At 37.0% G+C, this 57,671-nt stretch carries 47 protein-coding genes and 2 tRNA genes (2 of these 49 running past the window's edge); 28 read left to right on the top strand and 21 right to left on the bottom strand.

Annotation, left to right across the window (positions count from 1 at the left end):
• Nucleotides 1-390 carry the 5' portion of an adenylate kinase gene (locus FW778_RS07920; RefSeq protein WP_150414058.1) on the bottom strand. The gene continues 195 nt to the left of window position 1, outside the view, so the window shows 390 of its 585 coding nt (coding positions 1-390); the start codon lies at nucleotides 388-390; its stop codon lies off the left edge, out of view.
• A 191-nt stretch (nucleotides 391-581) separates the two neighbouring features.
• On the opposite strand from FW778_RS07920, the gene msrB reads away from it, so the two are divergent.
• Nucleotides 582-1,022, top strand: a complete 441-nt coding sequence (msrB, locus tag FW778_RS07915; protein ID WP_202552110.1) for a peptide-methionine (R)-S-oxide reductase MsrB — start codon at nucleotides 582-584, stop codon at nucleotides 1,020-1,022.
• Between the two features lie 14 nt (nucleotides 1,023-1,036).
• Here msrB and FW778_RS07910 read toward each other — a convergent pair whose 3' ends face one another.
• From FW778_RS07910 to gndA, 4 genes are all read right to left on the bottom strand, one after another.
• On the bottom strand, nucleotides 1,037-1,321 hold the full coding sequence (locus FW778_RS07910) for a GlsB/YeaQ/YmgE family stress response membrane protein (RefSeq protein ID WP_150414057.1): 285 nt from the start codon (nucleotides 1,319-1,321) through the stop codon (nucleotides 1,037-1,039).
• Nucleotides 1,322-1,427: 106 nt separating this feature from the next.
• A complete protein-coding gene (pgl, locus tag FW778_RS07905; protein ID WP_150414056.1) occupies nucleotides 1,428-2,159 on the bottom strand; it encodes a 6-phosphogluconolactonase in 732 nt (243 codons plus the stop codon).
• Between the two features lie 4 nt (nucleotides 2,160-2,163).
• Nucleotides 2,164-3,648, bottom strand: coding sequence for a glucose-6-phosphate dehydrogenase (zwf, locus tag FW778_RS07900; protein WP_235906139.1), 1,485 nt, complete (start codon nucleotides 3,646-3,648; stop codon nucleotides 2,164-2,166).
• A 43-nt stretch (nucleotides 3,649-3,691) separates the two neighbouring features.
• Complete coding sequence (gene gndA, locus FW778_RS07895; protein WP_150414054.1) at nucleotides 3,692-5,140, bottom strand: NADP-dependent phosphogluconate dehydrogenase; 1,449 nt, start codon at nucleotides 5,138-5,140, stop codon at nucleotides 3,692-3,694.
• Nucleotides 5,141-5,236: 96 nt separating this feature from the next.
• On the opposite strand from gndA, the gene FW778_RS07890 reads away from it, so the two are divergent.
• On the top strand, nucleotides 5,237-5,584 hold the full coding sequence (locus FW778_RS07890; RefSeq protein ID WP_150414053.1) for a carboxymuconolactone decarboxylase family protein: 348 nt from the start codon (nucleotides 5,237-5,239) through the stop codon (nucleotides 5,582-5,584).
• Nucleotides 5,585-5,659: 75 nt separating this feature from the next.
• A complete protein-coding gene (locus FW778_RS07885) occupies nucleotides 5,660-6,697 on the top strand; it encodes a 2-oxoacid:ferredoxin oxidoreductase subunit beta (RefSeq protein WP_150414052.1) in 1,038 nt (345 codons plus the stop codon).
• 15 nt (nucleotides 6,698-6,712) lie between these two features.
• On the opposite strand, the gene FW778_RS07880 is transcribed toward FW778_RS07885, so the two are convergent.
• Nucleotides 6,713-6,961 carry a hypothetical protein gene (locus FW778_RS07880; protein WP_150414051.1) on the bottom strand — a complete coding sequence of 83 codons (249 nt, stop codon included), beginning with the start codon at nucleotides 6,959-6,961 and terminating at the stop codon, nucleotides 6,713-6,715.
• Nucleotides 6,962-7,159: 198 nt separating this feature from the next.
• Here FW778_RS07880 and FW778_RS07875 point away from each other — a divergent pair, with 198 nt between their 5' ends.
• Both FW778_RS07875 and FW778_RS07870 read left to right on the top strand, forming a co-directional pair.
• Nucleotides 7,160-8,287 carry a glycosyltransferase gene (locus tag FW778_RS07875; RefSeq protein ID WP_150414050.1) on the top strand — a complete coding sequence of 376 codons (1,128 nt, stop codon included), beginning with the start codon at nucleotides 7,160-7,162 and terminating at the stop codon, nucleotides 8,285-8,287.
• A gap of 6 nt (nucleotides 8,288-8,293) precedes the next feature.
• On the top strand, nucleotides 8,294-9,217 hold the full coding sequence (locus FW778_RS07870; protein WP_202552109.1) for a DMT family transporter: 924 nt from the start codon (nucleotides 8,294-8,296) through the stop codon (nucleotides 9,215-9,217).
• A gap of 7 nt (nucleotides 9,218-9,224) precedes the next feature.
• Here FW778_RS07870 and FW778_RS07865 read toward each other — a convergent pair whose 3' ends face one another.
• From FW778_RS07865 to FW778_RS07835, 7 genes are all read right to left on the bottom strand, one after another.
• Nucleotides 9,225-9,716, bottom strand: a complete 492-nt coding sequence (locus tag FW778_RS07865; RefSeq protein WP_150414048.1) for a SixA phosphatase family protein — start codon at nucleotides 9,714-9,716, stop codon at nucleotides 9,225-9,227.
• A 56-nt stretch (nucleotides 9,717-9,772) separates the two neighbouring features.
• Complete coding sequence (locus FW778_RS07860; protein ID WP_235906137.1) at nucleotides 9,773-11,500, bottom strand: amidophosphoribosyltransferase; 1,728 nt, start codon at nucleotides 11,498-11,500, stop codon at nucleotides 9,773-9,775.
• A gap of 262 nt (nucleotides 11,501-11,762) precedes the next feature.
• On the bottom strand, nucleotides 11,763-13,127 hold the full coding sequence (locus tag FW778_RS07855) for a peptidylprolyl isomerase (protein WP_150414046.1): 1,365 nt from the start codon (nucleotides 13,125-13,127) through the stop codon (nucleotides 11,763-11,765).
• Nucleotides 13,128-13,272: 145 nt separating this feature from the next.
• Nucleotides 13,273-16,074, bottom strand: coding sequence for a translation initiation factor IF-2 (gene infB / locus FW778_RS07850; protein ID WP_150414045.1), 2,802 nt, complete (start codon nucleotides 16,072-16,074; stop codon nucleotides 13,273-13,275).
• A gap of 100 nt (nucleotides 16,075-16,174) precedes the next feature.
• The gene (nusA, locus tag FW778_RS07845) at nucleotides 16,175-17,425 is read right to left on the bottom strand and encodes a transcription termination factor NusA (RefSeq protein ID WP_150414044.1); all 1,251 of its coding nucleotides are present in this window, start codon (nucleotides 17,423-17,425) and stop codon (nucleotides 16,175-16,177) included.
• A 10-nt stretch (nucleotides 17,426-17,435) separates the two neighbouring features.
• The gene (locus tag FW778_RS07840) at nucleotides 17,436-17,906 is read right to left on the bottom strand and encodes a ribosome maturation factor RimP (protein ID WP_150414043.1); all 471 of its coding nucleotides are present in this window, start codon (nucleotides 17,904-17,906) and stop codon (nucleotides 17,436-17,438) included.
• A 402-nt stretch (nucleotides 17,907-18,308) separates the two neighbouring features.
• Nucleotides 18,309-18,923: an HAD family hydrolase gene (locus FW778_RS07835; protein WP_150414042.1), complete on the bottom strand. Its 615-nt coding sequence runs from the start codon at nucleotides 18,921-18,923 to the stop codon at nucleotides 18,309-18,311.
• A 79-nt stretch (nucleotides 18,924-19,002) separates the two neighbouring features.
• Between FW778_RS07835 and FW778_RS07830 the strand changes: the two genes are divergently transcribed.
• A tRNA-Ile gene (locus FW778_RS07830) sits at nucleotides 19,003-19,076 on the top strand.
• Nucleotides 19,077-19,627: 551 nt separating this feature from the next.
• Here the strand turns inward: FW778_RS07830 and FW778_RS07825 are convergent.
• From FW778_RS07825 to galB, 4 genes are all read right to left on the bottom strand, one after another.
• On the bottom strand, nucleotides 19,628-20,848 hold the full coding sequence (locus FW778_RS07825) for a glycosyl hydrolase (RefSeq protein ID WP_150414041.1): 1,221 nt from the start codon (nucleotides 20,846-20,848) through the stop codon (nucleotides 19,628-19,630).
• A 179-nt stretch (nucleotides 20,849-21,027) separates the two neighbouring features.
• Nucleotides 21,028-22,626, bottom strand: coding sequence for a sulfatase (locus FW778_RS07820; RefSeq protein ID WP_150414040.1), 1,599 nt, complete (start codon nucleotides 22,624-22,626; stop codon nucleotides 21,028-21,030).
• A 24-nt stretch (nucleotides 22,627-22,650) separates the two neighbouring features.
• Complete coding sequence (locus FW778_RS07815; protein ID WP_150414039.1) at nucleotides 22,651-24,174, bottom strand: sulfatase family protein; 1,524 nt, start codon at nucleotides 24,172-24,174, stop codon at nucleotides 22,651-22,653.
• Between the two features lie 33 nt (nucleotides 24,175-24,207).
• A complete protein-coding gene (galB, locus tag FW778_RS07810; RefSeq protein ID WP_202552107.1) occupies nucleotides 24,208-26,673 on the bottom strand; it encodes a beta-galactosidase GalB in 2,466 nt (821 codons plus the stop codon).
• 291 nt (nucleotides 26,674-26,964) lie between these two features.
• Here galB and FW778_RS07805 point away from each other — a divergent pair, with 291 nt between their 5' ends.
• From FW778_RS07805 to FW778_RS07730, 16 genes are all read left to right on the top strand, one after another.
• A complete protein-coding gene (locus tag FW778_RS07805; RefSeq protein ID WP_150414038.1) occupies nucleotides 26,965-31,038 on the top strand; it encodes a hybrid sensor histidine kinase/response regulator transcription factor in 4,074 nt (1,357 codons plus the stop codon).
• Nucleotides 31,039-31,208: 170 nt separating this feature from the next.
• Nucleotides 31,209-34,352 (top strand): SusC/RagA family TonB-linked outer membrane protein, encoded by a 3,144-nt coding sequence (locus FW778_RS07800; RefSeq protein ID WP_150414037.1) that lies wholly within the window; start codon nucleotides 31,209-31,211, stop codon nucleotides 34,350-34,352.
• A gap of 5 nt (nucleotides 34,353-34,357) precedes the next feature.
• Nucleotides 34,358-35,896 carry a RagB/SusD family nutrient uptake outer membrane protein gene (locus FW778_RS07795; RefSeq protein WP_150414036.1) on the top strand — a complete coding sequence of 513 codons (1,539 nt, stop codon included), beginning with the start codon at nucleotides 34,358-34,360 and terminating at the stop codon, nucleotides 35,894-35,896.
• 284 nt (nucleotides 35,897-36,180) lie between these two features.
• On the top strand, nucleotides 36,181-36,837 hold the full coding sequence (locus FW778_RS07790) for an SGNH/GDSL hydrolase family protein (RefSeq protein ID WP_150414035.1): 657 nt from the start codon (nucleotides 36,181-36,183) through the stop codon (nucleotides 36,835-36,837).
• 5 nt (nucleotides 36,838-36,842) lie between these two features.
• Nucleotides 36,843-38,525 carry a right-handed parallel beta-helix repeat-containing protein gene (locus FW778_RS07785; protein WP_150414034.1) on the top strand — a complete coding sequence of 561 codons (1,683 nt, stop codon included), beginning with the start codon at nucleotides 36,843-36,845 and terminating at the stop codon, nucleotides 38,523-38,525.
• 9 nt (nucleotides 38,526-38,534) lie between these two features.
• Nucleotides 38,535-40,055 carry a sulfatase-like hydrolase/transferase gene (locus FW778_RS07780; RefSeq protein ID WP_150414033.1) on the top strand — a complete coding sequence of 507 codons (1,521 nt, stop codon included), beginning with the start codon at nucleotides 38,535-38,537 and terminating at the stop codon, nucleotides 40,053-40,055.
• Nucleotides 40,056-40,154: 99 nt separating this feature from the next.
• On the top strand, nucleotides 40,155-41,303 hold the full coding sequence (gene galK, locus FW778_RS07775; RefSeq protein ID WP_150414032.1) for a galactokinase: 1,149 nt from the start codon (nucleotides 40,155-40,157) through the stop codon (nucleotides 41,301-41,303).
• A gap of 5 nt (nucleotides 41,304-41,308) precedes the next feature.
• Nucleotides 41,309-42,355 carry a UDP-glucose--hexose-1-phosphate uridylyltransferase gene (locus FW778_RS07770; protein ID WP_150414031.1) on the top strand — a complete coding sequence of 349 codons (1,047 nt, stop codon included), beginning with the start codon at nucleotides 41,309-41,311 and terminating at the stop codon, nucleotides 42,353-42,355.
• Complete coding sequence (gene galE, locus FW778_RS07765) at nucleotides 42,356-43,378, top strand: UDP-glucose 4-epimerase GalE (RefSeq protein ID WP_150414030.1); 1,023 nt, start codon at nucleotides 42,356-42,358, stop codon at nucleotides 43,376-43,378. It abuts the gene before it with no gap.
• A gap of 17 nt (nucleotides 43,379-43,395) precedes the next feature.
• Nucleotides 43,396-45,048 (top strand): sodium:solute symporter family protein, encoded by a 1,653-nt coding sequence (locus FW778_RS07760; RefSeq protein WP_150414029.1) that lies wholly within the window; start codon nucleotides 43,396-43,398, stop codon nucleotides 45,046-45,048.
• A gap of 19 nt (nucleotides 45,049-45,067) precedes the next feature.
• Complete coding sequence (locus FW778_RS07755) at nucleotides 45,068-45,265, top strand: hypothetical protein (protein WP_150414028.1); 198 nt, start codon at nucleotides 45,068-45,070, stop codon at nucleotides 45,263-45,265.
• A 275-nt stretch (nucleotides 45,266-45,540) separates the two neighbouring features.
• Nucleotides 45,541-46,233: a hypothetical protein gene (locus tag FW778_RS07750; RefSeq protein ID WP_150414027.1), complete on the top strand. Its 693-nt coding sequence runs from the start codon at nucleotides 45,541-45,543 to the stop codon at nucleotides 46,231-46,233.
• Nucleotides 46,234-46,388: 155 nt separating this feature from the next.
• Nucleotides 46,389-47,126, top strand: coding sequence for an outer membrane beta-barrel protein (locus FW778_RS07745; protein WP_150414026.1), 738 nt, complete (start codon nucleotides 46,389-46,391; stop codon nucleotides 47,124-47,126).
• Nucleotides 47,127-47,211: 85 nt separating this feature from the next.
• Nucleotides 47,212-48,402, top strand: coding sequence for a GTPase HflX (hflX, locus tag FW778_RS07740; protein WP_150414025.1), 1,191 nt, complete (start codon nucleotides 47,212-47,214; stop codon nucleotides 48,400-48,402).
• 64 nt (nucleotides 48,403-48,466) lie between these two features.
• Nucleotides 48,467-48,826 (top strand): Rieske (2Fe-2S) protein, encoded by a 360-nt coding sequence (locus FW778_RS07735; RefSeq protein ID WP_150414024.1) that lies wholly within the window; start codon nucleotides 48,467-48,469, stop codon nucleotides 48,824-48,826.
• A 77-nt stretch (nucleotides 48,827-48,903) separates the two neighbouring features.
• Nucleotides 48,904-48,977, top strand: a tRNA-Asn gene (locus FW778_RS07730).
• 117 nt (nucleotides 48,978-49,094) lie between these two features.
• Here the strand turns inward: FW778_RS07730 and FW778_RS07725 are convergent.
• On the bottom strand, nucleotides 49,095-49,529 hold the full coding sequence (locus FW778_RS07725) for a hypothetical protein (RefSeq protein WP_150414023.1): 435 nt from the start codon (nucleotides 49,527-49,529) through the stop codon (nucleotides 49,095-49,097).
• A gap of 940 nt (nucleotides 49,530-50,469) precedes the next feature.
• Nucleotides 50,470-50,664: a hypothetical protein gene (locus FW778_RS07720; protein ID WP_150414022.1), complete on the bottom strand. Its 195-nt coding sequence runs from the start codon at nucleotides 50,662-50,664 to the stop codon at nucleotides 50,470-50,472.
• Nucleotides 50,665-50,830: 166 nt separating this feature from the next.
• Here FW778_RS07720 and FW778_RS07715 point away from each other — a divergent pair, with 166 nt between their 5' ends.
• Nucleotides 50,831-51,016 carry a hypothetical protein gene (locus tag FW778_RS07715; RefSeq protein WP_150414021.1) on the top strand — a complete coding sequence of 62 codons (186 nt, stop codon included), beginning with the start codon at nucleotides 50,831-50,833 and terminating at the stop codon, nucleotides 51,014-51,016.
• Between the two features lie 257 nt (nucleotides 51,017-51,273).
• On the opposite strand, the gene FW778_RS07710 is transcribed toward FW778_RS07715, so the two are convergent.
• Both FW778_RS07710 and serS read right to left on the bottom strand, forming a co-directional pair.
• Nucleotides 51,274-53,715, bottom strand: coding sequence for a TonB-dependent receptor (locus FW778_RS07710; RefSeq protein WP_150414020.1), 2,442 nt, complete (start codon nucleotides 53,713-53,715; stop codon nucleotides 51,274-51,276).
• A 220-nt stretch (nucleotides 53,716-53,935) separates the two neighbouring features.
• On the bottom strand, nucleotides 53,936-55,228 hold the full coding sequence (serS, locus tag FW778_RS07705) for a serine--tRNA ligase (RefSeq protein WP_150414019.1): 1,293 nt from the start codon (nucleotides 55,226-55,228) through the stop codon (nucleotides 53,936-53,938).
• 120 nt (nucleotides 55,229-55,348) lie between these two features.
• Here serS and FW778_RS07700 point away from each other — a divergent pair, with 120 nt between their 5' ends.
• From FW778_RS07700 to FW778_RS07680, 5 genes are all read left to right on the top strand, one after another.
• Nucleotides 55,349-55,711 carry a hypothetical protein gene (locus tag FW778_RS07700; protein ID WP_150414018.1) on the top strand — a complete coding sequence of 121 codons (363 nt, stop codon included), beginning with the start codon at nucleotides 55,349-55,351 and terminating at the stop codon, nucleotides 55,709-55,711.
• A 6-nt stretch (nucleotides 55,712-55,717) separates the two neighbouring features.
• Complete coding sequence (locus FW778_RS07695) at nucleotides 55,718-56,389, top strand: peptidylprolyl isomerase (protein WP_150414017.1); 672 nt, start codon at nucleotides 55,718-55,720, stop codon at nucleotides 56,387-56,389.
• A gap of 62 nt (nucleotides 56,390-56,451) precedes the next feature.
• Entirely contained in the window at nucleotides 56,452-56,829 is a 378-nt protein-coding gene (gene gcvH, locus FW778_RS07690) for a glycine cleavage system protein GcvH (protein WP_150414016.1), read from the top strand.
• Nucleotides 56,798-57,238, top strand: coding sequence for a VanZ family protein (locus FW778_RS07685; RefSeq protein ID WP_150414015.1), 441 nt, complete (start codon nucleotides 56,798-56,800; stop codon nucleotides 57,236-57,238). Before gcvH ends, FW778_RS07685 begins: the two co-directional genes overlap by 32 nt.
• A gap of 61 nt (nucleotides 57,239-57,299) precedes the next feature.
• A protein-coding gene (locus FW778_RS07680) for a DUF4290 domain-containing protein (RefSeq protein ID WP_235906136.1) crosses the window boundary here: on the top strand, nucleotides 57,300-57,671 show its 5' portion. 336 nt of this gene lie beyond the right edge of the window; 372 of the gene's 708 nt are visible here — the first part of the coding sequence; its start codon is at nucleotides 57,300-57,302; its stop codon lies beyond the right edge, outside the window.

Genomic DNA, 57,671 nt, shown 5'->3' with positions numbered 1-57,671 from the left:
TTCGCCTCTCTTAACGAGGCGTTTAACAAGTTCCTGTTCGGTTACATCTAATGCAAGCATAACATTAATTGTAAGATTTTTTAGGGCCAGCAAATTATCTAATGCCTCCGCCTGCTTCGACGTACGGGGAAAACCATCAAATAAAAAACCAACTACACCAGGATTGGCTTCTAATGCGGAACTTATCATCCCAATCACTACTTCATCAGGAACCAATTGCCCATGGTCCATAAATTTTTTCGCTTCAAGACCTAAAGGTGTTTTTTTTGTAATCTCACTTCTTAGTAAGTCGCCCGTAGAAAGATGTTTAAGATTATATTTAGCTATCAATTTTTCTGATTGCGTACCCTTCCCACTACCCGGTGGACCAAATAAAATGAGATTGAACATTTGCGTATATCCTTGTGAAGTCCAAATATAATGGATGATGCTTAAAATTCCTTATAAGTACTGATTATTAATCGCAATTAAAATTGTCAAGAATAAAATATTCTTAAACATTATCAAATCAAACTTGTTTATTTTCAACAGGCTAAAATGAATGTAACTTTATATAACGATTTTTAAGAAAAATCAATTTTATGAATACTGATAAAAAAAATCCGGTTTATTCTAAAAGTGATAATAAACCTGTTGAAATGAGTAATGATGAATGGAAAAATATTTTACCCGGAGATGTTTATCATATTGCCCGCGAAAAGGGAACAGAACGGCCTTTTACGGGGAAATATAATATGCACAATGAAATTGGGACGTACTATTGTGCCGCCTGCGGAAATCCGCTTTTTAAAAGTGACGGAAAATTTAGTAGTAGTTGCGGGTGGCCAAGTTTTTTTGAGCCAATAAATAAAGAGAGCATTATTTACCTACCTGATAATACCCATGGAATGAAAAGAACAGAGGTTGAATGCGGACGATGTAAAGCGCACCTGGGGCACGTTTTTGAAGACGGCCCACCACCAACAGGTTTACGCTATTGCATTAACTCGGTAATTCTCGACTTTGAAAAAAAGAAAAATTAACGAAGAAAGAGATATTAATTACGTCCCGTAAATAATCTTCGCAATAATGCAACAATTAAAGTAAAAATTGCAGAGCCAATTACTGCCCATATAATTGGAAATGGTTTACCATCAACGGTTATTGTAAAAAAATGTGGAAGTCCCATTTTACCGGCAACCCATAATCCAATATAGGCTCCAATAAATCCAACAATTATTGAGACAAGACAACCTCCCAGATCGTAACCGGCAAGCGATTGACCTATCCCACCGCATATTGCGGCAATAAGCAATAGAACTAAGAAGCCTATAAGTGTCATAATAATAGAATTAACGAGTTTAAAATAGATGGCTTAAAACATCAAAATTATTTTTGTGATATTACAACTTCCAGACCAAATTAAAGCAATGATTAGATTGCAGTCTTTAATTATTTTTATTTAAATCTTTTGCAGCATCTTCATCGAGAAACCAATGAAGTTGGCCACTTTTAGGCTGTATAATCTGTGCAGGTAAGAACAAAGGATTGTAGGGGCCTTCAATAACTTTTTTAAGAACACCCGATTTCTTTTTACCATCAATCATAAATGCAATGTGAGATGCGCGGTTAACAATTAAAGGCATTAAGGTAATCCTGTACATGTTTTGAGCTTCATGGTAGACAGCTTCAACCCAACTTTTTTTTTCTTCATTTAAAAGTAATGAATTTGGAAACAAAGAAAGTGTGTGTCCATCATCACCCATGCCAAGTAATACGAGATCGAAGCTGTTAACGGTGTTGTCAAAAAAATGATGCAGTGTTTTTTCATATTCATCGGCCGCAAAAACCGGTTCAATATCAGTACGCATTACGTGTATTTGCGAAGCAGGTATTTCAAGATGATCAATCAAAATATCATAAGCCATTTTTGCGTTATTCCTTTCATCGGTAGCGGATACAACTCTTTCATCTCCCCAAAAAAAGTGAACTTTAGTCCAATTAATTTTTTCTTGATATTCAGTAGCTAATTTTTTAAAAAGATTTTTTGGTGTTTCGCCACCAGAAAGCACCAATGTAAAAAACTCCTGGTTTTGCAAAGTGGCATTTATTAAATCACATATCCACAGAGCGAGTTTGTCGCTTAATTCCTCTTTGGTTTTATATATATGGAAATTCATTTTATTAATCTTTTCTTTTTGGAGCCATATTTATCCAGTTGTGTCCATCTCTTGCAATTAATGCTTCGGCGTCTTCGGGTCCCCACGAATCAGGTGAATAATTAGGAAAATCAATGGGTTTACGTGCATGCCAAACATCTATGATCGGCATTACTACTTCCCAGGCAGCTTCCACCTGGTCTGCCCGCATAAATAGTGTAGCATCGCCTTCCATTACATCATACAAGAGTGTTTCATAAGCCTCAGGCTCTTCACCATCGTATTCGTCCTGGTAGTTAAAAACCATATCAACAGGGCTAAGAATCATTGTTTGACCTGGGCGCTTGGCCTGAAAACGAAGACAGATATCCATTTCGGGAGCAATACTTATTGTAAGCCTGTTAGGCCTCCATGTTTCGGCAGCTTCTTTCGGAAAAGCATATGCCGGAGCAGGCTTAAATTGAATAGTTAGTACAGTAGTTTTTTCATGCAGATGTTTCCCGGTACGGACATAAAAGGGAACTCCCTGCCAGCGCCAGTTGTCAATAAAAAATTTTACCGCAGCAAAAGTTTCTGTATTCGATTCGGGTGCTACGCCTTTTTCTTCACGATAACCAGCCACTTTTTCTCCCTGCATCCATCCTCCGCTATATTGTCCGCGTGCCGCATAATTTTGAACTTCATCTTTACTAATCCTGCGCAGCGCGTTGAGCACATCCACTTTTTTATTTCTTATTTCATTGGCATCAAAAGATACAGGCGCTTCCATTCCAATCATACATAGTAATTGCAGAATATGATTTTGGATCATGTCTCTTAATGCTCCTGAATTTTCGTAGTAACCTCCACGGCCTTCTACACCAACGGTTTCGGAAGCTGTTATTTGAACATGGTCGATATAATTGCGATTCCATATAGGTTCAAACAACGCATTGGCAAACCGTAATGCCAAAATATTTTGTACCGTTTCCTTTCCCAAATAATGATCAATGCGAAAGATCTGTTCTTCTGTAAAAAATTTGGCAAGCATTTTATTCATTTCTTTTGCGCTCTCCAAATCATGTCCAAATGGCTTTTCTATTACAATGCGCGTGCATTTTGTATCGTGGCAAATTTCAAGCGTACCGAGGTTCTTAACGATTGTTGGAACAAGCTGCGGAGCCACAGCCATATAAAAAATGATATTAGGGTGTACTCCAAATTTTGTTTCTGTGTCTTTCGCAATCTTTGAAATTTTAGCGTATTCCTTTTCATTGTTCACATCCATAGGAAGGTAAGTGATGTGTTTCGAAAAATTCTTCCACTCTTCATGAGAATCTTTTCGTCTTGAGAAATTATCGATCCCTTCTTTCAAATGTTTTTCATACTCATTGCCCGGGTATTCTGAACGGGCAATACCAACTATGCTAAAATTATCAGGCATAGCCTTGTCCATAAACAAATTAAATAAAGCAGGATTTAATTTTCTATAATTTAAGTCTCCGCTGCCTCCGAAAATAAAAATGAGCATCGGAGATATTTTTTTATAATCTAACATTGAACGTTTTTTCTTGTTAATCTAAATTTTTTGTTGATACAGTTTCGGGTTTTGTTTCCCACTCTGTATGGAAAATTCCATCTTCATCAATTCGCTGGTAAGTGTGAGCGCCAAAGAAATCTCTCTGTGCCTGTATTAAATTTGTCGGTAATAAATTTCTGCGGTAAGCATTGTAATAATTCAGCGAAGACATAAAACCTGCAACAGGATAATTATGCAGGGCTGCCAGCGATACAATTTTTTGAGCAGCCTCTTCTTTTTGTTTCAGGATTGCCGCGATATTATTATCAAGCAATAAATTTTTTAATTCTGCATTCTCGTAGGCAATTTTGAAATTTTCTAATAATGCTGATCGGATAATGCATCCACCTCTCCATACACTAACAACTTCGGGTAAAGGAATTTCCATATTTAGTTGATGGGATGCCTTTGTAAGCATAGCCAGCCCTTGCGAATAACTAATGATAGTTGCAAAATAAAATGCATCTTTTAAAAGCGTTATGAACTCATCTTTTGGCATTTCTATTTTTTGCAAAGAAGTTTTGTAAAGCGTTGCAGCTTCCTTTCTTTCATCAATAAGAGAAGAAAGATTTCTCATCATAACCGCAGAATCTATGCTAGGTATGGGCATCGGTAAATCAAGGCCTTCCTGTGAAGTCCACTGCCCGGTGCCCTTTGCCCCGGCTTTGTCCAGGATCATATCAACCAAATATTTATTTCCTGTTTTTTCATCTTTCTTTTCAAAGATTGCACCCGTAATTTCAAGCAAGAAAGATTTTAGCTCGCCTCTGTCCCAGCTATCAAAAACTTCATGCAATTCATTATTAGAGAGAGACACGCCATTATGCATTAAATCGTAGCATTCGCTTATGAGCTCCATTATCGAATACTCTATTCCGTTATGAACCATCTTTACATAATGGCCCGCTGCATCCTTACCTAAGTAGCCAACGCACGGAACACCATTTACTTTTGCGGCAACAGCTTTCAATAATGGTTCAACTTCTTTATACGGTTCCAGATCTCCACCAGGCATAATGCTTGGCCCCTTTCTTGCCCCTTCTTCTCCTCCGGAAATACCGATACCCATAAAATGAAAGCCTTTATCTTTAAGCGCTGTTATTCTTTTTAAGGTATCAACATAATGAGAATTACCTCCATCAATAATGATATCTCCCTGTTGTAATAATGGCGAAAGATCTGCAATCACGCTGTCAACGGGCTTTCCGGCTGGGACCAGCATCATAATTTTTCGCGGTACCTTTAAATCATCAATCATCTCCTGCAAAGTATTTACACCTTTTACTACAGTGTTTTTTGAGGCTGAAGATTCGAAGAGATTTGTTTTATCAGGATTTTTATCGTAACCAATTACTGCAAATCCATGATCCGCCATGTTGAGTAAAAGGTTGCTTCCCATAACACCTAAACCAATCATTCCGAAATCATATTTTATTTCACTCATAGAATTTAATAATAGGGTGCAAAATTAGCGAAATTGAATTGCATGGATAGAATGCTCATAACTTTGACATTAATCTTTCACTTTAAAAAAATAAAAATGTCGACACTGGTAAATGAATTTAATGAATACCGTGAAAAAATGAATGAAGTTATTCTGAGTAAAAATAATCTTGTAATGAAGCGGCTATGGAACCTTGATACCAATACTTATGAAGAAGGCGCTCTTGATAAAAAGACTAAAGAGATGCTGGGATTGGTTGCAAGTATGGTTTTACGATGCGATGACTGTATTAAATATCACCTCGGTAAATCTTTTGAGCTTGGAGTTTCTACAGATGAGATGTATGAAATTTTTGCGGTGGCAAATATTGTGGGTGGAACAATCGTAATTCCTCATACTCGCCGTGCAGCAGAATATTGGGAAGAGTTACAGAATATTTCATAATACTTTTTCGTTTTAAACATTCATTATCACTTATGATATGTGTGTATGTGTTAACTTTGAATAAATAATTTACAAATGAGTGAAACCGCAATAACATCTCAACCGGCTCTGACTCCCAAAGATTTTGCAACCGACCAGGAAGTAAGATGGTGCCCCGGCTGCGGAGATTATTCAATACTTGCACAGGTACAAAAAGTAATGCCCACGTTGGGAGTTCCCAGAGAAAACATAGTTATCATATCCGGAATTGGCTGCAGTAGCCGTTTCCCGTATTACATGAATACTTATGGAATGCACAGCATCCACGGCAGGGCAACGGCAATTGCCAGCGGCCTCAAAGCAAGCCGGCCGGAGCTAAGTGTTTGGATAGTTACTGGCGATGGGGATTGTTTAAGTATAGGCGGAAACCATACTATTCATTTATTGAGAAGAAATTTTGACGTTAATCTCTTGTTGTTTAATAATGAAATTTACGGGCTTACCAAAGGGCAATATTCTCCAACAAGCGAACAAAGTAAAATAACGAAAAGTACACCATTTGGAAGTATAGATCATCCCTTTAACCCGTTAGCACTTGCATTAGGAGCAGATGCTACTTTTGTTGCACGGAGTATGGATAGAGATCCTAAACATTTGCAGGCAATGATTTTAAGATCATATGCTCATAAAGGTTCATCCTTCCTGGAAATTTACCAGAACTGTAATATTTTCAATGATGGCGCTTTTGAAATATTTACTGAGAAGAAATCAAAACCAGAAGAAGCATTATTTCTTGAACATGGTAAACCGTTACTTTTTGGCGCATCAAACAGCAAAGGTATTAAGCTGGATGGGCTTAAGCCAGTTGTTGTTGAAATAAGCAGTGTAATAAGTGAAAATGATTTATGGATACATGACGAGAAAGATTTTTTTAAAGCACAAATTCTTACAAGACTATTTGATAATCCGCATTTGGAAGGTCATTTGCCGAGGCCGTTTGGAGTTTTTTACCAGCATGAAAGACCTTGTTACGAAGATATAATGTCAAAGCAAATTGAAGATATTATTGCTTCTAAAGGCAATGGAGATTTGGATAAAATATTAAAAGGCAGAGAAACCTGGGCAATAAATTAGTGGAGCGTAAGCCACTTAATTTTTATTACTCAGAAAAATAAAAGGTTTTAATTCTTTAAGGCTGATGGTTTGACGAATTATTTTTTCATCAGAACTTATCTTGTATTTACTTAAATTGATAACCTCGTGGGCTATGATAAGATTATCAATTTTTTCAACAGAATAAAGTAATTCATGAAGTAATTCTACTTCATGTTCTATTGCCTGGGGGTTCATTAATTCTTCTTTGAACAATACCAATAGATCCCGGTTAAATTTGTTCATCTTGGTTTTTGGTTTTTATAGTCTAATATCCCACCATTCCTTGTTTATTAGGACAACCACATTTGTTTTTTCTGGAAGAATTACAGCTCACAACAAATACAGCAACCATAATAAGTAAAACAAGTAGGATTTTATTTACGATTTTCATAAAATATTATTCTAAATTAAACTATTTTCACAAATAATTATTGCAATGTTTTGATAAATGGCAACAATTTTAACAGCCTCCATTATAAACCGAAAATTTTAGTAACTCCGCTGGATTGGGGCTTAGGACATGCAACCCGCTGTATCCCAATAATAAACGAACTTATTTACCATCAATGTGAAGTGATAATTGCAGCTTCCGGAAATGGTTTTTTTCTACTTAAGAAAGAATTCCCTTCCCTGGTAATTTTACGTATAAATAGCTATAAAATCAGGTATAGCCGAAGAAAAAGTTTGCTTCTATTCAAGTTAGCTGTCCAGGTTCCTGGAATAGCAATTTCTATATGGAGAGAAAAACTATGGTTAAAAAAAACAATAACGAAGTATAAAATTGATGCGGTTATTTCTGACAATCGCCCCGGAATGAATAATAAAAAAATTTCTTCAGTATATATAACCCACCAGCTTTTAATAAAAACAGGAAATAGTTTCTTTGAAAAAATTGCGCAGAAAATACATTACCATTTTATAAAAAAATTCAATTATTGCTGGGTTCCTGATTATAAGGTAAATGGCCTAGCAGGCGAACTATCACACCAGGACAATAGTCCCTTAAATATTTTATACATAGGTCCATTATCAAGGTTTGAATTATCAAATGGGATGCAAGAAAAATATGACATCTTGATTTCAATTTCGGGTCCGGAACCTCAAAGAACTATGTTTGAAAAAAAAATTTTATCTCAGCTATGTAATTTTAATAAGAAGGTCTTACTTGTGAGAGGGTTACCAAACCAACACCAAGATTTGAAAACAGATAATGAATTAATTAAAATTATAAATCATCTTCCGGCACATGAATTGAACAAGGCTTTTCAACAATCGAAAATAATTATAAGCAGGAGTGGTTACACTACAATTATGGACCTGGTGAAACTTGGTAAGAATGCTGTGTTAGTCCCTACACCAGGACAAACAGAGCAAGAATATCTTTCAAACTATCTAATGAAAAAAAATATTTTTTATAGCGTTGAACAGGATAAATTTTCTTTGGATAAAATATATAACTATGCACCCATTTCTCAGCCTGTTATTATGGAGCGTGGCATGGATGTTTATAAAAAAGTTATTGAGGAATTTTTATTATCCCTTAAACCTTGCAGTCTTCAAACTCACTGAATAATTTTGGCTCAAAAACTAAAAGCACATCTTGGACTTATTGGAACCAACCTCTTTTTTGCGACGAATTATAGCATTGTAAAATATTTTACTGGCCATCATTTTGCTGGTCCGTTTGGCTTAAACCTTATCAGGATCGGCGTAAGCCTTATTTTTTTCTGGATTTTATTTTTTTTCGAGCATGATAAAACCAGAATTCAAAAACATGAAATTATTCCATTAATACTATGTGCCTTAACAGCCATTGCCATAAATCAAATGCTCTTTATTAAAGGACTGTCACTCACTTTTTCCATTCATGCGTCGTTGCTTACATTAATCACTCCGATAATGATTACCATTATTGCCGCAAGAATTTTGAAGGAGAAACTGACATTGGAAAAGATAGCAGGGCTTATCATCGCAGCAATAGGTGCAGTGTTATTAATTGGATCAAGAGAACCAACGTCTCCCGGGGAAAATGTTATCATAGGAGATTTACTTGTACTGGCAAGTGCAATCGCGTATACATTTTATTTTATATTGGTGAAGCCATTTATGAATAGGTATTCGGCAATTTTTGTAATGAGATGGGTTTTTACTTTTGGATTTTTTTTGATATTACCGTTATGCACAAACGAATTTTCAAAAATTACGTGGAGCACTTTTACTTTGAAAGACTGGGTCTTTTTATTTTTATTAACTATACCCGGAACTTTTCTTGCCTATATCTTTAATGCTTATGGAATTAAAAAACTGAATGCATCCGTGGCGGGTGCATACATCTACTCCCAGCCTGTTTTTGCAGTTGCCATTGCAATGATATTTCTTAAGGAGCAACTATCTTTTCTTAAAATAGTTGCTGCGGCAATGATATTCGCAGGCGTATTTTTATCGAACAAAAAAATAGAGAGCAACAATGCGCCACCGGTTAAAAGAAATACCCCTTAATTCTGATTTATATACTTTTGGGATACTCGAAAAATAAAAATTTCTTTTTAGCTTCTCTAAATTTTTTCCAGTTTTTTGTTTTTATCTGAATGGCATAAACAGCACATGTTGGCATGTCGTCAATCGGGCCACAATCAAGGGAATTTATAAAATCGGTAATGCCAGGATTGTGGGCAAATAAAGCAACCGTGTCATCTTTGTCTTTTAAAGTTTCAATTGCTTCATAATAATTTTCTAATGTTGCTTCATATAAAGAAGGGATAAGAGTTAGTTTCTTTGCTTTTACGGCAAATTCATCCATAAAAAACTCAGCAGTTTTTTTTGCACGCTTTGCCGGGCTTGACACAAAAGCATCTATTTCTATTTGTTTATCTTTTATTTTTTTCGCCATCAGAGGAGCGTCATGCTTTCCTCGTTCATTTAATGGCCGTTCAAAATCGGAAAGGGCAATATCATTCCAACTGCTTTTGGCATGACGTATAAGAAGTAGTGTTTTCATTGCTTAAGGTGTTGAATTGTTTCTACCTAAATCCATACCAGAATTGTAGTAAAATATTAATAACCTCTTACATTTTTGCCTTCCATATAATTTAAGAAAGCATTGTTTACAACACGGTTTCCGCCAGGCGTGGGATAATTACCCGTGAAATACCAATCTCCAAGGTTGGTAGGACAGCTATCATGCAAATCTTCTATAGTTTGATAAATCACATCTACGGGAACCGTAATTTCTTCGGGCGTGATTAACTGCGCAATCTTTTTTGAAATTTCTTCAACTGAAAAAGGCTTATAAATATGCCTTACTACGTTTTCGCAATGGAGCTGATTGTTTCTTTTAAGCTCATAACATTTTTCAACAAGTTCCTGCAACAGGGATTCCATTTTTCTTTCTTTCAATAAAGCCATAGCAGCTTTAAAGGCAACAAATTCTCCTAATTTACTCATATCAATTCCATAACAATCAGGGTATCTTATTTGGGGTGCTGAAGAAACTACAATAATTCTTTTTGGCTCAAGCCTGGAAAGCATGCGGATAATACTTTCACGTAATGTAGTTCCTCTTACAATTGAATCGTCAATAACAACCAATGTGTCTTCATTCTTTCTAACCGTTCCATAAGTAATATCATATACGTGCTGCACCATTTCGTTTCGGCTGGCATCGGCTGTAATAAATGTACGAAGCTTCACGTCCTTGATCGCTATTTTTTCGATTCTCACTTTTCGGCTAACCATTTCAGTTAGCTTCTCTTCATTAAAGTCTTTGCCCCAGCTTAATATTCTTTCAACTTTTGTTTTACTCAGGTAATCTTCCGCCCCCTTTAGCAATCCGTAAAAAGCAATTTCGGCGGTATTGGGTATAAAAGAAAAAATAGTGTTCTTAAGATCGTGATTAATTGCTTTTAGAACACCTTCGCTTAAATGATATCCTAAAGCAATTCTTTCCCTGTAAATTTTTTCATCACTCCCACGGGAAAAATATATTCTTTCAAAACTGCAGGCTTTCCTTTCTTTGGGCTCAAGTATTTGCGCAATTGAATAAGTTCCATTGTGGTTCGCAATTAAAGCACATCCCGGCATTAACTCCTTTACTTCATTTTCACCTACGTTGAAAGCGGTGCGGATTGCAGCCCGTTCGCTTGCGGCAACAATTACTTCATCATCCACATAATAGTAACAAGGCCGTATACCATTGGCATCCCGTACTACAAATCCTATCCCGCTCCCGGTAAGACCACCGAAAGTAAAGCCACCGTCGAAAAGAGCAACTGATTTTTTTAAAACTGATACGATGTCAGTGGACCCAGGCGAGGCCTCATCTGCCTTCACCAGGAAATGATGAATTACATCCATCATAGCACCAAGATCACTTTGCCTGTCGAGTTCATCTGGATGACTATTTATTAATGAGAATAATTCGTCTTTATTTACCAGGTTAAAGTTTCCGGCAAGCGCAAGGTTGCGAGCAGGTATTGTATTGCGTTTAATAAAGGGGTGGCAAAACTGGACATTATTTTTCCCTTGAGTTCCATAGCGAAGATGGCCTAATAAAAGTTCTCCCAAAAAATCGATATGGCCCTTCATAAGGCCCGGATGTTGATCTATTTCAGGATGATATTTCTGAATTTCATTTATTTGCTCGCCAATTTGTGAAAAAATATCTGCGATTGCCTGGTTGGCAGAGCTTCTTTTACGATGGAGAAACGGGTACCCCGGTTCAGTATCCAGCTTTACGGCAGCAACTCCGGCACCATCCTGGCCGCGATTATGCTGCTTTTCCATTAGCAGATACAGCTTATTAAGGCCGTAAAGAACAGTACCATATTTTTGACGGTAAAATGAAAAGGGTTTTCGTAATCTCATGAAGGCTAGCCCGCATTCATGTTTTATTTCATCGCTCATTTATTGGAATGAAGCGCAAAATTAAGGTTTTATAAAACAGCGCCAAAGATTGAAATAAATTGTTTTGTTATTTTTAATTAAAAGGAAACTTGTATAGCGTCGTTCGTAAATGCTTCTCAAGCTTTTTAATTTAGATATGATATTATTTACTGGTAGCGGTAGAGTTGGTCTCCCATTTTTGCATTTCAGGGCAAGATTTATAATCATCTGAAATTTTCACATAAAAGGAAGGGATTTTTTTTGCAAACCATTTTTCCAAAACATCATTTTTCTTTTCCTCCAAGGCTCGGCGGGCCACTTTATCATAATCATCTTTCAAATTTTCGCGATGAGGTTCTGTTTTGGTTAAAATGTTTACAATACGCACCGCTTTTTTACCCCTGTCATCGGTAAATTCAGTGGGTTGCGAATATTGCCCAACTTTAAGATCCTTTAACATCAGCACAAGGTCCTTATCAAGCTCATCAATAGTTAAATAAGTGCTTTGATCTCTGGCCGGAATTCTGCCACCTGTGAATTTACTGTTTTCATCTTCACTATATTTTGAAACAGCCTGGCCAAAATCAATTGTCCCGGCTACGAGTTTTGAACGCACCGAATCCAGTTGTTGTTTAGCTTGGTTTACTTCAATAGAACTTATTTGTGGAATTTTTAAAATGTGGCGTATAACGGCATCATCTCCATTTCTGCTTACCATTTGAATAATATGGTAACCAAATTTTGTTTTAAATACATTTGAAATCTGGCCATCTTTTAAGCTGAATGCTTTTGCCAGGAATATTGGATCCCAGGTTTTTTCATTTCTGTTGATTTCATATCGTCCTCCATTGTCTTTACTGCCAGGGTCGTCAGTATATAAAGAAGCAAGGGTTTCAAATTTTTTACTTCCATCTTCAACCTCTTTTTTATATTCCTTCAATTGATCGATTGCATAATTTTCAAGATCGCGGCTTGGCTTGGGATATATTACAATTTCTCCCACCTCCAATTGTGATTCATAAAAATGAAGACTGTCTTTTGGAATAGAATCATAATATGCTTCAACTTCCTGCGGCGTTATTCTTACATCAGCAACAATTTTATCACGCTCACCCTGGGCCAGTTTTTGTTCTTTAAAAGTTTGCCTGAAATCTTCTTTCAGTTGAAAAAGTGATTTTCCTGCAATTTGTTCTACTATTTCTTTGGATCCATATTGATTAATAAAGTACCTGATTTTATTATCGATATCTGCGTCTACATCTTCATCAGAAACAGGGATGGAATCTATTTCAGCCTGCAGTACCAATGCTTTTAAGCCAAGCGCCTGTTCCAGTAAAAGACATTTGCCATTCGCGGGTACATCGATATTTTGCCGTTGCATATCAGAAATGCTGTTATCGATTTCACTTTTAAGAATGATCTTATCTCCTACTGTAGCAATTATTTTATCTGCAACAACCTTTTTTGTTTGGGCAAACAGAATATTTGCTGAAGCAATTAAACAAATGATAAATAGACTTTTCTTCATTATCGAAGTTCTTAAAATTAAATGAACAGTATTTGATACCAGCAAAAAAACAGCTTATCAAAAATACGCTGGCAAAACGAGTGATTTTTTTTTGAAAAGTTAAATGTTGAGGTTGTTTTGTTAAAGAAAATAATTCTTAAGAGTTTTAAAGAGTTCTTTTTACTTCAACTTCTTCAAAAGCTTCTATCATATCGCCGGGCCTGGTATCGCTATAATTCTTAATACTTACACCGCACTCCATGTTGGTCGTTACCTCTTTCACATCATCTTTAAAACGTTTCAGGCTTCCCAATTCACCAGTAAAAACGATAATACCATCCCGAACCAGGCGGACACGGTTGTTGCGGGCAACTTTGCCTTCAATAACCATACATCCCGCAACACTTATCTTATCAAATTTGTAAGTTTCTTTCACTTCTAAAATACCAAGAATTTTTTCCTGGATTTTTGGCTCAAGCATACCTTCCATTGCACTTTTCACTTCATCTATCGCATCATAAATTATAGAGTAAGTTTTTATTTCCACACCCTCATGGTCTGCGAGTTTGGAAGCTTGTAAAGAGGGACGTACATTAAATCCTATGATAACGGCATCTGAAGCAGTGGCCAGCAATACGTCACTTTCGGTAATCTGTCCAACACCTTTATGAACAACACTTACAACAATTTCTTCTGTACTTAATTTTTGTAATGAATCACTTAATGCTTCCACAGAACCATCCACATCAGCACGTATAATTAAATTGAGTTCTTTGAAATTCCCCAAAGCTAATCTGCGCCCGATTTCATCAAGTGTAATATGTTTCTTGGCACGAATTCCCTGCTCACGTAAAATTTGAGCCCTACGGTTAGCTGTATCCTTTGCCTCTGATTCGTCACTATAAAATTTAAATGTTTCACCTGCCTGGGGAGCGCCGTTCAATCCCAAAATTAAAACCGGCGTTGAAGGAGGCGCTATTTCAGTACGCTGGTTGCGTTCATTAAACATTGCTTTTACCCTTCCATAATTTTGTCCGGAAACAATTAAATCACCTTGCCTTAATGTTCCGTTTTGTACTAAAATAGTGGCAACATAACCGCGGCCCTTATCAAGGGAAGCTTCAATTACAGTTCCGCTGGCGCCTTTATCCGGGTTGGCCTTCAAATCAAGCAGGTCAGATTCAAGTAAAATTTTATCCAGGAGGGCATCAACATTCAATCCTTGTTTCGCGCTTATTTCCTGGCTTTGATACTTACCACCCCAGTCTTCCACCAATATATTCATTGCAGCAAGCTGCTCTTTTATCTTTTCAGGATTAGCTCCGTCTTTATCAATTTTATTAAATGCGAAAATCATGGGAACATTTGCAGCCTGCGCATGAGAAATGGCTTCTTTTGTTTGAGGCATCACCGCATCATCTGCAGCAATAACTATCACGGCAATATCAGTAACCTTTGCACCACGGGCACGCATAGCCGTAAATGCTTCGTGACCCGGAGTATCTAAAAACGTAATAGCTCTTCCGTTCTTAAGAGTTACTTCGTAAGCGCCGATATGCTGCGTAATACCTCCGGCTTCACCAGCAATTACATTAGCCTGGCGTATATAATCAAGCAAAGATGTTTTACCATGATCAACGTGGCCCATGATTGTAACGATCGGTGAACGTGTTACCAAATCTTCATCCTTATCTTCCTCTTCTTCTTCTTCAAACTCTGCTTCATCATCAATTCCTATAAATTCAACTTCATAATTAAATTCACCAGCAACCAATTCAATCACGTCTGCCTCCAGCCTTTGATTAATAGAAACCATAATACCAAGGCTCATACATTTACTTATAACATCTGCAAAGCTTACATCCATAAGATTTGCAAATTCACTTACTGAAATAAATTCTGTAACCTGCAATTTATTATCAGTCACTTCTTCACCTACATTTTCAGCTGCCTCTTCTCTTTTCGCTTTACGATATTTTGCTTTTAGGCTTTTGCCTCTTCCACCCGCCCCGGCAAGCTTTGCCTGGGTTTCTTTTATTTTATCCTGGATTTCTTTTTGATCAATTTCTTTTTCCTCGCGACGCATTGGCGGCGGAGCATTTCTGTTAAACCTGCCCGGAGGTCCCGGAGGCCTTGGAGATTGCGGACGTTGAAAATTACCGGGCGGATTAACATTGGGTTGTGGTTTTTTCTCAACTACAATACGCTTGCGTTTTCTTCTTTCATCAACAGGTTTTGGCCGCGTTTCATTATTGGTTGGAAGCACAATTTTTCCAAGTATTTTAGGGCCCTCTATTTTTGATGCCTTAATATTTGATATTACAACCGGCTCGATTTTTACCGGGCCAGGTGTTATAATTTCTTCAGGGGCTATTGGCGTTTCTTTTACTTCCTCTGGTGTTATTTGTTTTTCTTTTACTTCCTTATCTGTAACCGGCGTTTCTTTTTTTGTTCCTTTTGCTGCGGTTTTTTTAGGCCTTGTTGACGAATCAATGGTGCTTAAGTCAATTTTATCAACAACCTTTGGCTTCTCCACTTCGGGAGCTTCGATCTTTACAATTTCCGGTTGTGGTAATTCAATAACTTCTTCAGCTTTTGGTAGCTCCGCATGTTCAACTGGAACTTCCGGTGATTTAGGTTCTTCTGGTTTAACTTCCTCAACCGGTGTTACTTCTTTTGGTTTTGCAGGTTCTTTTTTATTGAAAGAAAGATCCTGTTCATCCCTTCTTTTTTTGAAATCGGTAACAGCATTTTTTGGTAAATCTATTTGTTCGGCCTTTTGCTTTGCCGCTTTATCGGGTTGAAATTCCACCTGCAATACACGGTACATTTCTTCCGAAATTTTGGAATTAGGCTTCAGGTCTTCTTCTCCAAAACCTTTGGACACAAGGAAGTCAACCAAGGTATCTTTACCTATGTTAAACTCCTTGGCCGCTGCCATTACCCGTGGTGTATTTACTTCTGCCATTAAGCCTCTCCTTATCTTCTTTTTTAATAAAGAAGATTTTTTTATGATTAAAATTATGTTTTAAATAATCAATTTCCTTTTTTTGAATTAAAAGAAAAAATTATTCAGCTTCAAATTCTTCTTTCAGAATCTTTTTCACTTCTGTGATAGTTTCTTTTTCAAGATCAGTTCTACGCTCCAGTTCTTCATCAGACAACTGTAATACGCTTTTTGCTGTATCACAACCTATTTTTTTCAATTCATCAATAATCCATGATTCAATCTCATCTGTAAATTCATCGAGATCAACATCGTATTCTTCCACCTCTCCTTCATTATCCCTAAACACATCAATTTCAAGTCCTGTCAACTCACAAGCCAGTTTGATATTAACTCCCCTGCGGCCAATTGCCAACGAAACCTGGTCTGGCTTTAAATAAACGTTGGCATGCTTTGTTTCCAAATCTACATCCATACTGGTAATTTTAGCCGGAGTAAGCGAACGTTGTATTAAAAGCTGAATGTTGTTGGTCCAGTTTATTACGTCTATATTTTCATTTTTAAGTTCTCTAACGATACCGTGTATACGACTTCCTTTCATTCCAACACAAGCTCCTACAGGGTCAATACGGTCATCAAAACTTTCAACAGCAACTTTTGCTCTTTCACCCGGATCTCTTACAATTTTTCTTATTACAATAAGGCCATCGAATATTTCGGGCACTTCAATTTCGAGCAATTTGGCAAGGAAAGAAGTATCAGTTCTTGAAACAATAATTACTGCCTGACTGTTTTTTAATTCGACTTTTTTAACAACTGCACGTATTGTTTCTCCCTTTTTAAAATAATCAGAGGGTATTTGTTCTGACTTTGGAAGCAGCATTTCATTGCCTTCTTCATCAAGCAATAAGATTTCTTTTTTCCAAACCTGGTAAACTTCACCATTTATAATTTCACCAATCCTGTCCTCATATTTCTTTATAAGAATGTTCTTTTTAAGATCATTAATACGGCTCGCCAGTGTTTGTTTACCTGCAAGTATAGCTCTTCTCCCAAATTCTTTTTGGATATCTACTTCTTCATAAAGTTCTTCACCTACCTGGTAATCGGGTTCTATTTTAATGGCATCTTTATATTCAATCTCGGTAAGCGTGTTGTACAGGTCATCATCATCCACAATAGTTCTTCTTCGAAAAATTTCAAGGTCTCCTTTCTGGTCATTTACAATTACATCAAAATTTTCATCAGAGCCGTATTTTTTACGGATTAATGTTTTAAAAACGTCTTCCATAACCTTCATCAAAGTAGGCCTGTCTATGTTTTCTGCGTCTTTGAATTCCTGAAAGGATTCAATCAAATTAATGCTTGCCATTTATGTTTTTTTAAAAAGTTATCAGCACTTTAGTTTGCTTTATCTGATTAAATAATATTGTTATTGTTTTAATTGTTGCTTTATTTGCTTTGCCAGTTTTTTCTTCGATGACTATTTCATCATCGCTCACTTTTAAAAGCTTTCCTTCTATTCTAGTACCGTCATTCATCACTACTTCTACCTTTCTTCCTATATTTTTTTTGTATTGACGATGCAGTTTCAATGGTTCATCTATACCAGGTGAAGAAACTTCAAGAGAAAAATTTCCATCGGGAAACAATTCAGATTCTTCTATATATTTATAAAGAGCTTTATTTATTGACGTACATTTTTCAATGGTGATACCGTCATCGGCATCAAGAAAAACTTTTATATCATTTGCAGGCGATATTTTTATTTCAACCGGGAAAACTGTTTCCGATTGTGAAGTAATTCCTGCAACAAAATCTTCAATTTTTTTTAAAGGGTTTATTCCACTCATTCTTAAATTCACAAATTTTCGAAAAAGAAGAAGGGAACGTTTTCGTTCCCTTCAATGATTCTTTTGCCGCTGCAAATATACTATAAATTAGAATTACAGACCAAATTATGTTAAAGTAAAATTTTTAGAATCCTGTTAAAAAATTAAATATATATTTTTGCATAATGAATATTTTTCGAACCGCAGCAGAACTGTTCCTGATTTACATTTTATACAAATTCATCTTTGAATTTATTATACCTGTATATAACTCAACCCAAAAAATAAGGAAACAATTTGGGGAAATGCAAACCAAAATGCAACAGGATATGAATGCTGCCAACACAAAAAATGCAACTCCTAAACAGGAACCAAAGGTTAAAAGAGAAGGCGACTATATTGAGTTTGAAGAAATAAAATAATTTATAAAGGCAGGTACTCAATATATTCTCCAGCGCCTAATAAAATAGTTTGTATACCTAAAGCCCTTGCCGCTTCTATGTTTTGGGCAGAGTCATCCACAAAAAGAGTTTTCCCAGGTTCCAGTTTATTTTCTTCCAGTACAAATTCGTAAATATCAGCATTGGGTTTTCTTAAACCCATGTTACACGAATAATATGCCTTGTCAAAAAATTCTTCAAAACGCTTATCTCTGTGCTTTTCAAGATATATTTTATTAAATGCATTTAAATGAATGTGATTGGTATTACTCAGTAAAAAAAGCTTATACTTTGGTTTTAAAGTATCCAAAAAATCCAGACTCTTTTCTCTGAATGTTAGCAGCATTGCGTTCCATGCGTTCTCAATTTCAATCGTTGGTAAATAAAGCCCGGTGCGTTTATTTAATTCATTGTAAAAATTATCTTCAGAAATTTTCCCGGTTTCAAGGTTGCTGAACAGGTCATCGGCATTAGCCTGCGAATACATCTCGTGAAAGTTTTTTATACCTGCTTTTTCAAAGGCAATGCGGGTTAAATTATAATCAATATTTAATATTACGCCACCCAGGTCAAAAATTATAGCTTCTATCTTTTGCATAGTCAAAGAAAATTATTTCTTTTCACTTGGCGAATTTTTCTATTTTTGCACTCCTGAATTTTTACCGCATTGGGGTATCGGGCCTATAGCTCAGTTGGTTAGAGCACCTGACTCATAATCAGGTGGTCCCTGGTTCGAGCCCAGGTGGGCCCACTTGGAAATCAAGCATTTATGGATTTATTTTCATAAATGCTTTTTTATTTACAAACCTAAAGAGCCTGCGATCAATTTTATTTGCTCAAATGTAGAACCAAGCAGGCTAATTGACGAAAAGATAGCATGGCCCTTAAAAAACTCCCCCGTTAGGCACTTTTTTGAGTATTGCATGCCACTGATCGTTTATTTTGTGGGTGCGATCTCTGTGATTTCTAATTCCTATTTTTTGTAAACTCCATTAAGATTGTAATGATTGCCTTCTTTGCTTCGGCTTATGAATTTTCATCAATGATATTCAAATTCTTGTTCAACTGCTTGCAAATTTCAGCTCTTTACTTTCAAAATCGCTTTTTGAATACAATGAATCTACAATCGTTCGTCTTCATGTTGATGGCTTTTTAAAAGATCAGACGCTTTTGCAACGGTTAACCCATAAAAGAAAAACAGCTGAATGAAATTCTCAGCTGTTTAAAAATGGCCCTCTTGAAGTAGGATATTGGATGTTATGCGGGTTATGTTTTTAGGTTTTTCAAATAAATAAAAACTTTCTATTCAGCATTTAACTGTGTACCAGCAGATACAATATTTCCTGAAAACGATTTGGGTGATATAAGGTCGTTCCAGTACTGCCCGGCATCTGTTAAAGTGAAATCACTATTGACAGCAGGAACAGTATTTGGGAAAAAGTAGGAATAGCGCTCAATAAAAGGTGTAGCGTTCATCCAGTCTGTAGAGAGTTTCATGAAATACTCGTGAATTAACACTGAAGTCCGGTTAGGGTTTGCATTAAATTCGGTTATCCAGATAGCTTGATCGGGATACGCCGCATGAACCTTTTCTACATAATTCTGAAATCGTTTAAATACGCCCTCAGCAGTAAGGGAATCTGTGGCCTTGTTGTTAGTTTGATTTCCCCAATCGTACCAATGTATCGGGATAAAGTCTATCCTTGCTTTTTCTTCCTGAGCTTTGCTCATAAATTTTGTTAGCCATTTCCCATCTCCAAAAGCCTGACCTTGAGTTGTAGCCGGTGCTCCTAACCTGAGTCCGGATAGTTGCATAATTTTATATCGCCTCACTGCCGTATCAATATTGGGAATATTCGATTGGTTAGTATTATCAGGTTCATTAAGGGAAAGCAGATGGTCTACATCTGGCCGGTCAGCCAAATAACTCACGTTTGCCAAGGAGCATGCTGCTTTTCCCCAGGTCATTGGTACAAATTGTTGTCCCGGTAAAGATGATCTCGTCAAACTCCACCCATAAAACCATTGAGTAGTGTTAAATGCCTGCACAGTCTGATCGCGTGTGGAGGCTGTACCCTTCTTTCCCGGGTTATTAACATGCATGTACCTGATAAAAGAAATATTGTTTTGTAATCTTTCTGGTAAGTTCGCGTTTATTGCACTATCTGTGGCTACATAGCAAGCAGACTCACCGGTTCCGTCAGTGTTCTCGGCAAATACAGCCATATAACCTTTTGGTAATCTAAATGAGACAATCTGATCGTTGTAGCCGTCCGGCAATGATTTAAAGATCGGATCATCTACGTTAAATGAAGTGTAAACTGTATCAGGATACAACTCAACCTTTGGCATCCCAATATTTACAGTTTTAGAAATGGTGAGCATTTGCCCGAAGTTGACTTTTTCTGAAATAATGCCTGCAATGAGGGGAGACTCAGGAGTTTTTAAATCGGTAGTATTCTTTTTGCATGCCGAAAACGGCATGGCAAAGAATAACAGCAGATTGATGTAATTAACTTTCATTTTATTGATTAATTTGTTAGACCACTAAATTCAACAAAAAACTATTGGAATACCAGTTCATTTAACTGATTGAACGGTTAAACCCCCTAATTTGAATGCTTTCCCACACTTGTCCTCAAATGCGAATATTAAACCTGTAAAATGAACAGGTAATATGATTATCAAAAAACTTATATTGATCATTTACTTTGAGAGAGCGAAGGATGTAATACGGCTCCTGTAGTTCCATTGATAGGGAACTGTGCATTTTCCGCTTCCAGTTTTTGATTCAGCAGTTTAATTAACTCCAGGGCTTTGGATGGGTATTGAGCTGCCAGGTTATGATGCTCTCCGATGTCAGTTTTTAAGTTATAAAGTTCAGTGCTGTTCGTTCCATAAAAATATATCAACTTCCACTCTCCCTTTCTGATCGAACTGTAAGGTCCCATCCCTTCACTTTCTCCCTGTATCTTATATTCATTAGCTCTTTGCTGCCCTTCCTGCCAGTAATTGGGAAAGTGCCAAAATAATGCTCTTGTGTTGTCCCGTAAAGTTGGATTTTTTAAGAACGGAACGAAACTTTTACCATCTACTTTTTGTACAGTCCGGTAATTATTGATGCCTGCCATTTGCAGGATAGTAGGGAAGAAATCTTCAATCATTACATATTGATGATTTATGGTATTAGGTTTTGTTACGCCCGGCCAGTAAACGATCATGGGTTCTCTTATTCCACCTTCATAGCCTGAACCTTTTCCTGCTTTTAGAGGAAGATTGTGCGTAAAAGGCTTTCCTCCACGCGGAGGCACCAGCGTTAAACCGCCATTATCTGACATAAAAATAATGATGGTGTTCTGGGTTAAATGATATTTATCCAGGTAGTCCAGTAAATTTCCTAAACTTTTATCCATTCCTTGTAAAAGTGCAGCATATTCGGCTTCCTCATGCCCGAGTCCTTCTTTAATATATTGAGGGTAAAATCTATTGTCCGGTTTGTATTGAGCATGGACGGCGTACTGGGCCATATACAGGAAGAAGGGCCTTTGAAGATAGCGGGCATCATCTAATGCTTTTTTTGCCTCGAGAGTTAAGGCCTCTGAAAGGAAAATATCTTTTCCGTGATAGAGCTCTAATCCTGGAATAGCTCTTGGAGTATAACCGCCTTTTACCTCGTTACCAAAATTCTCAGTTCCTAAATAACTTTTTGGTCCGCCAACGGCGTTTCCTGCAATGTTGATGTCAAACCCCAGATTTTTAGGATCAGAACCCAAAGTAGGATAGGACGCGAAATGAGCTTTACCCGCGTGAATGGTGAAATAGCCGTGCTCCTTTAAAATCTCAGCTAAGGTGGTGGCATAAACGGTATGGGGCGTATCCGGAACAGGACTTAAACCATTGTAATTCCATGCCGGGAGTATTAGATTGGGATATTTTGAATCCGTTGGATGATTTTCAAAATAATCTGTCCAATTGGTTACCCGGTGCCTTGCCGCATTCATTCCGGTTTGTAAACTTACCCTGGATGGTGTACATACACAAGTGGCGTAAGCTTGAGTAAATTTTACACCCATAGCAGCCAGTCTTTCCATATTTGGGGTATGGTATTTTTTGTTTAATGGAGTGCTTTCTTTGTAGAAAGGAACGGAAGTATCTTCCCATCCCATATCATCAACCAAAAAAACAATGATGTTTGGTTGTGTGGTTTGCACTTTTGTAGCATGATGTGCCTGGGCAAAACTGAATTTGAAAGTGCCTGATAATAGAATTAAGACAAGAATTCTAAGGTTTTTTCTTTTCATGATATTAACGGTTTTAAAGGGAGATTACTTAACCTCTTCTTGTATTTGAAATAACAGATCGGAAAGCTCTTTAGCTTTATTAGGATATTTGGAAGCAAGATTTTTGGTCTCACCAATATCATCTTTTAAATTATAAAGCTGTCCGACATTACTATTTCCGGTTTCCAGATTGTCTTTATCTTTCAAAACCGCTGCTCCCCTGGAAGGTGGAATAAATTTCCAATCTCCTTTCAAAATGGCTAGGCCAGGCAAACCTTGTTCAATTATACTTTTCCTCCCTTTTTTGGATTTGCCTGATAACACCTTGAATAGTTCTTTGCTATCAGGGGCAGCATTGTCGGGCAGTTTAAAATGGAGCAGATGCGCCATCGAAGCTAAAAAATCGATCTGGCCTATTAAAGCTTGTGACACCTCGCCTTTTTTAATAATACCTGGCCACCTGATCATCATGGGTACTCTGGTTCCGGCGTCAAATTTGCTATATTTCCATCCTTTATATGGGCCAGATGGATCATGCCCGTTTAATAGGATTTTAGCACTGTCCTGGTAACCGTCATTTAAAACCGGACCGTTATCACTACTAAAAATCACTAGCGTATTTTTGGATAGATGTAAACTATCCAAAAGATGGAGTATTTTTCCGGTATTTTCATCTAATTCTAGTAATGCATCGCCTCTTGCACCCATACCACTTTTTCCTCTAAAACGTCCATTTGGTAGTCTGGGAACATGTACATCTTGGATAGCAAAATATAAGAAGAAGGATTTTTGTTTGTTATCTGATATAAATTGTAGAGCCTTATTGGTAATTTCATCACTCATTTGATCATCTTTCCAGTAGGCCTGGTGACCTCCTTTCATGTACCCGATGCGGCTAATTCCATTAATTATGGTTCCACTGTGTTGCAGATCTGCCTTCACTTTAAGCAATTCCGGATGCAATGTTCCAATGGGATCAGTTCCGATAGGGTGTTGGTAGCTCACCTCAATAGGATCTTTAAGATCTAAATTTACAACATGGTGATTTTCTACATAAACACAAGGAACCCGATCAGGGGTAGCAGGAATGATAAATGAGTAATTAAAGCCTAAATCATTTGGGCTTGGTTTGATGCTGTCATTCCAATTTGGACCTGTTGGGCCACCTAAACCTAAATGCCATTTACCAATAACCGCTGTTTGGTAACCTGCGTTTTGAAATAAATCACCTAAAGTAAACTGGGTTTCATCGATAATGGAACCTGTGTCTCCCGCTGCAATTCCGGTCCCTTTTTTTCTCCAGGGATATTTACCGGTTAATAAAGCATATCTTGAAGGTGTACAAGTAGACGAGGATGCGTGAGCATTGGTAAATCTAATCCCTTCCTCAGCAATTTTATCAATATTTGGGGTTTGTATTTTACCTGCACCATAGCAACTTATATCTCCGTAGCCCACATCGTCAGAATAAATAATAATTACACTAGGCTTGGGCCTGTGTTGAGCTAAAACCTTTGCACTAAGAAGTAATGCAAGAGGAATTAATAAGTAGATTTTGAATTGAATCATATCTTATTTTTAATTGTAACCTGATTATTCAGTTTATTTAGTCGAAATTTCAAGCGTTAAATTTGATGCCTTTAATCCAACTCCGCTGGCTTCTATCGTAACTTTTCCTGTCTGGTGGCCACTCTGTATAATAGCCATACATTTTCCGTAAAATGCCTTTCTATAATCTGCTTCAAACGGCTCTAAGCTTGCTGAATTACCGTTACCTACGGCTCTTAGTTTACCTTCGCCGGTTACCTTAAAGTGGACCACATTATCCGCCAGTGGGCAAAGATTTCCATAGATATCTTTGATACTAACTGTAATGAAAGCTAAATCTTCCCCATTGGCAGATAATTGAGTGGTGTTAGATTTCAATTCTATGGTAGATGGAGATCCTGCTGTTTTGATTACTTTAGTTTCAGCAACTTTTCCATTCTTTTCATAAGCTACAACTTTTAATTCACCAGGTTGATAAATCGTATTTTCCCATCTCAGGCGGTAGCTGTCCAATAAACTGTTCTTGTCAAAGGTTTTCTTTCCATAGCTTTTACCATTGATAAAAACCTCTGCACTTGGATAATTGGTATAAACAAAAACAGGCACAACTTCACCCTCATGGCCCTTCCAATTCCAGTGAGGCAAGATATGCAGTACTTTTTGATTGCTCCAATGACTTTGATACAAATAGTAACGATCCTTTGGGATACCCGATAAATCGATGATTCCAAAATAAGAACTTCTGCTTGGCCAGTTGGCGTTATAAGGAGTAGGTTCTCCCAAATAATCATATCCTGTCCAAACAAATTCACCTGCAACAAAATCATTTTCTTGTTTTTTCCATTCGATATCGGGTAATTGCGACCAACTGCAATATTCCAAATCATAAGCAGAAGACTGATTATCCGGCCACAACTTCATTATCCCAATTTTCGCAGGAAGTTTATAAGCGCCTCTGGAACTTACCGTGGAAGCAGTTTCGCTTCCGTAAATTATCCACTTGGGGTGTTTTTGATGTAATAAGGTGTAAAATCCAGGTTTATAATTCCATCCGGGGATATCAACAGCATTGGCTAAACCGTTCATGATAGCCGAATCCATGTTGTTGAAAGCTGCGGTTACAGGCCTGGTAGCATCATTGGCATGACAAATATCAGTCAGGTATTTAGTTAATTTAGCTCCGTCTTTTTCGCCCTGCTCCCTGATTTCATTGCCAATACTATACATTATCAACGCTGGGTGATTGCGGTCCCTTTCGATCATGGCCTCCAAATCCTTTTTAGCCCAACCATCAAAAAGCGTATGGTAGCCATTTTTAACTTTACCAGCCTTCCACTCGTCGAACGCCTCATCTATATAATAAAATCCCAGCTCATCACATAATTCCAGCATTTCAGGAGCATGAGGATTGTGTGTTCCTCTTACGGCATTGCATCCCATTTGCTTTAAGAGTTTTAAACGATATCTCAACGCCGATTTGTTGATGGCCATTCCCAATGGCCCCAAGTCATCATGCAGGCAAACTCCTTTCAGTTTGGTCGGGATTCCATTAACCGTCATTCCTGTTTGCGGGTGAAAATTTATCTTTCTTATGCCAAAAATGGTTCTATATTGATCAATAACCTGCTCTCCTTTTTTTACTTTACTTACAGCATAATACAATTTAGGGTGTTCGGCAGACCATAACTGAGGGTTTGAAATGTTTACTTCCTGGATGAATTTGTTATTTTTTTGGATATCCTGAATACTGGTATTTTTCCCAACTTTTTCATTACTCTGATTAAATAAAATAGTTTCCAAACTGATCTTTCCGGTTTCACCATTACCAGTTTCAATATTGGTTTGAATTTTTACCAACGCAAGAGCAGCAGATATTTTTGGTGTAGTGACAAAAGTTCCCCAGTGTGCTATATGAACTGGGCTGGTCTCTACGAGGCGAACATTTCTGTAAAGACCTGCCCCTGGATACCATCGTGCAGATTCAACCTGGTTTTCTAATCTCACAGCCAGCACATTATCCTTCCCAAAATTAATAAACCTGGTAATATCAAAACTAAATGAGGAGTAACCATAGGGCCATTCGCCCACAAACTTATCGTTTAAAAACACTTTGGCGTGGCTCATGGCGCCATCAAATTCCAAAGAAAAAGCATTGCCCTTGTCTTGTTCGTTAAAAACCAAATGCTTTCTATACCATCCAACACCTTCGTAAGGAAGCCCGGCGGTTCTTCCCGATCTTAGCATCGCTTTTCGGTCTCCATCTTCAGTAACCTTTGTGGTTTGTAGGTCGTTTTCTTCGCTAAAAGGACCACTAATGGCCCAGTCGTGCGGGATTTCGACTTTCTGCCAATCTTTCTCATCTAAAACGTTTTGCGCACCATTAGAAATGTCTTTATGTATAAATAACCAACCCGATCTTAATTCTTTAATAGTCCTGCCACTTTGTTGTGAAAATGTTTTTTTGGAGATAGTGAAGCATAATGCGAATGCAAAAATTGAAGCAATAAAAAGATATTTCAAGGTGAAATTTTTAATTTTTTTCGATTGATGTATAATTGGTTGTTGCTGACCCGGAGCAGCGCTTATTCAAAGTTTGAATTAATTTGATCATTTATAACAGGGCTATCTCGTCATTTATGGGGTGCTATCAAGTCGTAAGTAGAAAATTGTTGGTATTTGACTGAACTTTTGTTGAGGTTTGTTGTACTTTAGTGATGGACGATTGTCGTCAAATTCTCATGGAAAAACCAATTGAACCAATAACTGTTTAATTTACTGAATTACATAGAACGTAGAGATTGAAATCGCCTCATGTTTGATTTAACAAGAAACAGATTATCTATATTTAGTATATTTCTTAGTGCATTTATACTTCATTGCGGGTCTTCTTTTGCCCAAAATAATGCAGAGAATAATATTACCACGGATAATGGCCTTATCAATAACGAGGTAACTGCTATTTACGAGGACCAATATGGGTTTATTTGGTTCGGAACCAGGGGAGGATTGAATAGATATAATGGCTATGATTTTAATACCATTAGGTCCAGCCCCGGATCGACTAATAACTTAAGTAATCAGGCAGTTGAGGTCATCGCAGAATATAGCAACACCCTGTGGATCGGTAATAAGACTGGTGGATTAAATAGCTACAATTTCTTAACGGATTCTATTACACATTATACCCCTCCGAAATCTGTCAAGATTCAGGAAATTAAAACTTTGCTGGTAGATAAATCTGGTAATTTATTTATCGGCGCATTACATGGTCTTTATATTTTTAGGGATGGGGAATTTAAAATCGTAAATAATGATATTACGGTCAATAATGACATTACGGTTAATGCAATTGCAGAAGATGGAAAAGGTGAGATTTGGGTGGGTTCTGGTTTAGGGTTATTAAATTATAATCCTCTCCTTAATAGATTGGAGCAGGTTGATCTTGGTCCAAAAAGATTTGATGTTACATCCATTGCTGTAAATAATCAAACTGAAACTCTATTTCTGGGCACCTGGGGTAATGGATTGATAAAATATGAGATCAAAGATCGTTCTTTTAAAAAGTTTTTACCCGATCAAACTGCAGGAAGTTTAAGTAATAAAAATACCTATCGGGTTTTTGTTGATAGAAATTACAATGTTTGGGTAGGTACCTGGGGAGGTGGGTTAAACAAGTTTGATATTCAAACGGAGCGTTTTGAGAAAATAAGAATTAAACCCTTTCGTGTCTTTAATAAGGATTATGATATCATTTTATCTATTACGCAGGACAGCACCGGTATTTTATGGATTGGTACTGATGGAGGGGGTGTTTGCAAACTAGATCCTTATAAGAAAAAATTTAAGACCATCACCAATTTTGACGGCGATAAAGCCGTTTTAGACAATACACATATTACCTCAGTTTTTGAGGACGGCAAGGGTGGGCTTTGGATAGGAACGAAGGGCGGTGGGCTAAGCTATTCAACCGATAAAAAGAGTTTTATTAAAAAAGATCTTGGTTTTGAAACGATCAGGATTAATACCTTTTTTGAAAACAACCAGGATTTATGGGTAGGCACAGGCGATGGTTTGGCCATTTTTAAAGATTACGAACATGCGTCCAAACTACAATCAAAGAGAATTAGAATAGAGTGGTCAAATAAGGATTCACAATCCTTAAGCGGGCCGAAAATTACATCCATAGTTAAAGATAAAAGTGGAATCATTTGGGTTGGGACCCAAGAGCATGGATTAAACCGAGTTGTATCCTTTAATAATGACCTACCTGTTTTTAAAAGATATCCGGAGAAGGTTGGCGTTCAGGGTGCTCTTCAGAACGACAGAATAAGCTGTATGCTGGTTGATAAAAGTAATAGACTTTGGGTAGGCACTTACGACGGCTTGCACTTGTACAATAGAGAGAAAGATATTTTTGAAGTGATTAAGCAAAATGCTAACGTTGAAGGCGGATTATCCAATAATACTATTTTGTCCATTGCTGAAGATAATTATGGTAACATATGGGTAGGTACGCAACAGGGCTTAAATAAATTAACTTTCGACGAGGGCAAACTTAAAATTGCCAGTTATTATCAAAATCAGGGCTTTCCAAATGATTATATCGATGCTGTCTTAATCGATAAGGAGAATAATGTATGGATGAGCACCAACAAAGGCATCACGAAATTTGAAGTCCGCACGAACCGCTTTAGGAACTTTGACATTAGGGACGGTCTGTCATCCAACACTTTTTCTGAAAACGCATCTTTTATTGCTGATGATGGCGAAATGTTTTTCGGTGGTATATCTGGTATTACCTATTTTAATCCTGATAGCATTTATTTAAATCGTTACGAACCCCCTGTTTACATCACTAACCTTCAAATTAATAATCAAAATGTCGGTGTTGGAACAGTAATTACAGATAATAAAATTCTTTCCAAAGCTTTATTTCTAACTAGGGAAATCGAGCTTTCTTATAAAGAGAATATTATTTCAATTTCTTATGCGGCGCTGGATTATCATGCCTCAGATAAAAATCAATACCAATATAAGTTAGATGGTTTTGATGACAAATGGGTGGATGCAGGAAAGAACAGAACCGTTACTTATACCAGCCTACCTTCCGGTTCTTATACACTCAATGTTAAGGCATCAAATAGTGACCAGATATGGAATAATAATGTCGCAACTATTAAAATTGAAATTTTACCACCACCATGGAAAACCTGGTGGGCTTACCTCATTTACGCCATAATTATTTTCGGGTTACTTTGGCTCTCAAGGTATATTACCTTAAATAGAATTTATCTCAAAAACAAGTTACAAATTGCCAATTTAAATTACCAAAAGGAGCATGAAATTGCTGAAATAAAGAATAAGGTTTTTACTAATATCTCACACGAATTCAGGACGCCTCTCACTTTAATGATGGGACCTTTGGAAGATTTATCGGAAGATGAAAAGGTAGATTATTCTGTAAAGAACGTAATCAAAAAAGTCCAAAATCAATCTAAGAGATTACTGAGCCTTGTAAATCAATTACTCGATTTTAATAAGGCAGAAGCTAATTCATTAACCCTGAATGCATCGTTTGAGGACATTGTGTCCTTATCAAAATCAATTGCGGATTCTTTTGCTGATGAAGCCAAAAGAAAGGACATTAGTTTTTCATTTAAATCAAATATCAAAGAATTTTATCTGCGGATAGACAAAGATAAGATAGAAAGTATAGAGTATAATTTGCTTTCTAACGCGTTCAAATTTACCCCAGATGGTGGCGAAATTAGGTTTGAAGTGAGTTACATAAATAGTATAAAACCAACCTGCGAAATTATAGTAGCCGATACTGGTAAAGGTGTTAATGAAAAAGAGAAGGAGCGGATATTTGATAGATTCTATCAGGCAGCCCAAGCCGAACCGGGTAGGTATGTGGGCACCGGGATAGGTTTGGCTTTTGTGAAAGATTTAGTTGAACTACATAAAGGTTCTATTATTTTAAAAGATAATCTTCCGCAAGGTTCGTTATTTAAAATTGCATTACCTGCAGAGGAAATTTCTCAGAAAAAAGATTTAAATGCTGAAGAGTTCTACCCAACAGAAATGAATCTTGATGTGGATGACCAGGAGCAGTCAGATATTCCTATTATATTAGTGGTGGAGGATAACGAAGAGCTCAATCAGTATCTCGTTAAAACGCTCGGTAAAATTGGGGAAGTAGTGTCTGCAAAAGATGGAAAAGAAGGTTTATCAAAAGCGTTTCAAACCATTCCTGATTTGGTGGTGAGTGATGTAATGATGCCCGAAGTGGATGGGTATGAATTATGTAAAACTCTAAAAGAAGACAACAGAACTTCTCATATACCAATTATTTTACTGACCGCGAAATCGGACGATGTTTCGCATATTGAAGGCATGAAGCTGGGAGCTGATAATTATTTAGCCAAACCATTTAAGCCGGCTATTTTACTGTCGTATGTGAAGAGCTTAATTAAGTCCCGAAAAAAACTAAAAGAGCTATTTACCCGTCGTTTAAATCTGGGGCCCAGCGAAATAGAACTTGCCTCCTTTGACGAAGAGTTTATTAAAAATACTATCCATTTTATTGAAGAAAACATGGTAAAAGAGGAATTTTCCATTGACGAGTTGGCTAACCAGTTATTCATGAGCAGATCAACATTTTACAGAAAATTAAAAGCCCTTACCGGGATGTCCGGTTCGGATTTTATACGCCTGATAAAATTAAAAAGAAGCGCTCAGTTATTGAAATCAGGCGAATACACCGTAAGTATGGCTGCTTTTAGTGCGGGATTTAATGATCTCAAGAATTTCAGAAAAAGTTTTCAAAAACAGTTTGGTTGTACTCCCTCAGAGTACATGAAAAAGGAAATAATAAAGTCATAGCAGAAAAAAAGGAGTATTTTTTAGACTTTCCTGTTACTATGAACAATTGGAGCCTCTCTTTTGAACGGATTCCCCCCTATTGATTACTCCTAAAATATCGAACATTGAGGTGGGAAAGAATTAAGCTTTCACCAAAAAAATTTTTAAGTCTTTACAGTAAACTATTTGATATGAGAATTTCCAAACTATCCAAATTTAATACCAGTCCATTAAGGCTAATGCTATTTTTATTTTGTGCTTTATTCACTTTTAAGGTTAGCCAAGCACAGGCAAAATCCCTCCAGAATATTATAATTACAGGGAAAGTAATTTCTTCTAAAGATGGCCGGCCTCTGTCCGGAGTTAGTGTTGCAGACAGTAAAAACTCAAAAATTGGCGTGCTTACAAACGCAGATGGCGATTACCAGATTAATTTGAGTAATGAGACCAAAGGCCTCCGTTTCAGTTATGTAGGTTTCACGGCAAAAACTGTTGATATAGCAAGAAGAAACGTCATCAACATTAGCCTTGATGAAAGCACTTCTCAGTTAGATGAAGTCATTGTTGTCGGGTATGGTAAACAGAAGAAAGTTAATCAAACCGGCGCAACTGAAACAGTCAGATTCGATGATGCTGTTAATCAGCCTGTAACCAATACAGGCCAATTGATGTATGGAAAATTCTCGGGGGTACAAATAACCCAGTCCAGCGGTCTTCCAGGTTCTGACGCCTCGTCTGTTGTTATCAGGGGGGTTGGTACTTTCGGGTCCACCGATCCTCTGGTAGTAATTGATAATATTCAATACGTTGGACTAGGAGCGTTCAACAAACTTGCTCCCTCCGATATTGAATCTATTTCGGTATTGAAAGATGCTTCCGCCAGTGCAATCTATGGGGCCAGAGGCGCAAATGGCGTTATCTTGGTTACTACTAAAGCTGGAAAAAGTGGAAAGTTACAAGTAGATTATAATGGCTATGTTGGACGACAACAGGTTACGGTAGTCCCTCAATACCTGGATGCAGTGAATTATGCTAAGTTGAGAAACGAATATGATATAAATACAAATGGGGCCAACGCACCAATCAGATATTCAGATGCAAATATTAAGGCTATTATAGATGGCTCAAATCCGGATCAGTTTGCAAATACCAAGTGGTCCGACCTAATTCTTAGAACGGCGCCGGTTCAAAATCATTATTTATCTTTTTCAGGGGGAAGTGATAAGACAACCTATAGAATGTCGGTGGGCTATTTAAATCAACAGGCCGTTGTACGAGGTAAATTCCAATCAGATAGGTATAACCTTAGTTTAAACATTAATTCTAAAGTGAAAGATTGGTTAACAGTTTCAAATGTAACCAATGCCTACTGGGATAAATTTAAGGGGCCAGCCGGTGGTCCGAACGCTATAACCGGAGAGACAGGGATTATCAATCAATTCCAAAGATCAGCACCAACGATACCAGCTTACTATTCCAATGGGAAATATGGTATTGTTGATGGGGCATATCAAAATGTGAATTTTAGCTTTGGTGCAACAAATGCTCTTATGACTGGTCAACTCGGAGATTATCAAAATGATGATGTTAACATAGCCGACCGTTTGGGTGTCAAAGTTGATTTTACTAAATCATTATCCTTTGAAACCAGTGGTAGTATTAATCTGCAGTATGGTAAGAGTTCAAATTTTATTCCAACCTATTCTACCTATGATTGGGCTGGTAACCTTGTTGGACAGAATTTGGTTAATACATTAACCAACACAGCCAATATGAATTACAATTTATTGAATGAAAATATTCTCAGGTATTCAAGAGTTTTTCACAATGTTCATGACTTTTCTATTTTGTTAGGACAATCAGCAAGCTATACCAAAAACAATGGGTTTACCGGGCAATTATCCGGGTTCCCATCTAATGCGATACAGGAATTTGACGGAGGAGGAGTATTGAATCCTAAAGTTTCCGGGGGAGCGTATGAAGTTGCATTGCAGTCATTTTTCGGAAGGCTGAACTATATATATGATGACAAGTACTTATTTGAATTTAACATCAGAAGAGACGGTTCGTCAAGATTTGGGCCAACCCATAGGTATGGTACTTTTCCATCTGCATCAGCGGGTTGGCGAATAAGCCAGGAAAATTTTCTCAAGAGCGTAAACTGGATATCAGAATTAAAGCTAAGAGGCAGTTGGGGTGTTACCGGGAATGATAATATAGGAAACTACATCTATGAACAGACCTACAACACCAATTTGGGCTATAATTTAGGTAATGGAGTTGATGTAGGAGCTGTCGCCCTTACCAGTTTGGCTAATGCAAATATCACCTGGGAAACAATAAAGCAGTTTGACATAGGCATAGATGCAGGCTTCTTGGCAAATCATCTTTCATTAACGGCGGATTATTTTAAACGGAATAGTACAAATATTTTATATACTAATTTCCCTATTCCCAGCTCTATCGGGGTAACGAACCTGGCAGCGCAAAATGCCGCAAGCATGGTGAACAGCGGATTAGAGCTTTCAGCAAATTATCGTGGCAGACTCAAGAAGATCAATTTTAATATTGGAGGTAGTATTAGCAAATTTGCTGATAATAAAGTGACCGGCCTGGGTGATAAGGGCGCGCCAACCATTGATGGGATAAGCATTGTGGAAATTGGAGCGCCTTTCAGAGCATATTATGGTTATAAGGTTATTGGAATCTTCCAAACGCAGGATGAAGTGAATAAGGCACCTAAGCAATTTGGAAGTAACAAGACCGCTCCTGGTGATTTCCAATATGCCGATATTTCAGGCCCCAATGGCGTTCCGGATGGTGTAGTTGATGCTCATGACAGAACAATTATTGGCAATCCATATCCGAAGTGGACGTACAATATGGTTGCCAGTGCAAGCTATAAAGGGTTTGATTTAAATGTGGTTTTTCAAGGGGTTCAAAGAATAGATAGAATTTTGAATATGAACGGTGAACAACCTTTTGCCGGTGATAGAAATAATGCACTTTCTTATTGGGTTAACCGATGGACTCCGGATAATCCTTCAAAAAATTTACCCCGGATAGGTGGTCAGAATAACACCATAGTCTCTGACTTTTATGTTCAGGATGCCTCCTATTTACGTCTCAAAAATCTGGAGTTTGGATATACGCTACCGAAGCACATAACTCAAAAATTCGGCTTGGAAAATGTGAGGTTTTATTTCGGTGGCCAAAACATCCTGACTTTTACTAAACTAAAAAACTTTGATCCCGAAAGACAAAATGGTGGAAGTACTGATCAGTTAACGCCGCTTTATAAAATATACACTTTTGGTTTAAACCTTAAATTTTGATTGCGATGAAAAAATTAATAATATTTGGCTTATTTGTTTTAGGCTCAACAAGTTGTTCTAAAACATTCTTAGATAGAACCTCATTAACTCAAATTGGCCAGGATAATTTTTGGAAAACTGACCAGGACGCCTTGTTGGGAATTAATGGTATTTATAATGTGCTGCAGGATAGGGTTTTATACAGCGGAAATTTAAATGGTGACGCAGGTATACCCATGTATGATAATTTTGGCGATAACGCCTATAATTCTTATAAGTTTGAAGGTCCCGGCAATTTTATGATTGCCAACGTTAACCCAAGCACCAGTTTTTTTAATGATATGTGGACTTCATGCTATAAAGGTATCGCCAGGGCAAATACTGCATTGGCAAATATTCCCAATATTCCCGCTGAAAATATTGCTGATGCTGAAAGACAACAATTAATGAGCCAGGCGCTGTTCTTAAGAGCCCTATTCTATTTTAATCTGGCTGTTTATTACCAGGATGTACCTCTAATCCTGAACGTACAAACACTGGATGAGGCCTATGTTCCAAAAAATACATACCAGGAGGTATCAGATCAAATCATAAAAGATCTGAAAGCTGCTGCGGATGGTCTTCCTCCTTCTTATCCGAGTGGAGAATACGGGTATGCTACCAAAGGAGCCGCTTTAGGCCTGTTGGCTCGTTTTTATTTATATAACCATGACTACCAGGATGCATTGGACGCTACAACCGCCATCATGGGATTGGGTTACAGCCTTAATCCAAGTTACGCACAGTTGTTTACATTGCAGGGCGAGCAATCTCCCGAAATTATCTTTTCGGTAAGATTTGTTCAGGACGCCACGAACAACGGAGAAACTTTCTCGTCCACTTATTCCGCACTTCCAAAAGTAGATCAACAGCCAATGCCAAACCTGGTAAAGGAATATTATTGTACCGACGGATTACCTATTACACAATCTCCATTGTATAGTGCTGCCAATGAAAAGGCCAACAGGGACCCAAGGTTAACGTCTTCGGTATATTTTAAGAATGATACATTCATGATTGATATTAATAAGAAGTTTGCTGGTAATACAGCTACAAAATATGGTTTGAAAAAATACATCAGAAATAGCGCTTCAGCTACCGGAATAGCAACTTATTCACCGGGAGGGCAAGATTTTATTGTACTAAGATATGCGGATGTTTTACTCATGAGAGCCGAAGCTTTGGTGGAACTGAACCAGCTCGACGAAGTGCCTGCTTTGATAGACCAGGTAAGAACAAGAGTGGGTATGCCCATTGTAGAAAGTGTGGAAGGAACATCGTTAAGCCAGGATCAGTTACGAACTATAGTAAGGCATGAAAGACGAATAGAACTGGCGTTTGAAGGACTTAGATTTTTTGATTTGAAACGTTGGGGTGATGTTCAGCAAGCTTTCCAACGAGCTACAAATGATAAGATTCCCGGTTATAATCCATCTTATGGGGGGCCAAAGTCGGAAGTTTTCCCAATTCCTCAATCAGAACTAGATGCCAATACCAATTTAGTTCAAAATCCGGCTTGGAAATAGGGCAAAATAATCATTAGGTGCACGATAATTAGAAAAAGAATTGACAGTCTCATTGTTTTTTCGGCACAGGCTTTTAGCACTGAGTTCCTTTATTCTCAATCATCTGCACCTAATATTATCATCATTCTTGCCACGAGTTAAGGTATGCTGATCTGGAGTGTAATTGATAATTAGTGGAACTTCAGGCAAAACCCGTTTTTTTGGTTTATTAGGAGACAAAGAAAACTCACTAAGTCACTAGAAGCGCTGGTTACTCACAAAAAATAATTGATTAAAATTTAATTATGCGTTTGAGATATATCGTATTAAGCACTTTCGTATTAGCCTCTTTATTTGCTTTTAAAGGTACGCAGCCTGAAATTCTTATTATTGGTGATTCTATTTCTATTGGTTATACACCATTTGTGAAAAGTACATTAGAAAATAAGGCACAGGTTTTCCATTGTAAAGGAAATGCACAATATAGTTCCTACGGATTAAGCAAATTAAACGATTGGCTTGGAAATGAACATTGGGATATTATTCAATTTAATTGGGGACTTTGGGATATTTGTTACAGAGATCCTAATAAGCCTATTGATTACACAAACAGGGATAAAATCAATGGCAAAATCAACACTACTAAAGAGGACTACAAAGCAAATTTAGAAACAATTATAAATCGCTTAAAACAAACTAAAGCAAAACTGATTTTTGTAACGACTACCTGCGTTCCAGATAATGAACCCGGACGATACGATAATGATGTTCAGGACTACAATATAATTGCCATACAGGTAATGAAAGAAAATAACATTCCTGTAAATGATTTATATTCTATCTCTAAACAAATACACAAAGAAGATGGCTTAGGTGACAATAACGTTCACTATAAAGCAGAAGGTTATCAGAAACTTGCAATTAAGGTTTGCGAGGGATTGAATAAATTAATTAATGACTGATAAAGATGAAAAGTCTGATCTACCTGGCAATATCTTTTCTAACACTTCTGGAATATAGCTTTGCTGCGCCTAATAATTCTATGACGATTCAAACGTCAGATACTTTATGTAAAACCTATTTTGTTCACCCGCAAATAGGAGATGATCACAACCCAGGCACATCAAAAGAACGTCCCTTTAGAACGCTACAGCAAATTGAAAAGATACATCTAGGCCCCGGGGATAAAATAATGCTGGCAGACGGACAGGTTTATCAGGGTAATTTAAACCTGGTTAACCAGGAAGGGAATAAGGAACATTATATCGAAGTTAAATCAACAAGCTGGGATGGAGTTGAAGATGCTCCTGCCGTTATAGATTTTAAAAACCTGCAAAACGGGATTTTATTAAAAGACTGCAGTTTTATCAAAGTCAGCAATATTCATCTAACGGGAGAAGGTTATACAAATGGTCAACAGGATTTTGATCAAAGATGTGCAGTCCTAATTCTTTCAGATAAGAAAAAAAGAATGCAGTCTTTACTACTGGAGCATTTAACTATTAATGATGTTTACTTCGAAAACAAGGGATTTAAAAGGGGCAGGGAGGAGGTGAAAAGTGCCAATGGAACACAAAAATATGGATGGGGAATAAAACTCTTCAACAACAATCCTGAAAACTTAATGGAGAACATTACGATTCAGAATTGCAGCATAACAGATGTAAGTCATACTGGTATTAAACTTATAGGTAGCGGTAGAAATATCAAACGGGTGAACATACTGAATAATAAAGTATTAAAAACCGGGGGGCCTGGAATACAAATGTCGGGAGTACAATTTGTTTATGTTGCGAACAACGATGTTCAATATTCCGGCAGTAATGATGATAGCAGGAAATGGGGAAGAGGAAGCGGCTTATGGACCTGGGGTTCTTCTGATGTATTAATAGAAAAAAACAAATTTTTACATGCCAACGGTCCTGGGGATTCTGATGGAGCTCATATCGATTTTAACTGCGATAACATTGTCATTCAATATAATTTGAGCGGTTATAATGCCGGCGGATTTTGTGAAATATTAGGTAACAATTACAACTGCACCTACAGGTATAATATCAGTATAAATGATGGGTCTCGGGAAAAGGGAGTTAATGGAGCTTTTCAGGATGGTAAAACACTTTGGTTAAGCGGTTTCCAGGGAAGTAAAAATGAGAGGAAAGGCCCGATAGATACTTATATATACAATAACACTATTTATGCTGACGAATCCATACACCCGAAAATGGCTTTTGATAACACCAGCAACGGAGTTCTGATTGCTAATAATATCTTTTACCTGGCTAATCCGTCTCAATTGGTTTTAGGAGATCAATATAAACCGGATACAAAATCAAATAAAGAAATGGAGAATGTTTTATTTGAGAATAATTTGTTTCTAAAAGCAGCTTCCTGGCCCCTGGAAATGAAAATAAGAGATAGCAGACCAATTTATGGAGATGTGAATTTTAAAAATCCCAGAGGGTTAAATGTTGTTGATTACACGCCTCTAAAAACAGATTTAATTAAAAATAAAGGCATACAAATTCCTTACATAAAGGGAGATTATTTTGGTTTATTGCACCAGCTAAAAATGGAAAAAGATATTTTGGGTAATCCTGTTCCATCTCGACCAAGCCTGGGAGCGATTGAGCCTTTGCCTAACAATTAATATTTAAATATGAATCGATCACTTCTTTTAGCTTTTTCAATAGCTTTTTTTATTATTTCCTGTACCCAAAATCAGGGGAAATCAATGGTTACAAAAAAGCCAAACATTTTAATCATTTATGTAGATGATTTAGGCTACGCAGATGTCAGTTGCTATGGTGCGACCGCTGTGCAAACTCCTAATGTGGATGCCTTAGCGAAAGCCGGTTTGAAGTTTACAGATGCCCACTGTTCAGCCTCTACCTGCACGCCTTCAAGATATGCGCTCCTCACGGGAAGTTACGCTTTCAGAAATAATGCAGCTATTCTCCCGGGAGATGCACCACTTATTATCGATCCAAACAAAGGAACTATAGCTTCCATGCTAAAAAAAGCAGGTTATGCCACCGGGGTGATTGGGAAGTGGCATTTAGGCTTGGGAGATGGAAAACCGAATTGGAATGCAGATATAAAGCCCGGCCCACTCGAAATAGGCTTTGATTATAGTTTTTTAATTCCGGCTACACCAGACAGGGTGCCTACTGTTTATGTAGAAGATCATAAAGTGGTTAACCTGGATAAAGACGATCCTATTACCATAAATTATAATCAAAGAGTGGGAAATGACCCTATTGGCCTGGAACACCCGGAAATGCTGAAAATGCAGGCAGACAGTCAGCATAGCGGGACCATTATAAATGGAATCAGCCGCATAGGATTTATGAAAGGAGGACATAAGGCGTATTGGAAAGATGAAGACTTTGCATCTGTATTAAATGACAAAGTCACTGAATTTATTACTCAGCATAAGGATAGACCTTTTTTTCTTTACTACAGCTTGCCGAGTATACATGTGCCACGGGCACCAAATGCAAAATTTGTTGGTGCTACCAAAATGGGTCCCAGGGGAGATGATATTGTTCAAATGGACTGGATGACCGGAGAGGTGATGAAGACCCTGAAGAAATTAGGTTTAGAGGATAACACATTAGTGATTTTCAGTAGTGATAATGGCCCGGTATTAAACGATGGCTATGCTGATAAAGCGGTGCAGCTTTTGGGCAATCATCATCCGGCAGGAATTTATAAAGGAGGTAAATACAGTGCCTACGAAGGCGGGACAAGAGTGCCAACTATTACTTACTGGCCAAATGAAATTCATCCTGGAGAGAGCGATGCCTTAATCAGCCAGGTAGATATTTACGCTTCCCTGGCGCAATTGGTAGGAGAACAGGTGGATCATCATAAAGCTGCTCCGGATAGCAAGGACTTCTTGCCGGTTTTATTAGGAAAATCAAAAGAAGGCAGAAAGCAAATGATAGAAGAAGCGTTTACGTTGTCATTAAGATCAGGAGAATGGAAATATATTGATCCTGTAAAAGCCAAAACGCCCGACTGGTTAAAGAATAAAGATGTCCCAACAGGCTTACAATCTACACCGCAGTTATACAATCTGGAAAAAGATCCCGGAGAGAATTATAATCTGGCAGATCAATATCCTCGCGAGGTAAAAGAATTATCAGAAAAATTAAATGAATTGATGCAAAAATAATTTTGGCAAGCGACCTCATCAATAACTTATTTCTGCTATAACCGAACTTTAATTTCTTAGAATACAACGTATTAATCAGGTTGAAAAACTATGGTAAGAATGAAGGAAAAGATAGCCCAAAAGTTTTCAGAATTATTCGAAGGTAATCCAATGATCGTGCGTTCACCAGGTCGCATAAATATCATTGGGGAGCATACCGATTATAATGATGGTTTTGTACTTCCTGCAGCTATTGATAAAGCTGCTTACATAGCCATCTCATTGCGGAATGATGACGAGATACATTTAGCGGCAGCGGATCTTAATGAAACATTTTCCATTTCTTTAAATGATCTGAAGCCAGTCGGGGATGTCAGTTGGCCCAATTTTATGTTAGGTGCGGCTGCGCAGTTCCCAAAAAGAAGCATACCATTAAAAGGATTTAATGCGGTGCTGATGAGTGATGTGCCGATTGGAGCGGGATTATCTTCATCAGCTGCAATAGAATGTGCCACCACTTTTGCCTTAAATGAATTACTTCAAACTGATTTAGACAGGATAACGATGGTAAAAATGGCGCAGAAAGCCGAGCATGAATATGCAGGAGTAATGTGTGGAATCATGGATCAGTTCGCTTCGATGATGGGAAAGAAAGACCATGTAATAAAACTGGACTGCCGCAACCTTGAATATGAGTATGTTCCCTTTAAACTTAAAGGACTAAAAATATTGTTACTGAACACCAATGTGAAACATTCACTGGCTTCGTCTGAATATAATACAAGGCGTAAAGAATGTGAGCAGGCAGTAGCCTGGGTAAAGGAACAGGAGCCGCAGGTTAATTCATTGAGGGATGTAACTGAAGAAATGTTAGATAAATATGTTCTATCTAAGGATACTTTAGTTGATAGACGCAGCCGTTTTGTAGTACAGGAAAATAATCGGTTGCTCAGCGGTTGCGAAGATTTGCGAAGAGGCGATTTACAAGCCTTAGGAAAAAAGATGTTCGCTACGCATGAAGGATTGAGTAAAATGTACCAGGTAAGTTGTAAGGAATTGGATTACCTGGTTGATTTTGTAAAAAATAGTGATGCAGTAATCGGTGCAAGAATGATGGGGGGAGGTTTCGGCGGTTGTACCATTAATATAATAAGAGAGGAAGCAATTGAAACCTTAATTGCATCTATAAAGCCTGCATACGAGACCTCGATGAACCTGCCTCTATCGTATTACATAACCTCAATTGAAAACGGAACAGAAATTATTTGAAAATTATGTTTGATTTAAAAGAACATTCCCATACAAGATTAAATATTTTAACCGGCGACTGGATATTAGTATCGCCGCACCGCATGAAGCGCCCGTGGCAAGGCCAGGTAGAAGACTTGTCAAAAGATAACAGGCCCATTTATGACTCCAAATGTTATCTGTGTCCTGGTAATAAAAGATCGGACGGTAGTGTGAATCCAGAGTATAATGATTCGTATGTTTTTACCAATGATTTTTCTGCTTTATTGATAGATACTCCAAAGGGAGGAGTTGATGAAGAGAGATTATTAGTTGCATCAAGTGAAAGCGGTATTTGTAAAGTGATTTGCTTCTCACCCTGCCACGACCTAACGTTACCTCAAATGGGCATAGACGCAATTGAAAAAGTAATAAAAGTATGGCAAACCGAATTTACAGAAATATCACTTAATTCCTCCATTAAATACATCCAGATTTTTGAGAACAAAGGAGAAATTATGGGCTGCAGCAACCCGCATCCTCATGGACAAATATGGTCATCTTCGTCTGTTCCATTGGAGGTTTCAAAAGAAACTTTTCAACAAAAAAAATATTTTGAAAAGTATGGAAAAAGTTTGCTGTTATCCTATATAGAACTTGAAATAAAGAAGCAGGAAAGAATCGTTTTAGAGAATGAACATTTTGTTGCGTTGGTTCCCTTTTGGGCAGTGTGGCCCTATGAAACGATGATTGTAAGTAAAAGACATGTACCGGATATAACACAATTTACGCCTGGTGAAAGAAAATCATTTGCCATAATTCTTAAGCAACTCACTTCGAAATATGATAACCTGTTTGAAATGTCATTTCCTTATTCAGCAGGGATGCATCAGCGTCCCGTAAATGATGGTGAGCATCCTGAATGGCATTGGCACATGCATTTTTATCCGCCGCTGTTAAGGTCTGCAACAGTAAAGAAATTTATGGTAGGTTATGAAATGCTGGCCAATCCTCAACGCGATATTACTGCCGAAAATGCTGCAGAGAAATTAAAATCGTTAAGTGATGTTCATTATTCAGAACAAAAAATATAAATGAATAAAAAGAAGATTTTAGTTACGGGTGGCCTTGGCTTTATAGGTTCGCATACTACAGTGGAACTGTTTAAGGCAGGGTACGAAGTAGTGATTATTGATGATCTCAGCAATTCGCAAGTATTTATTTTAGATAACATTGAAAAAATATCTGGCAGTAAACCATCCTTTTATCAGCTTAATATGACCGATAAAAAAAAGCTGGCAGAATTTTTCACAAAAGAAAAAAGTATTGATTCCGTAATTCATTTTGCTGCGTATAAAGCGGTGGGAGAATCCATGCAAAAACCTTTAAAGTATTTCATGAACAATTTGTATTCACTTATTAATCTTTTGGAAAGGATGGAAGTGAATGATATAAAAAATATTGTGTTTTCATCTTCGGCTACGGTATACGGAGAGCCTGATCAATTGCCGGTTACCGAAAATACTCCATTCAAACCGGCGCTTTCTGCCTATGGAAGTACCAAACAAATGGGGGAAGATATTTTACAAAAAGTTGCAGCAACAAAGGTTATCGATTGTATTTCGCTTCGTTATTTCAATCCTGTGGGCGCCGATAGTTCCGCATTGCTTGGAGAATTACCCATTGGCCCTCCTAATAATCTTATGCCTTTTGTAACCCAGGCTGCAGCAGGTATCAGGGAGCAATTAGTTGTTTTTGGAAATGATTATAAAACGCCTGATGGCACTTGTATCCGTGATTATATTCACGTTACAGATCTTGCAAAGGCCCATGTGAAAAGTTGCGATCGCTTATTAAATAATGAGGTACAAAATAATTACGAGGTGTTTAATATCGGCACAGGAAATGGCATTTCTGTATTGCAAATAATTGAAGCGTTTGAGAAATATAATAATATAAAACTGAATTATACCATTGGTAAACGAAGGCCTGGCGATGCTCCGGAAATATATGCGGATGTATCGCGGGCGAATAAGGTTTTAAGGTGGCAAACAGAGCTTGGATTAAAAGAAATGGTAACAAGTGCCTGGGAATGGCAGAAAAAAAATAACTTATAATTTCTTAAATAGTTAATATGAAACTTGAACTCATTGACTACCTGGTAATCGCGGTTTATTTCCTTTTTGTAGTAACAATAGGTTACGTATTAAAAAAGAAAATAAAAACGGGAAATGATTTTTTAATGAGCAACCGAAGCATTCCCTTATGGATTACTTCGTTGGCATTTATATCAGCTAATCTTGGAGCCCAGGAAGTATTGGGTATGGCCGCCAACGGCGCTAAGTATGGTTTATATTCGGTGCATTTCTATTGGATGGGTGCTGCGGTTGCCATGATATTCCTCGGTGTATTTATGATGCCATTTTATTATGGCAGTAAAGCAAGGTCAGTTCCGGAGTATCTTGCGATGCGTTATGATGAAAAGACAAGAGGGTTTAACGCTATCACATTTGCAGTAATGACGGTTTTTTCATCCGGTATCTCTTTATACGCACTGGCTATGCTGCTGAATATTATTTTGGGTTGGGACTTCAATGTTTCAGTATTTTTAGCCGCTGGTATTGTCTTAATCTATACATTCTTAGGGGGCCTCACCAGTGCCGTGTATAATGAAGTATTGCAGTTCTTTCTGATCGTTTTAGGTATTGCGCCGCTAGTGTATATTGGCATGCATAAAGCAGGAGGCTGGCACGGCATCATGCAAAATGTAGATGATGCAAAGCTGCATATATGGAAAGGGATGGCGCATGCGTCAACTAACCCTATGGGCGTAGACGCTTTTAGTTTGGTCTTTGGTTTGGGATTTGTACTTGCTTTCGGATATTGGTGCACCGATTTCCTGGTAGTTCAAAGAGCTATGATTTCCAAAAATCTTAATTCTGCACAGCGTACGCCCGTCATCGCAAGTGTTCCTAAAATACTGATGCCTATAATTGTAATTCTTCCCGGTATCATATTGCTCGCGTTACAAAAGCAGTTTACCGGGTTTGAATTACCATTAAACGCTGATGGGCAAACGGATTATAACATGACAATGCCTTTGCTTTTGGCCAAATTATATCCCAATGGTATTTTGGGTGTTGGTATTACGGCTTTGATCGCTTCCTTCATGTCGGGTATGGCAGGGAATGTAACTGCTTTCAATACAGTTTTTACTTTTGATATTTATCAATCTTACATTAAAAAAAATGCCTCCGAAAAACATTATTTATATGTGGGAAAAGGAACAACAATTATCGGAATTCTTATCTCCATCGCTACAGCCTACGTAGCCAGAAGCTTCAACAGTATTATGGATCTGCTTCAGTTGGTTTTTAGTTTTGTAAATGCTCCATTGTTCGCAACATTTTTCCTGGGCATGTTCTGGAAAAGAACGACTGCAAATGGGGCATTCTATGGTTTATTAAGCGGAACCGTGGCGGCCGCAATTACACATGGATTAACAACTGCTGAGGGTAAGGGCGGATGGATAGCCAACATTCATACTTTTTACTCGGGTACCAGCCAGGCATTTAATATTGCGGGAATCGCTTTTATAGTTTGCTTCATTGTAACTTTCCTGGTAAGCCTTTTTACAGAACCAAAACCCGAAAATACATTGGTTGGATTGGTGTATAGTCTGACGCCGAGACAAAAAGACAAAACAAGGATTTGGTATAAAAACCCGCTGGTGTTAGGTGTTATCGTTTTGCTGATTACATTTATCTTAAATATTATTTTTTATTAATCGTGTTAATACATTAACAATGAAAAAATTATTGGACCTGCGTTTTGTGATTGGAATTTTTTTTGCTGTGGTAGGAGCTTTGCTCCTAATATATGATCTGACGACGGGTCAAAATAAAATGATGGATACTTCGGTGAATATATGGAGCGCAGTTCTGTTCCTGGTATTTGGAGCAGGAATGATTGTATTATCCTATACCAATAAAATAAATGAATAAAGGAGTTAAAGCATGCAATAAATTTAGATAAAATGAGTGCATATCCAAATCAAAAATGTCATTCAGTTATGAAAACAACGATGACAAGACCCCCCGGCCTTTACTTTGATTGCTTACCAGTTGTCTCACCAAATATTATCCATTTTATGCAGAATCCTTACAAGCCCATTTTATTTTACCCAACTGAACATTGAAAACATAAAATGAAATTGAAATAAAATTTGCTTCATCCATTTTATTGGTAGATATTTCGGAATAATTTTTTAATTACCAAAATGAAAAAGATAAAGCTATTACTGCTGCTAACAGTTCTATTTTCTATAAAATTAACTGCCCAAACCTACCGCATTGATTCTACTAATATTAGTTTCGAAAACAAGTTGCGGCCATGTTTTGAGGTAAACTACGATGCCGATCCTAAAACAGTTAAAAAAGCGTGGAGCAAGTTTCTTGATAAAAAGTATAAGATAAAAACAAAGGGTATCGGGCTATTAACTGACAAGGATCTTATTAGTGCCAGGGACGTTACTATTGGCAGTATCTCCGATAAGCGTATGGATATGTACGCCATTATCACCGATATTTCCGGCGGATCCAATATGAAATATTTCATGTCTTTCGGGTATGATTTCTTTATAGGCCCTGATAATTATTCCAAAGAATTTGAAGGAATGAAAACATTGTTAAATGATTTTAGCGTTGAGTTCTTAAATAAATATTACGGTGATGAGACATCCAGGATTTTAAAACAGATTAAACATTACGAAAGAGATATTAAAAAAGATAATAAATCAATTAAGAAAAATGTGAGAAAATCACGCAAGGCCTCTTCTGCAGAGGCAACCGGATTAGAAGCAAGGAATAATACTCATAACGGCGATATCAGCAACACGCAGGAGAAAATAAATGCCTTGCAACATAAACTTGAAGATATTAAAGTGAAACAAGGAGGCATTACGCGTAATTAGGCAAGACTTAACAGAAACAAATTTTTTATTTTTATTTATCACCTTTTCATTCATTACAATTCGAATAAATTACAAGGCCAGTTATTTTAAATAAGCTTATTGTTTAACCTTTCTTTAACCATGTAACAAATACATTTGCCACTTAACCAGAATTTATGATGAAAATTGTTTTTGTAGTATTTAGTTGTTTCTTTTTTTCTTACACTTTTGCCCAGGATTCAACCAATACATCTCATGCAAATACAAAGAAATTTACAATAACGAACAGGCCTAATGACCATTTGATGATACAACTTTCTTCCGATCATTGGAGTGGTATGCCTGACAGTATTAAAAGCCATCAGCAGGGATTTTCAAGAGGATTTAATGCATATTTTATGTTTGATAAACCTTTCAGATCTTCACCTAAGTACAGCATTGGGTTTGGTCTTGGAATAAGTACGAGCAATATTGTTTTTAAAAGAGAAAATATAGATCTCAAATCCAATTCAGTCCTTTTGCCTTTTACGCCCGTTGATTCTACAAATCATTTTAAAAAGTATAAGCTTGCCACAGGCTATCTTGAAGTGCCGCTCGAATTCCGGTATTCATCAAAACCATTGGAGCCCAATAAAAGTTTTAAACTTGCTTTGGGAGGGCGAATAGGAACTTTGGTAAACGCACACACTAAAGGGAAAACGCTCCAGGATAAAAATAATAGTACCATTAATAACTATTTGCAGAAAGAAAATAGCAAGCGTTTTATTAATGGAACAAGATTTATAGCAACGGCAAGAGTAGGTTATGGCATTTTATCTCTTTTTGGAGCGTATCAACTTGGGAATATTTTAAAAACCGGAGCCGGTCCGGCATTGCATCTCTATCAGGTTGGGCTTACCATCAGTGGGCTATAACCAGTTGTTATAATTCACTGTCACTTCAATTTTATTAAAACCTGCTAAGCAAATCGTTTGTTATTTTTGCTTATAAATATTTCATTTGATAGAAAAGAAAATAAAAAACGATTCAGCAATTGATGCAGTGCTCGTAGGTGTTATTCAGCAAAACCAGACAGAAGAACTTGAAGTTGAATACCTGGAAGAGCTGAAATTTTTAGCTGAAACCGCAGGAGCCAACACCCTTAAAATCTTTACACAAAAACTTGCCCACCCTGACAGTCGCACATTTGTAGGAAAAGGAAAGCTGGAAGAGATTAAAAAATACGTATCACATAGAAATGTGGGACTTGTCATATTTGATGATGAACTTACCGGCTCTCAAATTACCAATATCGAAAAGGAATTGCAGGTAACAACAATTGACCGAAGCGATCTGATCCTTGACATATTTGCCTCCAGGGCAAAAACTGCGCAGGCGAAAGTGCAGGTGGAATTGGCACAATATCAATATATTTTACCAAGACTAAAAGGTATGTGGAAACACCTTGAAAGGCAAGGTGGCGGAATTGGAAGCCGCGGCCCCGGGGAAACAGAAATTGAAACGGACAGGCGTATCGTAAAAGAAAAAATAAGCCTCTTACGTAGACGGTTAAACGAAATAGACAAACAGGCATTTACGCAGCGTAAAGACCGGGGTGAATTTATAAGAGTGGCACTTGTTGGTTATACGAATGTTGGTAAATCAACAATTATGAACCTGCTAAGTAAGAGTGATGTTTTTGCCGAAAACAAATTGTTCGCAACTCTTGATACTACAACAAGAAAAGTAGTTCTTGGCCACACTCCGTTTCTATTAAGCGACACAGTAGGATTTATAAGAAAACTGCCGCATCATCTTATTGAAAGTTTTAAAAGCACTTTGGATGAAGTGAGAGAAGCGGATATTTTATTACATGTTGTTGATATTTCTCACCCTCAATTTGAAGAACAGCTTGCAGTAGTGAATAAAACTTTGCATGAATTAAAAAGTGACGAAAAGCCTGTAATTATTGTGTTTAATAAAATGGATGAATACGAAAAACGAACATTCGATGAATGGTTGGAGCCTGAGGTGAAACAGGATTTGCTGCGTGAATTAAAAGATAAATGGCAGTCGCAAACAGAAGGGAATTGTGTTTTTATTTCAGCTACCGAAAAAATAAATATCGATGAATTAAGACAAACTGTTTTAAACAACGTCAGAAAAATGTATCAGGTAAGATATCCGTATAAGGCTGAATTTTTTTATTAATCAGCATTCTAAAATATTAGGTTAATTAACCCTTTTAATACCATAAAAGAAGAAATGTTTGTTTATGCATGAGAAGAAATACAAATGGTATAAAATAGCTGATGCATTAAGAGAACTTCAATTCGGAGAAAATAATATTTTGCAGATTGAGGTTGGAGGGAAAAAGATTTGTGTTGTAAAAACTTTAAATGGTATTGCTGCCTGTGCAGCAAAGTGCCCTCATGCAGGGGGCAATATGTCTGAAGGTTTTCTCGATAAAAATGGAAATATTGTTTGCCCGGTACATCGTTATGCATTCAATTTTAATAATGGAAGAGATGTAACAGGCGAAGGATATTATTTAAAAATTTATCCTGTTGAAATAAAGGAAGCCGGTATTTTTTTGGGAATAGAAGAAGGAGGATTATTTAGTTGGTTAAAATAGTTTTAAATCAATTTTTGTAACATATTAAAAATAGCTATTTTTGCCACCCGTTTTACGGATTTATTCTTAATAGATATTCCTCCTTAGCTCAGTTGGTTAGAGCATCTGACTGTTAATCAGAGGGTCTCAGGTTCAAGTCCTGAAGGGGGAGCTCTGACAAGTAGTAGCAAGGGTTCCATTGAGTTGAAACCCTTTTGTTTTATAGGTGGTGCAATAAAAAGTGCAATAAAGTAAAGGATGTTGAGTAGATTAGACTCATTTTGTGAGTTTAAAGTTCTTCTTGTTTTTCCATTTTTTTTACCGATTCAACAACAGAGTTGACTGTCTCATTTTGCATTTCAACTAAGCGAAAGAGTTCTTCCATTGATAATTCTGGAAGTATATATTGAAAGATTTGGCATTGTATCACCTTATCGGTTGGCATTGTAAACGATGAATATTCTGCAAGTAGGGTTTGGTCAAGTATCGTTTTTTCGCAAATGGTATTCGCCATACGTGAAAATGAATTGTAGGCATCTAGGACGGCGGAATAATATGCAATTAACACTTCAGATTTATCTTCATTCAATATTTTTCCGGCAATTTTATCTCCGTCAAGCTTTTCAGCGGCTTTAAAACTTTTGTCTAATAATTCCTTCCATATAACCACATCCGCTTTAAATTTCTGATCACTGAAAAAGTAAGGTTGTTTCTTTACATCCATAATGAAATCAATATAGGGAAATTAAATTGCACAACTCTATACAGCTTATGTCCCAATATGAGTAAGATCTAAAACTCTTTCTTATTATTAATAAACCTAATAATAGATGCATATACCATCATTCCAATTACTGTCCAAAGGCACAGTTGTAAATCAGGAAATATATCTATTATGATTTGCATTAGGTTATAAGAAAAGTTCCATTTAATCAAAATTAGATTCATTCATTCACCCAGTCCCTAATCCTAGGGTGAAGAAAATCGTTGCCTAAAAGTAGGTTGAAGGTTTAAAAGTAACTGGGACAGGTTTATTACAATGTCTGTAACACACGCTAGCAGTTACTTTCAAGCTATTTCGGCGAAATATTTAACAACGCAGACAAATGTAGATAATAACTTTAGTATGAATTGGCTAAAAATTTTAGTAATTGTGTAATAGGTGCGGAGGCAGTAATAAAAGTACTAAGGCAGGGGTACCCTGCATATTTATCAATGGAACTGAATCAGGTCCTTTATCTCATTTTCATTCTTACTGGTTAGAATTGATGTTTTTGTTATGATGTGGGCAAATCAACTGTAAATGCAGGAAAGGTGAGTAGTGATAAATCCATTTTCATTTTGCCGGGTTGTTTCTTAGGAAATTTAAGACCTATCCAATAAAAAGAAAACCCCTACCATTTAAGGTAGGGATTTGTGGGTGTGTTGAACAGAGGTAAGCAATGAATAAACGATAACTTATCTTTCTTATTTTATCCTTTTTTTAAAAGTTGATAAAATTTAATAAGTATGCAGAATTTAACTTGGTTATATGAAACCCCACCATGAATGGTAAACCACAGAATCAATAAAATTTTTTAATTCTTTTTCCTGTTTTTCGGGTTTATTGATGGGCATCCAACCGGCTTTACTTTGTTTTCCCATTTCATATTCCACCTGTCCATCTACAATAAGTGCAGTTCTATTTTTATCTTGTTATCGGCACGTTGCGCTTCAATTGTATGCAGGCCACAGATGGCATCATTAAGGGCAAATCCTTGAACACCTGCCAATCCCTTTACCCTATAATTTTTGTCTTTAGCAAAAGCTATAATCTTTTGGATTGTTTCATCAAATTTTTCTTCAATGTTACTTTTCATATTTTTTGATTTTTGCTGTAAGAGTGTTTTTAAATATTTCCTGAGATTCATTTGTAGTTTGGCTAAAAAATGAATCATGCCCCGGCATATCGTCTGGTAAATTGTCACCCAGTTGGTCTAATAATTTTTCATCTTCACGTTCAGCCTTCCGAATCAATTTCGGAAGGTGATTGAGTATCTTGGCCAATTCATCACCATAAGAGACACCGGCAAGTTTCTAGGCATAGGAAGTAATTCATTCAAGGGCATTCACTCAGTCGGGGCACATGGGGATATTAGGAATAATGTTGTTGATAGTACCGGATTCAACGGGATTGCAAACCAACAGGCGAAGGAACATGATTGGGATTGAGTTTGAGCTAAATTCCCTACTCTTTTATTTATAATTACCCGCACTGTTTCTATGAATAAAGTACTGATAATAGACGATGAAGAAAAACCAAGAAACTTGTTAACCGGCTATTGAAGTTAGAGGGGTTCATGTAAACAAGTGAATCCACCGATCGTAACAATGAATTCACATGTTTAGAAAGAGGTTAGTAGAAGCTTTGAAAAAAGCTGATAAATTAAAGTTATGGCTGCTTATTCTTCAACAGGTAAAGATCTGATTTACTGGCCGATACCTCCGGAGCTGTTTAATCTTTTATTTTCATCTTCGGCTGCTGCCTTTCTCTGCCTGGCTGCTTTTACAAGGTTATTACCAAATCTGTAAGAAAAATTTATTTTTAATTGCTGACTCTCAAAATGCCCGCTTGCCTCCAGGTGGCTTCCTCCGTAATCACTTATTCCTTTCCAGTGTAACGTATTTAAAACGTCAGTAAAACTTACTTTGATTGTACCCGTGCCTTTAAATAATTTTTGTTGCACTCCTACATCCACAGATCCTATTGCAGAGCTTTTAAACGTGCCGCCCCAAACGGAAGGCGTATTGTAAAAACCCGAAAGCTCGAAGGTTGGTCCTTTCTTTATACTAAAACTCTGTTGTGTATAAATTGATAATGCATCTACGTTTACATTAATTTTTTTACCAATACCAAAATTTGCCAGGTAAGCCGAGTGGTATGCATTTAAAGTTGCAAAAGAGCTCCACCATTTGGTAATAGTTACAGGAGCGCTAAAGTTTAAGCTGAAAATATTTTGTTGCGCAAGATTCTTCTGAGTAATAAAACTTTTGTTTTGCACCGTATCGATAATTTGGGCAAAATAATCTTTAATATGACTGTAACTTATGGAGGTAACATACTTGTACAAAAAGGTATGAGATAATTGAAAGCTATTGGTGTATTGAGGATTTAAAAATGCATTCCCCTTACGATAAGTCAGTTCATCCAGTTTGTCTTCAAACGGATTCAGATCCTGATAACCCGGACGGTCTATGCGCCTGCTGTAGTTTAAATTAAAAGTGTTCTTTTCATTCAGCTTATAGGTTATTGCGCCACTGGGAAAAAAGTCGGTATAATTTCTTTTTACAGTATTATCGGGTTGTGATACATTACTTATCAAATCGCCTTCACTCTTGGTATTTTCCATACGAACCCCTGCCTGTATGGTTGTTTTTTTGCTTAATGACCTGTTGTAATTAACGTAAAGTGCTTTTACATTTTCATCATAATTAAATTTATTACTCCGGCCCATATCTTTCACTGGTATGCCGCCATTTACGTTATAAAAATCAAAAGTATTCTTTGTTTTTACATCCGTTAATTTTCCTCCAAATCCCAACTTGCCTTTATAGAAAGGTTGTTCATAATCGATTTTCGCGGTATAGATATCAATATTGGTGGGTGTGTTGTTGCTGTAAATTTTTTCGTCTAATAACGCGTTTGTAAAAGGATCCCTGTAATAATTAGGTTGATAACTACTTCCCCGGCGTCTGAAGTTTACCAAATCTGCGTCTACATCTAACGTTCTTCCGGAGGTATCAGCAAAGTGATAATTGATATTATAATCTACATTGTTCCTATCGCCCGGCAGATCATTGCTTGCATATAAAATTCTGTTGGGAGTGCCGGTACTATTTGGACTTATAACGGTGTTGCTGTTTGTATTGGAAGTGCTGTTATTAAAATTTGCCGTTACCATTACTCCGATAATATTTTTAGTGTTTATGGAATAATCTATACCTGCTTTTACGTTGTTACTTTTATTATTATTCAGATTAATACTGTGCTGGTCGTAGGTACTGTCATTTTGGACTCTGTACAAGTTGAATATGTTTCTGTAGTGCCCATAGTTATTACTGTAATTGCTGAAAATGTTTATTTTTTTATTACGGTAATTTAAGCTTAATGAATTATTATATTTTGGTGTATGGCCAAATGTAACTCCTGTTGCGAAGTTTCCATTAGCACCATAATTTTTATTCTTTTTCAAACGAATATTAATAATACCAGCATTGCCCGATGCATCATATTTTGCCGAGGGATTGGTTATCATTTCAATGGATTCAATATCTGCAGAATTTACTGAGCGCAGATAAGCGGCGAGATCAGCACCGGACATTTGTGACGGCTTACCATCAATATAAATTTTTACACCGTTTTTACCCTGCATAGAAATATTATCATCTTTATCTGTGGTAACGCCAGGCGATTTTTGCAAAAGCTCAAACGCATTACTCCCTGTAGCATTGATGCTGTTTTCTACATTAAAAACGGTTTTATCTGCCCTCACTTCAATCATAGGTTTTTTTGCCTGGATGGTAACTCCTGAAAGCGCTTTGCTGATTCGTGTTAATGTTACTGTAGGGCTATTAAAATCCTGGCCGTCTGTTATAGTAAATATTGGAGACGAATTTTTTTCGTATCCAACTGATGTTGCAGAAATAAAATAGCTTCCCGGTTTTAATGATATCATTTTAAAAATGCCACTGCTATTAGTTACAGCACTCTTAATCAGGGAGGAATCTTTAGCTTTCAATAAAACAACTGTAGCAGATGAAAGGGGACTATTATTTTCTCCTGCAATTTTGCCCGAAACCTGGGTATTATTTTGTGCAAGTAAACCTTGAGCAGAAAAAACAAGTATAATTAATGTTGTTATTAGTTTCATAATCGACGTTACGTTTTAGTAGGATTAATAATTTGGGGCACAAAAATATTTTTAATATTGGCCCGCAAAAGAAGTATATAGATGAATTGGAAGTTTCACTGTGTGAACGGTAAAAATAAAGACGTGAAAGTGCTTAAGGCAACAATTTAGCTATAAAAAAATATTCAATGCATCAATTAAAGAATAAGATTGTTGAAAATATTTTACTTTAAAGTAGCTCTTATTCAATGGTTGCTCCGCCAAAATAACTATGCAGAACTTTTGGTAATTCGATTTCCCGGTTGGTTTGTTTGTTCTCCAGCAAAGCAGCAACTATTCTTGGTAATGCTAACGAAGAGCCGTTTAAAGTATGAACAAGTTGTGTTTTACCTTCTGAGTTTCGGCCTGCCTGCAAGGAGGGTTTAAACCGAATCTTCATGCGGTTACTTTGAAAACTTTCGAAATTACTTACTGAGCTTACTTCCAGCCATTTTTGCTGGGCAGCACTATACACTTCAAAATCGTAAGTGAGTGCAGATGCAAAGCTCATATCGCCGCCGCATAGACGAAGAATGCGGTAAGGAAGCTCAAGACTTTGTAAAAGCTTTTCTACATGGCTTACCATCTCTTCCAACACTTCATAGCTTTTATCGGGGTGAACAAGCTGTACTATTTCAACTTTATCAAACTGGTGTAAACGATTTAGCCCACGCACATCTTTACCATAGCTTCCCGCTTCTCTTCTAAAGCAGGGTGTGTAAGCTGTCATCTTTAAAGGCAATTCATTTTCATTTACAATTTCATCCCGGTAAATATTAGTAACGGGAACTTCAGCCGTAGGAATCAGGTAAAAATTATCTGCATTGGCAAAATACATTTGTCCTTCTTTATCCGGCAACTGGCCTGTTCCGTAAGCGCTGGCTTCATTCACCATTAAGGGCGGTTGATATTCTGTGTAACCAGCGGCCGTATTATAATCTAAGAAATATTGTATAAGTGCCCGTTGCAGCTTTGCGCCCTTGTTTTTATAAAAAGGAAAACCGCTGCCGGTTACTTTATTACCTAATTCAAAATTGATGAGATCATATTTTTTTGCCAGTTCCCAATGGGGTACCGCTTCTTTACCAAGTAGTGGTTTTTCCCCACCTTCTCTTACCACTTCGTTTTCTTCAGGAGTTTTTCCTTTTGGTACAGAAGCATGAGGAAGGTTGGGTATTTTTATTAATTCATTACGGAGATTCTCTTCAACCGCTGATAATTTTTCATTGACAGGTTGTAAAGCAGATTTTAACGTTGCTACCTCAGTTTTTTTTTCTTCAGCTAAATCGTTTTTACCAGCCGCCATCAACTGGCCAATATCTTTTGAAGCAGTATTTATTTTAGATTGTGTTTCATCAAATTCAAATTGAATTTTTTTTCTTTCATCATCCAGTTCAATAATCCGGTCAACAAGAGATACCTGTGAAAAATTTTTTACCGCTAGTCTTTCTAAAACTTCTTCTTTATTTTTTTTAATAAAATTTACCTGTAACATTTTCTAATTTTCTAAAATTGAATTGCGCAAATATAATGAGACTTCACTGCACCGGTTTTGTTTTAAACTTCTTATTACACAGAAAAGTATCGGGGCATATTTTTTGATTTAATTTTGGCTATGCAAAATGCGAAAGACGATCTGCAGTCACGCTGGTGGAAACTGGAAGAAAAATTCATGGATAAGTTTGGGAAGAAACCCGATGTTGAAGCGATTCTGTTTTTAATAGGTGTACAAGAAGTAAGAAATCTTAAGAAAAAATTTTCAAAAGAACAAAAGCAGGATCTTATGCATGTGGCTGTATGTTCGTTGCTCGCTCAAAGCGGGTACTATAAAATTGAAAGCTACGATGAAGAAGGCTGGCCTCATTTTCAACAGTTAAAATCATTGCCACAATACAATATAGTCGAACAGGAAAATTTTCTTAAAGATCATATATTACTTTACTTTGAAGACGTCAATAATTCCTTCGCTGAATTTTAAAAAACCATGAGAAATATATTTTATATAGTAATCTTAATTTTGATTGCGTCTTGCTCTGCTTCTAAAAAAGCATCAGTTAAGGAAGCATCAGAACAAAAAGTAATGATTACCACGGATTATGGAACGATGGTTTTAAAATTGTATAACAAAACGCCATTGCATCGCGATAATTTTATAAAATTAATTAAGCAACATTTTTACGATAGCCTTTTATTTCACCGGGTTATTAAAGGCTTTATGATACAGGGCGGAGATCCTGAAAGTAAGTATGCTAAGCAGGGGCAGTTACTGGGCGAAGGCTCACCAAAATACACAATCCCAGCAGAGTTTGATAGCTCATTATTTCATAAAAAAGGCGCACTGGCTGCAGCAAGAGAAGCAGACGCGGACAATCCGCAAAAACGAAGCAGTTCGACCCAATTTTATATTGTTGATGGGAAAAGATATAACGATGCCCAAATGGATAAAATGGAAGAAAAAGTCCATATTAAAATTCCCGAAAACCATCGGGTTGTTTACAGAACAATAGGAGGCGACCCTTTCCTCGACATGAACTATACAGTTTTTGGCGAAGTTATAAGTGGCCTCGACGTAATTGATAAAATTGCTGAGGCCTCAACTGATGAAAATAGCAGGCCTCTTAAAAATATAAGAATGAAAATAACCTTACTAAAATGATTCATTAACCGGAAAATATTAATTTGCGACGCATTTAATTTTATTAATAATAAAAAAGTTATATGACCTTTCCCGAAAATCTACGTTATACAAAAGATCATGAATGGGTATCACTTGACGGCGACACTGCCACCGTTGGCATTACAGACTTTGCGCAACACGAATTGGGCGATATCGTGTATGTAGAAATAGAAACTAAGGGAAAATCCCTCGCCGCAGAAGCAATCTTTGGAACCGTTGAAGCTGTAAAAACAGTAAGTGATTTATTTCTTCCCGTTTCCGGAACCATTACAGAAATAAATCCGCTTCTGGAAAGCGAACCGGAAAAAGTCAATTCCGATCCTTATGGCGAAGGATGGATGATAAAAATGAAAGTGGATAATGTGGATGACGTGAATAAACTTATGAATGCTGAAACTTACCAGAAAGTTGTGGCTTAATATGACGTTACAAAAAATTTCTATAAAAAAATTCCTGCCAGGCATTGCCTGGTTTTTTGTTGTGCTTGTGCTTACTTGTATGCCCGGAAAAGATGTGCCCCAGATAGGCTGGCTCGATGGAATTTATTTTGATAAATGGGTACATGCCGGGATGTTTGGTGGACTCACATTTTTATTTTGCTGGCCTTTTTATAAATCAGATTTTTCGGCACAAAAAAGACTACACTATTTTATAAAGATTGCGTTAGCGGCCAGCATGTGGGGATTAGCTATTGAATTTATTCAAAAATACTTTGTAATAAGCCGGGACTTTGACCTCCTTGATTGGGCTGCCGATTCATTTGGAGTATTGCTGGCATTTTTGCTTTGTAAGAAGTGGTTTGTAAAAAGTTCTCACAAAAATGCGTGATTAAGGAGTACATTTTAACCTCATTCTTGCAGCCTAAGTTTTAAATTAATACATTTGCTTTATGGAAAATGTTGAAAACATGGAATACAATACTACCCGAAACCATCTTATAATAAGGGAGTACGGTCGTCATATACAAAAAATGGTTGAGTACGTTTTAACCCTGGAAGACAGGGAAAAGCGTCAAAAGAATGCTTATGCACTTATTGAGCTGATGGGATTTTTAAATCCACATTTAAAAAACGTAGAAGATTTCCGTCACAAGCTATGGGATCATCTTTTTTTAATAAGCGATTTTAAACTGGATGTTGATAGTCCTTATCCCATACCTACACGAGAAACTTTAAAAGCCAAACCGCAGCAATTAGCTTATCCAAAGAGATATCCGAGATATAATCATCTTGGAAAAAATATTGAAATAGTTATTGATAAA

Source organism: Ginsengibacter hankyongi (genome assembly GCF_008710285.1).
In the GTDB taxonomy this organism is placed as follows: Bacteria; Bacteroidota; Bacteroidia; order Chitinophagales; family Chitinophagaceae; genus Ginsengibacter; species Ginsengibacter hankyongi.
The sequence above is the reverse complement of the archived record's forward strand: the minus strand, read 5'-3'. Positions and strand labels throughout refer to the sequence as shown.

Bases quoted from the DNA above. Each gene is read 5' to 3' on its own strand.
- FW778_RS07725 (WP_150414023.1), bottom strand. From the start codon at position 49,529: ATGGATGTAAAGAAACAACCTTACTTTTTCAGTGATCAGAAATTTAAA.
- FW778_RS07800 (WP_150414037.1), top strand. From the start codon at position 31,209: ATGAGAATTTCCAAACTATCCAAATTTAATACCAGTCCATTAAGGCTA.
- FW778_RS07695 (WP_150414017.1), top strand. From the start codon at position 55,718: ATGAGAAATATATTTTATATAGTAATCTTAATTTTGATTGCGTCTTGC.
- msrB (WP_202552110.1), top strand. From the start codon at position 582: ATGAATACTGATAAAAAAAATCCGGTTTATTCTAAAAGTGATAATAAA.
- nusA (WP_150414044.1), bottom strand. From the start codon at position 17,425: ATGGCAAGCATTAATTTGATTGAATCCTTTCAGGAATTCAAAGACGCA.
- FW778_RS07760 (WP_150414029.1), top strand. From the start codon at position 43,396: ATGAAACTTGAACTCATTGACTACCTGGTAATCGCGGTTTATTTCCTT.
- FW778_RS07750 (WP_150414027.1), top strand. From the start codon at position 45,541: ATGAAAAAGATAAAGCTATTACTGCTGCTAACAGTTCTATTTTCTATA.
- FW778_RS07720 (WP_150414022.1), bottom strand. From the start codon at position 50,664: ATGAAAAGTAACATTGAAGAAAAATTTGATGAAACAATCCAAAAGATT.
- FW778_RS07815 (WP_150414039.1), bottom strand. From the start codon at position 24,174: ATGATTCAATTCAAAATCTACTTATTAATTCCTCTTGCATTACTTCTT.
- pgl (WP_150414056.1), bottom strand. From the start codon at position 2,159: ATGAATTTCCATATATATAAAACCAAAGAGGAATTAAGCGACAAACTC.
- FW778_RS07835 (WP_150414042.1), bottom strand. From the start codon at position 18,923: ATGCAAAAGATAGAAGCTATAATTTTTGACCTGGGTGGCGTAATATTA.
- gcvH (WP_150414016.1), top strand. From the start codon at position 56,452: ATGACCTTTCCCGAAAATCTACGTTATACAAAAGATCATGAATGGGTA.
- zwf (WP_235906139.1), bottom strand. From the start codon at position 3,648: ATGCTCATTTTTATTTTCGGAGGCAGCGGAGACTTAAATTATAGAAAA.
- FW778_RS07910 (WP_150414057.1), bottom strand. From the start codon at position 1,321: ATGACACTTATAGGCTTCTTAGTTCTATTGCTTATTGCCGCAATATGC.
- FW778_RS07865 (WP_150414048.1), bottom strand. From the start codon at position 9,716: ATGAAAACACTACTTCTTATACGTCATGCCAAAAGCAGTTGGAATGAT.
- galK (WP_150414032.1), top strand. From the start codon at position 40,155: ATGAAGGAAAAGATAGCCCAAAAGTTTTCAGAATTATTCGAAGGTAAT.
- FW778_RS07820 (WP_150414040.1), bottom strand. From the start codon at position 22,626: ATGAAAAGAAAAAACCTTAGAATTCTTGTCTTAATTCTATTATCAGGC.
- infB (WP_150414045.1), bottom strand. From the start codon at position 16,074: ATGGCAGAAGTAAATACACCACGGGTAATGGCAGCGGCCAAGGAGTTT.
- FW778_RS07755 (WP_150414028.1), top strand. From the start codon at position 45,068: ATGAAAAAATTATTGGACCTGCGTTTTGTGATTGGAATTTTTTTTGCT.
- FW778_RS07860 (WP_235906137.1), bottom strand. From the start codon at position 11,500: ATGGAAAAGCAGCATAATCGCGGCCAGGATGGTGCCGGAGTTGCTGCC.
- FW778_RS07700 (WP_150414018.1), top strand. From the start codon at position 55,349: ATGCAAAATGCGAAAGACGATCTGCAGTCACGCTGGTGGAAACTGGAA.
- FW778_RS07825 (WP_150414041.1), bottom strand. From the start codon at position 20,848: ATGAAAGTTAATTACATCAATCTGCTGTTATTCTTTGCCATGCCGTTT.
- FW778_RS07795 (WP_150414036.1), top strand. From the start codon at position 34,358: ATGAAAAAATTAATAATATTTGGCTTATTTGTTTTAGGCTCAACAAGT.
- gndA (WP_150414054.1), bottom strand. From the start codon at position 5,140: ATGAGTGAAATAAAATATGATTTCGGAATGATTGGTTTAGGTGTTATG.
- FW778_RS07880 (WP_150414051.1), bottom strand. From the start codon at position 6,961: ATGAACAAATTTAACCGGGATCTATTGGTATTGTTCAAAGAAGAATTA.
- FW778_RS07785 (WP_150414034.1), top strand. From the start codon at position 36,843: ATGAAAAGTCTGATCTACCTGGCAATATCTTTTCTAACACTTCTGGAA.
- FW778_RS07885 (WP_150414052.1), top strand. From the start codon at position 5,660: ATGAGTGAAACCGCAATAACATCTCAACCGGCTCTGACTCCCAAAGAT.
- FW778_RS07735 (WP_150414024.1), top strand. From the start codon at position 48,467: ATGCATGAGAAGAAATACAAATGGTATAAAATAGCTGATGCATTAAGA.
- FW778_RS07790 (WP_150414035.1), top strand. From the start codon at position 36,181: ATGCGTTTGAGATATATCGTATTAAGCACTTTCGTATTAGCCTCTTTA.
- FW778_RS07805 (WP_150414038.1), top strand. From the start codon at position 26,965: ATGTTTGATTTAACAAGAAACAGATTATCTATATTTAGTATATTTCTT.
- FW778_RS07745 (WP_150414026.1), top strand. From the start codon at position 46,389: ATGATGAAAATTGTTTTTGTAGTATTTAGTTGTTTCTTTTTTTCTTAC.
- FW778_RS07685 (WP_150414015.1), top strand. From the start codon at position 56,798: ATGCTGAAACTTACCAGAAAGTTGTGGCTTAATATGACGTTACAAAAA.
- galE (WP_150414030.1), top strand. From the start codon at position 42,356: ATGAATAAAAAGAAGATTTTAGTTACGGGTGGCCTTGGCTTTATAGGT.
- FW778_RS07780 (WP_150414033.1), top strand. From the start codon at position 38,535: ATGAATCGATCACTTCTTTTAGCTTTTTCAATAGCTTTTTTTATTATT.
- FW778_RS07855 (WP_150414046.1), bottom strand. From the start codon at position 13,127: ATGAAGAAAAGTCTATTTATCATTTGTTTAATTGCTTCAGCAAATATT.
- FW778_RS07710 (WP_150414020.1), bottom strand. From the start codon at position 53,715: ATGAAACTAATAACAACATTAATTATACTTGTTTTTTCTGCTCAAGGT.
- FW778_RS07890 (WP_150414053.1), top strand. From the start codon at position 5,237: ATGTCGACACTGGTAAATGAATTTAATGAATACCGTGAAAAAATGAAT.
- FW778_RS07770 (WP_150414031.1), top strand. From the start codon at position 41,309: ATGTTTGATTTAAAAGAACATTCCCATACAAGATTAAATATTTTAACC.
- serS (WP_150414019.1), bottom strand. From the start codon at position 55,228: ATGTTACAGGTAAATTTTATTAAAAAAAATAAAGAAGAAGTTTTAGAA.
- FW778_RS07840 (WP_150414043.1), bottom strand. From the start codon at position 17,906: ATGAGTGGAATAAACCCTTTAAAAAAAATTGAAGATTTTGTTGCAGGA.